The 57,671-nt window shown below is 71.5% G+C and carries 47 protein-coding genes (1 of these 47 running past the window's edge); 17 read left to right on the top strand and 30 right to left on the bottom strand.

Annotated features, from left to right (window positions below; translation table 11 throughout):
• Positions 1-176: 176 nt before the first annotated feature.
• Positions 177-398: a helix-turn-helix domain-containing protein gene (locus QSK18_RS09455; RefSeq protein WP_285617838.1), complete on the top strand. Its 222-nt coding sequence runs from the start codon at positions 177-179 to the stop codon at positions 396-398.
• 21 nt (positions 399-419) lie between these two features.
• Here the strand turns inward: QSK18_RS09455 and QSK18_RS09450 are convergent, their stop codons facing one another.
• Positions 420-971, bottom strand: a complete 552-nt coding sequence (locus QSK18_RS09450) for a hypothetical protein (protein WP_232809153.1) — start codon at positions 969-971, stop codon at positions 420-422.
• 248 nt (positions 972-1,219) lie between these two features.
• On the opposite strand from QSK18_RS09450, the gene QSK18_RS09445 reads away from it, so the two are divergent.
• Positions 1,220-2,272: a LysM peptidoglycan-binding domain-containing protein gene (locus tag QSK18_RS09445; protein WP_232809154.1), complete on the top strand. Its 1,053-nt coding sequence runs from the start codon at positions 1,220-1,222 to the stop codon at positions 2,270-2,272.
• Positions 2,269-3,360 carry an Rv3235 family protein gene (locus QSK18_RS09440; RefSeq protein ID WP_352396479.1) on the top strand — a complete coding sequence of 364 codons (1,092 nt, stop codon included), beginning with the start codon at positions 2,269-2,271 and terminating at the stop codon, positions 3,358-3,360. Before QSK18_RS09445 ends, QSK18_RS09440 begins: the two co-directional genes overlap by 4 nt.
• 677 nt (positions 3,361-4,037) lie before the next feature.
• Here the strand turns inward: QSK18_RS09440 and secA are convergent.
• Positions 4,038-6,770 (bottom strand): preprotein translocase subunit SecA, encoded by a 2,733-nt coding sequence (gene secA, locus QSK18_RS09435; protein ID WP_352396507.1) that lies wholly within the window; start codon positions 6,768-6,770, stop codon positions 4,038-4,040.
• A 230-nt stretch (positions 6,771-7,000) separates the two neighbouring features.
• Between secA and QSK18_RS09430 the strand changes: the two genes are divergently transcribed.
• Both QSK18_RS09430 and QSK18_RS09425 read left to right on the top strand, forming a co-directional pair.
• Positions 7,001-8,104, top strand: coding sequence for a GNAT family N-acetyltransferase (locus QSK18_RS09430; protein WP_232809155.1), 1,104 nt, complete (start codon positions 7,001-7,003; stop codon positions 8,102-8,104).
• Positions 8,097-8,654 (top strand): GNAT family N-acetyltransferase, encoded by a 558-nt coding sequence (locus QSK18_RS09425; RefSeq protein ID WP_285617833.1) that lies wholly within the window; start codon positions 8,097-8,099, stop codon positions 8,652-8,654. The genes QSK18_RS09430 and QSK18_RS09425 overlap by 8 nt, the downstream gene beginning before the upstream one ends.
• 55 nt (positions 8,655-8,709) lie before the next feature.
• On the opposite strand, the gene QSK18_RS09420 is transcribed toward QSK18_RS09425, so the two are convergent.
• From QSK18_RS09420 to mtrA, 6 genes are all read right to left on the bottom strand, one after another.
• Positions 8,710-9,981: a winged helix-turn-helix domain-containing protein gene (locus tag QSK18_RS09420; protein ID WP_285617832.1), complete on the bottom strand. Its 1,272-nt coding sequence runs from the start codon at positions 9,979-9,981 to the stop codon at positions 8,710-8,712.
• 158 nt (positions 9,982-10,139) lie between these two features.
• Complete coding sequence (gene hpf / locus QSK18_RS09415) at positions 10,140-10,901, bottom strand: ribosome hibernation-promoting factor, HPF/YfiA family (RefSeq protein ID WP_232809158.1); 762 nt, start codon at positions 10,899-10,901, stop codon at positions 10,140-10,142.
• Between the two features lie 223 nt (positions 10,902-11,124).
• Positions 11,125-11,907, bottom strand: coding sequence for a ComF family protein (locus QSK18_RS09410; RefSeq protein ID WP_232809159.1), 783 nt, complete (start codon positions 11,905-11,907; stop codon positions 11,125-11,127).
• A 435-nt stretch (positions 11,908-12,342) separates the two neighbouring features.
• Positions 12,343-14,235: an LpqB family beta-propeller domain-containing protein gene (locus tag QSK18_RS09405; protein ID WP_232809160.1), complete on the bottom strand. Its 1,893-nt coding sequence runs from the start codon at positions 14,233-14,235 to the stop codon at positions 12,343-12,345.
• Between the two features lie 68 nt (positions 14,236-14,303).
• On the bottom strand, positions 14,304-16,037 hold the full coding sequence (gene mtrB / locus QSK18_RS09400; protein WP_232809161.1) for an MtrAB system histidine kinase MtrB: 1,734 nt from the start codon (positions 16,035-16,037) through the stop codon (positions 14,304-14,306).
• A gap of 234 nt (positions 16,038-16,271) precedes the next feature.
• Positions 16,272-16,949, bottom strand: a complete 678-nt coding sequence (gene mtrA, locus QSK18_RS09395; RefSeq protein WP_052526680.1) for an MtrAB system response regulator MtrA — start codon at positions 16,947-16,949, stop codon at positions 16,272-16,274.
• Between the two features lie 192 nt (positions 16,950-17,141).
• Here mtrA and QSK18_RS09390 point away from each other — a divergent pair, with 192 nt between their 5' ends.
• From QSK18_RS09390 to QSK18_RS09370, 5 genes are all read left to right on the top strand, one after another.
• The gene (locus QSK18_RS09390; RefSeq protein ID WP_232809162.1) at positions 17,142-19,133 is read left to right on the top strand and encodes a hypothetical protein; all 1,992 of its coding nucleotides are present in this window, start codon (positions 17,142-17,144) and stop codon (positions 19,131-19,133) included.
• The gene (locus tag QSK18_RS09385) at positions 19,130-19,798 is read left to right on the top strand and encodes a DUF4129 domain-containing protein (protein ID WP_285617825.1); all 669 of its coding nucleotides are present in this window, start codon (positions 19,130-19,132) and stop codon (positions 19,796-19,798) included. The genes QSK18_RS09390 and QSK18_RS09385 overlap by 4 nt, the downstream gene beginning before the upstream one ends.
• A gap of 53 nt (positions 19,799-19,851) precedes the next feature.
• Entirely contained in the window at positions 19,852-21,075 is a 1,224-nt protein-coding gene (locus tag QSK18_RS09380; protein WP_232809164.1) for a DUF4350 domain-containing protein, read from the top strand.
• 118 nt (positions 21,076-21,193) lie between these two features.
• Positions 21,194-22,123 (top strand): AAA family ATPase, encoded by a 930-nt coding sequence (locus QSK18_RS09375; RefSeq protein WP_269809665.1) that lies wholly within the window; start codon positions 21,194-21,196, stop codon positions 22,121-22,123.
• Positions 22,124-22,128: 5 nt separating this feature from the next.
• Entirely contained in the window at positions 22,129-23,421 is a 1,293-nt protein-coding gene (locus QSK18_RS09370; protein ID WP_285617823.1) for a DUF58 domain-containing protein, read from the top strand.
• Here QSK18_RS09370 and QSK18_RS09365 read toward each other — a convergent pair.
• From QSK18_RS09365 to QSK18_RS09350, 4 genes are all read right to left on the bottom strand, one after another.
• Complete coding sequence (locus QSK18_RS09365) at positions 23,418-23,990, bottom strand: dienelactone hydrolase family protein (protein ID WP_232809167.1); 573 nt, start codon at positions 23,988-23,990, stop codon at positions 23,418-23,420. The two genes, QSK18_RS09370 and QSK18_RS09365, sit on opposite strands and share 4 nt — an antisense overlap.
• A 75-nt stretch (positions 23,991-24,065) precedes the next feature.
• Entirely contained in the window at positions 24,066-24,707 is a 642-nt protein-coding gene (locus QSK18_RS09360; RefSeq protein ID WP_285617822.1) for a GerMN domain-containing protein, read from the bottom strand.
• On the bottom strand, positions 24,704-26,119 hold the full coding sequence (locus tag QSK18_RS09355) for a HAMP domain-containing sensor histidine kinase (RefSeq protein ID WP_232809169.1): 1,416 nt from the start codon (positions 26,117-26,119) through the stop codon (positions 24,704-24,706). Before QSK18_RS09355 ends, QSK18_RS09360 begins: the two co-directional genes overlap by 4 nt.
• The gene (locus QSK18_RS09350; RefSeq protein WP_232809170.1) at positions 26,116-26,811 is read right to left on the bottom strand and encodes a winged helix-turn-helix domain-containing protein; all 696 of its coding nucleotides are present in this window, start codon (positions 26,809-26,811) and stop codon (positions 26,116-26,118) included. The genes QSK18_RS09355 and QSK18_RS09350 overlap by 4 nt, the downstream gene beginning before the upstream one ends.
• A gap of 120 nt (positions 26,812-26,931) precedes the next feature.
• On the opposite strand from QSK18_RS09350, the gene QSK18_RS09345 reads away from it, so the two are divergent.
• Complete coding sequence (locus QSK18_RS09345; protein WP_232809171.1) at positions 26,932-27,345, top strand: STAS domain-containing protein; 414 nt, start codon at positions 26,932-26,934, stop codon at positions 27,343-27,345.
• Between the two features lie 8 nt (positions 27,346-27,353).
• On the top strand, positions 27,354-27,926 hold the full coding sequence (locus QSK18_RS09340) for a hypothetical protein (protein ID WP_232809172.1): 573 nt from the start codon (positions 27,354-27,356) through the stop codon (positions 27,924-27,926).
• A 15-nt stretch (positions 27,927-27,941) separates the two neighbouring features.
• On the opposite strand, the gene QSK18_RS09335 is transcribed toward QSK18_RS09340, so the two are convergent.
• The gene (locus QSK18_RS09335; protein WP_285617819.1) at positions 27,942-28,937 is read right to left on the bottom strand and encodes a stage II sporulation protein M; all 996 of its coding nucleotides are present in this window, start codon (positions 28,935-28,937) and stop codon (positions 27,942-27,944) included.
• A 53-nt stretch (positions 28,938-28,990) separates the two neighbouring features.
• On the opposite strand from QSK18_RS09335, the gene QSK18_RS09330 reads away from it, so the two are divergent.
• Positions 28,991-29,905 carry an RDD family protein gene (locus tag QSK18_RS09330; RefSeq protein WP_232809174.1) on the top strand — a complete coding sequence of 305 codons (915 nt, stop codon included), beginning with the start codon at positions 28,991-28,993 and terminating at the stop codon, positions 29,903-29,905.
• A 1,653-nt stretch (positions 29,906-31,558) separates the two neighbouring features.
• Here QSK18_RS09330 and ahcY read toward each other — a convergent pair.
• The 9 genes from ahcY to QSK18_RS09285 form a co-directional block, all read right to left on the bottom strand.
• Positions 31,559-32,995, bottom strand: coding sequence for an adenosylhomocysteinase (gene ahcY, locus QSK18_RS09325; protein WP_285617817.1), 1,437 nt, complete (start codon positions 32,993-32,995; stop codon positions 31,559-31,561).
• Between the two features lie 256 nt (positions 32,996-33,251).
• Positions 33,252-33,647, bottom strand: a complete 396-nt coding sequence (locus QSK18_RS09320; protein ID WP_232809177.1) for an ArsR/SmtB family transcription factor — start codon at positions 33,645-33,647, stop codon at positions 33,252-33,254.
• Positions 33,648-33,720: 73 nt separating this feature from the next.
• Positions 33,721-34,098, bottom strand: a complete 378-nt coding sequence (locus tag QSK18_RS09315) for a hypothetical protein (protein ID WP_285617815.1) — start codon at positions 34,096-34,098, stop codon at positions 33,721-33,723.
• Positions 34,099-34,323: 225 nt separating this feature from the next.
• Entirely contained in the window at positions 34,324-35,265 is a 942-nt protein-coding gene (locus QSK18_RS09310; RefSeq protein WP_232809179.1) for a cation diffusion facilitator family transporter, read from the bottom strand.
• Between the two features lie 83 nt (positions 35,266-35,348).
• Positions 35,349-36,521: an SIS domain-containing protein gene (locus QSK18_RS09305; RefSeq protein ID WP_232809180.1), complete on the bottom strand. Its 1,173-nt coding sequence runs from the start codon at positions 36,519-36,521 to the stop codon at positions 35,349-35,351.
• 66 nt (positions 36,522-36,587) lie between these two features.
• Positions 36,588-36,770, bottom strand: a complete 183-nt coding sequence (locus QSK18_RS09300) for a Trm112 family protein (RefSeq protein WP_232809181.1) — start codon at positions 36,768-36,770, stop codon at positions 36,588-36,590.
• A 25-nt stretch (positions 36,771-36,795) separates the two neighbouring features.
• Entirely contained in the window at positions 36,796-38,259 is a 1,464-nt protein-coding gene (locus tag QSK18_RS09295) for a phosphomannomutase/phosphoglucomutase (RefSeq protein ID WP_285617811.1), read from the bottom strand.
• Between the two features lie 114 nt (positions 38,260-38,373).
• Entirely contained in the window at positions 38,374-38,685 is a 312-nt protein-coding gene (locus QSK18_RS09290; protein ID WP_232809183.1) for a hypothetical protein, read from the bottom strand.
• Between the two features lie 175 nt (positions 38,686-38,860).
• The gene (locus QSK18_RS09285) at positions 38,861-39,250 is read right to left on the bottom strand and encodes a DUF3499 domain-containing protein (RefSeq protein WP_232809184.1); all 390 of its coding nucleotides are present in this window, start codon (positions 39,248-39,250) and stop codon (positions 38,861-38,863) included.
• A 224-nt stretch (positions 39,251-39,474) separates the two neighbouring features.
• Here QSK18_RS09285 and QSK18_RS09280 point away from each other — a divergent pair, with 224 nt between their 5' ends.
• Positions 39,475-39,945, top strand: coding sequence for a metallopeptidase family protein (locus tag QSK18_RS09280; protein ID WP_232809185.1), 471 nt, complete (start codon positions 39,475-39,477; stop codon positions 39,943-39,945).
• Here the strand turns inward: QSK18_RS09280 and QSK18_RS09275 are convergent, their stop codons facing one another.
• The 3 genes from QSK18_RS09275 to QSK18_RS09265 are packed head-to-tail and all read right to left on the bottom strand — an operon-like array spanning position 39,946 to position 46,607.
• Positions 39,946-41,529 (bottom strand): DUF5719 family protein, encoded by a 1,584-nt coding sequence (locus tag QSK18_RS09275; protein ID WP_285617807.1) that lies wholly within the window; start codon positions 41,527-41,529, stop codon positions 39,946-39,948. It lies immediately after the preceding gene.
• Positions 41,526-46,280, bottom strand: a complete 4,755-nt coding sequence (locus QSK18_RS09270; protein ID WP_285617805.1) for a glycosyltransferase family 2 protein — start codon at positions 46,278-46,280, stop codon at positions 41,526-41,528. The genes QSK18_RS09275 and QSK18_RS09270 overlap by 4 nt, the downstream gene beginning before the upstream one ends.
• Before the next feature lie 39 nt (positions 46,281-46,319).
• A complete protein-coding gene (locus QSK18_RS09265) occupies positions 46,320-46,607 on the bottom strand; it encodes a WhiB family transcriptional regulator (RefSeq protein ID WP_232809489.1) in 288 nt (95 codons plus the stop codon).
• A gap of 645 nt (positions 46,608-47,252) precedes the next feature.
• Between QSK18_RS09265 and cofD the strand changes: the two genes are divergently transcribed.
• Entirely contained in the window at positions 47,253-48,245 is a 993-nt protein-coding gene (gene cofD, locus QSK18_RS09260; protein WP_232809188.1) for a 2-phospho-L-lactate transferase, read from the top strand.
• A gap of 49 nt (positions 48,246-48,294) precedes the next feature.
• Positions 48,295-49,332 (top strand): coenzyme F420-0:L-glutamate ligase, encoded by a 1,038-nt coding sequence (cofE, locus tag QSK18_RS09255; RefSeq protein ID WP_285617801.1) that lies wholly within the window; start codon positions 48,295-48,297, stop codon positions 49,330-49,332.
• Here cofE and QSK18_RS09250 read toward each other — a convergent pair.
• The 5 genes from QSK18_RS09250 to QSK18_RS09230 all read right to left on the bottom strand — a co-directional run bounded on the left by QSK18_RS09250 (position 49,321) and on the right by QSK18_RS09230 (position 56,658).
• Positions 49,321-50,451 (bottom strand): DNA-3-methyladenine glycosylase family protein, encoded by a 1,131-nt coding sequence (locus QSK18_RS09250; RefSeq protein WP_232809190.1) that lies wholly within the window; start codon positions 50,449-50,451, stop codon positions 49,321-49,323. The two genes, cofE and QSK18_RS09250, sit on opposite strands and share 12 nt — an antisense overlap.
• A gap of 269 nt (positions 50,452-50,720) precedes the next feature.
• The gene (locus tag QSK18_RS09245; RefSeq protein ID WP_285617795.1) at positions 50,721-51,902 is read right to left on the bottom strand and encodes a lysylphosphatidylglycerol synthase transmembrane domain-containing protein; all 1,182 of its coding nucleotides are present in this window, start codon (positions 51,900-51,902) and stop codon (positions 50,721-50,723) included.
• On the bottom strand, positions 51,899-53,122 hold the full coding sequence (locus QSK18_RS09240; protein WP_285617793.1) for a glycosyltransferase family 4 protein: 1,224 nt from the start codon (positions 53,120-53,122) through the stop codon (positions 51,899-51,901). The genes QSK18_RS09245 and QSK18_RS09240 overlap by 4 nt, the downstream gene beginning before the upstream one ends.
• Before the next feature lie 131 nt (positions 53,123-53,253).
• A complete protein-coding gene (locus QSK18_RS09235; protein ID WP_232809193.1) occupies positions 53,254-54,246 on the bottom strand; it encodes a glycosyltransferase family 2 protein in 993 nt (330 codons plus the stop codon).
• A gap of 93 nt (positions 54,247-54,339) precedes the next feature.
• Positions 54,340-56,658, bottom strand: a complete 2,319-nt coding sequence (locus QSK18_RS09230) for a hypothetical protein (RefSeq protein WP_232809194.1) — start codon at positions 56,656-56,658, stop codon at positions 54,340-54,342.
• A 453-nt stretch (positions 56,659-57,111) separates the two neighbouring features.
• On the opposite strand from QSK18_RS09230, the gene QSK18_RS09225 reads away from it, so the two are divergent.
• On the top strand, positions 57,112-57,671 hold the 5' portion of the coding sequence (locus QSK18_RS09225; RefSeq protein ID WP_232809195.1) for a TIGR03089 family protein. Its footprint extends 208 nt past the window's final position; 560 of the gene's 768 nt are visible here — the first part of the coding sequence; it begins with the start codon at positions 57,112-57,114; its stop codon lies beyond the right edge, outside the window.

Here is a 57,671-nt window from a genome sequence, read left to right as displayed (position 1 = left end):
GTGCGCATATCGTGACAGAAAAAGGACCAAACGGAAGCAGGTTTGGGCGCCCTGTGGACAAAGCGCGATTTGCGCCGGGCTGTGGACAACTCGCGAGCGTCGGCCCCCGGCATGACAGACTGGAGCCCAGATCTGGCCGGCCCGGAGGCCGGTCGCCACCGCCACAGGAGGGCTGCGTGTCTCCCCGCTTCCTCGAACTCGCCGACGTCGCGGAGGAGCTCAACATCTCCGTGCGACAGGCCTACACACTGGTGCGCAGCGGTGAACTGCCCGCCATCCAGGTCGGCGGCCGGGGTCAGTGGCGCGTCGAGACGGCCGTTCTGGAGGAGTACATCCAGCGCAAGTACGCCGAGACGCGCGAGATGGTGCGCGGCCGCCCTTCCGGCGAGGCCGACTGAGCCGCTCCCCCACCTACCCGTTCAGCGCACCGCCACCACGGCAACCGCCTCGAACGGAACCGTACGCACCTGCCGCACCTCACGGGCCCGTCGCATCGCATCGGGCGGATGGATCGCCAGATCCAGATGGTCGGCACCGACCCGGTCGATCGTGCCGTCCAGATGGCCGGTGGGCCACAGGTCGACGGCCACACCAGCGCGGTCCCGGACGAGTCCTCGCAGCACCGAGTTGAGACGCAGTCGGCGGCCGATCGACTCCCCCGCGGCCAGCGACAGCTGAGACAGGCCGGCGGCCGAAGTCACCGCGTTCACCGGTACCAGCAGGTCACTTTCGCGCCCGGACGCCCGTAACAGGACCCAGTCCTTGCCGACGTCGAGAAGTGTTCCCCGCCGGCTGCTCCCGTCCCTGAGGTCCAGGGTGACGCAGGCGTTCCGATGCGCCCGCAGCCGATCCACGAAGCCGATCCGATCACGCTCACCCCGGACCAGGTCGACCAGATCGGATTCGGCCTCGGACCGTTCCTGTTCCTCGAACCGGCCCTCGAGGTCGTCGAAGAGTTCCTCCCAGCGCATCTGGCGAAGGTTACCTGCGGTAGTCGACAGGCTACGCAAGAACGGACTTATCCACAGGTTTGCCGAGCGGGTGGACGTTCGCTGCGACCTCCGGCGAGACTAACGGTCATCAAACGACATCAAATGTCGTTCCAGGCATTGATTGGTGTCATGCGTAGACCACGGGGGTCTCAATGTCACAAGCGCATCGGATACACGGGAGCGCATCTCGCTCGAGAGGCGCCGCTCTCCTGCTTGCGGCCTTCACCTTGGTCGCGGGCCTGGCGCTGCAGCTGGGCCGTCTCACTCTCGACACCTGGGCTCAACTGCATGCTGCTGGTCCGGTCCTGCCCGACCAGGCGCTCGGGCTACTGGCAAGCGCAGCGGGCACCGGCGTGTCGCTCTGGCTGCTGACCGCCCTGACCGTCAGCACAGTTGCCGCACTGAGCAGCAGATCCCGCCTGGCTGCGCCGGCCGCGCGACACATCGCTCCTGCGGCCGTACGCAACGCGGTTGCCGCGCTGCTGGGCGTCGTCCTGATCGCGGCTCCCACGGTTGCGCATGCACAAGCCGTTCCTCAGACCGGTGTTTCGTCGACTGCGGCGGCAATGCCTCATGCCTGGGGTCACACGGAAGGCCTTGCGTCACCTTCGCTGTTCAAGGCCGAAAGGGCCGTCTCGGGGCCGGCGGCGGCAACCGCGCGCGCACGACCGTCGATCGCCGAACTGGTCTCGGTCTCTGTCCCGGGCGGCGCCTTCACCCATTCCGACACCCCGACTCCGGGCGGCCGACAGAAGTTGCTGCAGACTCTCTCGCCCGGGTGGACACCTGAACGTCCTCGGCCCACGGCCACTGCTTCGCCCACCGGCCAGAGCGACCTCGGGGTCGTGGCGCCCAGGCCACGCCGTTCGGCGACCTCGGACGGAACCCGGGACTACGTGGTCGTGCTCGTGGGCGACACCCTCTGGTCCATCGCCTCGCGGCATCTGGGCCCGACCGCCGGTGACGCCGAGATCGCCCGTGAGTGGCCGCGCTGGTACCGGGTCAACCGGCATCTGATCGGGGCCGACCCGCACCGCCTCCTACCTGGGGAACGACTCCGTTCCCCGCACGCCGCGGCGCTCCCCCGGCCCGGCGCCTCTCCGTCCGGCACGCCGCAGCCCGGCTCCCACGAGTCCGGCGCCCATGAGAACGGCGCCCGTGAGAACGGCGCCCGTGAGCCCGGCACACACCAGTCCAGCGCACGTGAAAACGGCACATCCGAGAACGGCACACGCGAGTCCGGCACCCTTCGGACCAACTTTGAGGAGACCGGCCGATGACGCCGCCGTCCGCACCTTCCAGCACCAAGTCCCGTCGCCGTCCGAAGGCCAGGGCACCTCAGGCTCCGCTGCCGCCGCTGCGGGCGCTGCCGGTCCCGCGGCATGCGCCGTGCGCTGCGGCACGCATCGATCCACACGACCCGCAGCCGACGGTTCACCCGGATCAGGAAGTGCTGGCCCTGGTGATTCCGGGGATGGATCCGTTCTCGGCTTTCCCCTACGACGTACAGCGCGAGTTCGGGGGTACCCAGACCGAATCAGAGACGAGGCTGCTGGCACCGAACGCAGCGGCCAGTTCCGAGGGCGTCGTCTCAAGGGCCGAGTCGGACCTTCCCGAGGACGAGCGCCAAGCCGCGGGGTTGGGAGACAGCCCGGCCTCGACTGTGCGGGCCGGAGTGACCTGGGGCGTCATCGACGAGCCCGCAGAATCTTCCCAGCGATCCAACGATATCTCTGGTGTGGCAGCCACAGTCACGACTGACATCCCTGGGGCACTTGCCCGTACCGATCCACCGGGTACGGCTCCCGCCACATCAGACAACCGCCTCCGTACCGCTTCCCCCTCCAACCGAGGTGGGTCCGACCTGACGCCCGCGGGCAAGCCCTCACCCTCCAGCCGAGGTGGGTCCGGCCTGGCGCCCGCCCGCAAGTCCTCCTCAGCCAGATCCCGGCGCGCTGCGAACGGTGCAGGCGCTGGTCGGGCACCAAGCGCCCTGGACACCGTGGACAGCAGCGGTCTCCTGCCCGAGCCTCGTCCCTGGGCAGCGGCTTTCATTCAGGCCGCGATGGAGGTGGCTTGTGGGCTGCGTCCGTCCACCCAGCTGGTCCGGTGGACCACGCCGGATGTGCACGGAGCCCTGGTCCGCCGGGGAGCTCTCACTGCGCGGGCCATGCGCAACAGCGCCGGGCTCAGCGTCAAGCCTCGCCTTCGGGCGCTCGTGCTCTGCAGTCCCCGGCCAGGCGTGTGCGAGGTCAGCGCGGTGATTGCCGAACCTCAGCGGGTTCGGGCGGTGGCCTTCCGGATGGAAGGGCTGCACGGTCGCTGGCGGGTCACCGAACTCCAGATGCAGGGAAGGCTGGAGAGCTAGCCAGACCAACAGGTTTCGCGAACGCGGGGTGCCGACTCGGCCCCCGGCCGGGTCGGCTCGGCACCGTCGGATCGCCAGATCTGATGGTCCGGCGGCTGCCGGTCTGGACGCTGACGGTTTCGGGAGCCGTCAGTTTCGGGCAGCAGACCGCGAGCCGGCGCCGGCCGGGTGAGCGGGATCTGGTGCCGGATCCCAGGGTGAGCTCCGGTCAGTCGGCCGTGCAGGTCGGCGACAACCGGACGACCGCCTGGCTCCGGGCACAGGCTCGTGCGGCGAGGAGGCTGTTCGCGAAAGGATGGCCGGCAGAACGGCCGCGGCCCGCCACCGAACTCCGGTGGCGGGCCGCACGCGTTGCCATGGGTCCGCGGTCAGAAGGCCGCACCGCACTGCCCCGGAGGCTCAGGCCCGGCGCCGCGACTCTTATGGAAGCTGAGGCCCGGACCCGTGACTCTGCTGAAGGCTCAGGCCCAGCGCCACGACTCGTCCGAAGGCTCAGGCCCAGCGCCACGGCTCGTCTGAAGGCTCAGCCCCAGCACCGTGACTCTCCTGAGGGCTCAGGCCCGGCGCCGTGACGAGCGAGCACCTTGCCACCCAACAGGAGTTCCGGCGGGATTGCCGAGTGTCCGACAACCCCGCCCGTCCCAGAACGGGTCAGCCCTTCATCTGCCGAGGCAGACTCAGCGGCGCCCCTTCTTCCGCGCGGCCCGACGAGAGGCCCGGTTGACCGGCGTGCCGTCCTCGTCGGCCGGGGTCACCGTGCCGTTGGCGTTCTCCTGGTGCACCTCGACGCCACCACCGACGTCCTCGCTGGGCGCGCTGTACTGCAGCTGCGCCGGGCGCGGCTGCCCGCCGACCAGGCCCTTCGCGACCAGCACCGGCGCGTCCTCGGCCAGGCCCGCCTCTTCTGCGGGCTGCTGGACCTCGACCTCGACGTGGAAGAGGTAGGCGATCGATTCCTCCTTGATGGCCTCGGTCATCGCCTGGAAGAGCGTGTAGCCCTCACGCTGGTACTCGACCAGCGGGTCGCGCTGGGCCATCGCCCGCAGGTGGATGCCCTCCTGCAGGTAGTCCATCTCGTACAGGTGCTCGCGCCACTTGCGGTCCAGCACCGACAGGACCACCCGGCGCTCGAGCTCACGCAGCGTCTTCTCGCCCAGCTCTTCCTCGCGCTTGTCGTACGCCAGCTGCGCGTCGGCGGTGAGCTCCTTGATCAGCATGTCCTGGGTGATCGAGCCGCGGTCGCCGGCCTCCTCGATCACGTCGCCCAGCGTGATCGTGGCCGGGTAGAGCCGGTTCATCTCCACCCAGAGCTGGTCCAGGTCCCAGTCGTCGGCGAAGCCCTCGGCGGTGGCCGCGGTGATGTAGCTCTTCAGCACGTCGTCGACGAAGTGGCGGATCTGCTCCTTCAGGTCGGCGCCCTCCAGCACCCGGCGGCGCTCGGAGTAGATCACCTCACGCTGACGGTTCAGCACGTCGTCGTACTTCAGCACGTTCTTGCGGATCTCGAAGTTGCGCGCCTCGACCTGGCTCTGGGCGCTCTGGATGGCCCGGGTGACCATCCGCGACTCGATCGGGATCTCGTCCGGCACCTTGGCCGCGGTCAGGAACGACTCGACCATCGCCGAGTTGAACATCCGCATCAGGTCGTCCTGCAGCGACAGGTAGAACCGGCTCTCGCCCGGGTCGCCCTGACGGCCGGAACGACCGCGCAGCTGGTTGTCGATCCGCCGCGACTCGTGCCGCTCGGTGCCCAGGACGTAGAGCCCGCCGAGCTCGATGACCTCTTCGTGCTCGTCCTTGACCGACTGCTGGGCCGCCTTCAGGGCCTCCGGCCAGGCCTCCTCGTACGCCTCCGGCGTCTCCACCGGGTCCAGGCCGCGCTGCTTCAGTGTGGCCACCGCGGTGAACTCGGCGTTGCCGCCGAGCATGATGTCGGTGCCTCGGCCGGCCATGTTGGTGGCGACGGTGACCTGGTTCTTGCGCCCGGCCTGGGCGACGATCGCCGCCTCCCGCTCGTGCTGCTTGGCGTTCAGCACCTCGTGCTGGACCTCGGCCTTGCGCAGCAGCTCGGAGAGGTGCTCGCTCTTCTCCACGCTGGTGGTGCCGACCAGCACCGGCTGCCCGGTGGCGTGCTTCTCGGCGATGTCCTCGACCACGGCCTGGAACTTGGCCTCTTCGGTCTTGTAGATCAGGTCGGACTGGTCTTTCCGCTGCATCGGGCGGTTGGTCGGGATGCTGACCACGCCGAGCTTGTAGATCGACATCAGCTCGGCCGCCTCGGTCTGGGCGGTACCGGTCATCCCGGAGAGCTTGTCGTACATCCGGAAGTAGTTCTGCAGGGTGACCGTGGCGAGCGTCTGGTTCTCGCTCTTGATCTCCACGCCCTCCTTGGCCTCGATCGCCTGGTGCAGACCCTCGTTGTAGCGACGGCCGGCCAGGATGCGGCCGGTGTGCTCGTCGACGATCAGCACCTCGCCGTTCGCGACCACGTACTCCTTGTCGCGCTTGAACAGCTCCTTCACCTTGACGGCGTTGTTCAGGAAGCCGATCAGCGGGGTGTTGACGCTCTCGTACAGGTTGTCGATGCCGAGGTGGTCCTCGACCTTCTCGATCCCGCTCTCCAGGACGCCGACGGTGCGCTTCTTCTCGTCGACCTCGTAGTCCTCGTCGCGGCGCAGGATGCGGGCGATCTTGGCGAACTCCTGGTACCACTTCGTCGGCTGGTCCGACGGGCCGGAGATGATCAGCGGCGTCCGGGCCTCGTCGATCAGGATCGAGTCGACCTCGTCGACGATCGCGAAGGCGTGCCCGCGCTGCACCAGGTCGGCACCGTTCCACGCCATGTTGTCGCGCAGGAAGTCGAAGCCGAACTCGTTGTTGGTGCCGTAGGTGATGTCCGCCGCGTAGGACTCGCGGCGCTGCGCCGGGGTCATCTGCGACAGGATGTTGCCCACCGACAGACCCAGGAACCGGTAGACCCGGCCCATCAGGTCGGACTGGTACTCGGCCAGGTAGTCGTTCACCGTGACCACGTGCACACCCTTGCCGGCCAGCGCGTTCAGGTAGGCCGGGGCGGTGGCGACCAGGGTCTTGCCCTCACCGGTCTTCATCTCGGCCACGTTGCCCGAGTGCAGCGCGGCCCCACCCACGAGCTGCACGTCGAAGTGACGCTGGCCCAGGGTACGCTTCGCGGCCTCGCGCACGGTGGCGAAGGCCTCCGGCAGCAGCGCGTCCAGGCTCTCGCCGTCGGCGAAGCGCGCCTTGAACCGCTCGGTCTCCTCACGCAGCTCCGTGTCACTGAGCCTCACGAAGTCGTCCTCGAGCGCATTGACCTGCGCGGCCTGGTTCTGCAGCCGCTTCAAGGTGCGGCCTTCACCGGCTCGCAGCAGCTTCTCGACGATCTTCACCACGGGGCGCTCTCCCAAGTCCTTCAACCGTGCTTGTCCGGCAGCGCAACCAGGAGAAGTCACACTGCCGCTTCTAGGCATGACGAACGGCGGTCCGGCGCCGTGCCCTCCATCGTAGACAGGCTTGGCACCCAAACGTGTTTGCTCCACCCCCCAACATGGGTCAGGCTCGCGTTGTGTCCGGTCTGTCGTCCTCCTCCAGCGGCCTAGTCCCCCAGCTCACCGACGGTTTGGTGACCCTTCGCGAACTGCGTGAGGAGGATGCCGACACGATCGTCGCCTACTGCAACGACCCGGCCATGGAACGCTGGACCACGGTGCCGTGGCCGTATCGGCGCGAACACGCTCTGGAGTACGTGGCAGCTGGGCGCCGTTCCTGGGCCGAGGGGTCACGCTTCGACTTCGGTATCGAGCACGAGGGCGAACTGGTCGGGGCCATCGACCTACGCCGGCCGGTTCTGCCCGCCCTCGCGGAGGTCGGCTTCGCCCTGGCGCCGCAGGCCCGGGGTAAGGGCCTGATGTCGCGCGCACTGCGGCTGGCGCTCCCCTGGGGAGCCCGTCAGGGCATCCAGGTGGTGCAGTGGCGGGCCAACGTCGGCAACTGGGCCAGCCGGCGAGCGGCCTGGTCGGTCGGTTTCACCGTCGACGGGGTGCTGCCCGGTCTGCTGGAACACCGGGGCCGGATCACCGACGGCTGGCTCGCCTCGATGCGCCTGGACGAGAACACGACGCTGGTCCCGGCCCACCCCTGGTTCGAACCGGTCACCATCGACGGACCCAAGGTGAGACTGCGAGCCTCACGCGAGTCCGACGTCCCCCGTTTCGTCGAGGGCCACGCCGACCCGGCGAACAAGCGCTGGATCCCCGGGATCAAGGCCGAGTACACGGCGGCGGACGCGCTGGCGCACCTGAGCCGGGACGCCGAGGGGGCTGCGGCCGGCCGGATCCTGAGCTGGGCGATCGCGGATCCGCAGGAAGACGTGCTGCTCGGCGAGGTCGTCGTGTTCCTGCACAGCCTGCGTGACCGTCAGGGCGAGATCGGCTACTGGATGCACCCCGACGCCCGGGGACGCGGGCTCGCTTCCGAGGCGACTTTCCTGGCGGCGCGGCACGCTCTGCTTCCCGTCGAGGACGGCGGGCTGGGGTGGGCCAACATCGGGCTTCGGGCGAGCGTGGACAACGTTGCTTCGCAGCGGGTGGCTGAGAAGGCGGGTTTCCGGCGCCTGGGGCTGGAGCGAGGGCTGTACCAGCCGCCCGGCGGCGGCCCCCGGGGTGATCTGGCGAAGTACGACATGGTGCCCTCAGACCTGGCCACGCTGGACTACCCCCGTGGCTGACCAACGGCGTCAGCCCAAACTCGACCTCTCCGCGGGGCACCGGTTGCGCCCCTGGAGCACGGCCGACGCCCCCATGATCCCGCTCGCCATGACAGATCCGCTGATCCGGCAGTACGCCTCGCAGCTCCTGGACGACCGCGACGCGGCGCTCGCGGCCATCCACTCCTGGTCCGATGGCTGGGGGCAGGGCAACGGAGCCGCCTGGGCGATCACCGGCCCGGGCGAGCAACTGCTGGGCCAGATCCGGTTCGGCCTGTTCGACGAACACCTGGGCGCTGGTTCGGTGGGCTACTGGCTGCTCCCCGAGGCGCGGGGGCGGGGGTTGGCCGGGCAGGCGCTCACCCGGGCCAGCTCGGTGGTGTTCCGCCGGATGAGCTGGCACCGGATCGAGCTCTGCCACGCGGTGGAGAACCGGCGGTCGTGCAATGTGGCCCGGCGGGCGGGTTACCCGCAGGAGGGCGTGATGCGGGGCGCCATGCTGTATCCGGTGGACGGCCGGCGGTCCGACGAGCACCTGCACGCCCGGCTCGCCTCTGATCCGGAACCGTAGATCAAGAGCCAGAACCAATGGACGTTTGCCAGCACGCGGGTGCGCAGCGCCGGCTTCAGGAGCGGAACAGTTTGGTCAACGCCGGGCCGAGATCGCCCTTCTTCTCGGCCTTGACGCCGTCCAACCCCAGCCACTGCGCCATCAGCCGCAGCTCCTCGGCGAGCTCGCCCACCACGGCCGCGGCGGGCACCCCCAGTTCCGAGTAGGCCGCCTTCACCAGCAACGTGCCACCCCCGCCCGGGGCCCGGTCGGCCTTCAGGTCGACCCGGCCGACCAGCTGGTCGCCCAGGAGGAACGGCAGGACGTAGTAGCCGAACTCGCGTTTCGCCGCCGGGGTGTAGATCTCCAGACGCAGCCGGAAGTCCCACAGCACCTCGGTGCGCGGTCGTTCCCAGACCAGCGAGTCGAACGGGCTGAGCAGGGCCCGGGCGGTGATCCGGCGGGGGATCCGGGCGCCGGGATGCAGGTAGGCGGGCCGACCCCAGCCGTCGACCGCGACCGGCAGCAGTTCGCCGGCCTCGACCAGATCCCGCACCGCGGACTGGGACTCGGCTGGTTTGAGCCGGAAGTAGTCGCGCAGGCATCGCTCGGTGGCCACCCCCGTCGCCCGGGCCGCGATCCGGACCAGCTCGCGCCGGGCCTCTTCCGGATCCGGGTCGGGAGCGGCCGTCACGGCCGGGGGAAGGACCCGGCCGGGAAGCGCGTAGCGACGCTCGAACTGCTGGGTGCGACCGGCCGAGGTGATCCTTCCGGCCCAGAACTGGAACTCGATGGCACGCTTGACGTCGCTCCAGTTCCAGCCCCACTCGCCGGTGCGTTCCCGGGGCATCCCGTCGTCGAGGATCTTCTCGGCGGCCGCTGCGGTCAGCGGGCCGTACCGGTCCACCACCTCCAGCACCTCGTCGAGCAGGTCGGCGCGGTCCCGGGCGATGCGCTGCATCCCGCCCCAGGCCTCGTGCGACGCCCGATCCATCCGCCAGCGCAGCAGCCGGTGGGTCTGCGGGGTGACGAACGAGGCCTCGTGGGCCCAGTACTCGACCATGCGCCGGGGAGCGCTGTTGGCCGCCTTGTCCAGCAGAGGACGGGGGTAGTCGCCGAGGCGGCTGAACACGGGGAGGTAGTGGCTGCGGGACAGGACGTTGACCGAGTCGATCTGCAGCACGCCCACGGTGTCGAGGACCCGTTGCAGGTGCCGGGCGGTGATCGGACCGGTGGGCCGCTCGACCCCGAACCCCTGGGCAGCCAGGGCAATCCGGCGGGCCTGAGCAAGCGAGAGACGCTCGGGCGCACTGGCCCGCGACGGCTTACGCCGACCGACCGGGGACACCGCTGCCGCGCTGCCGGGCACCGCATCGCTGCCCGCCGCCGCGCCGCCCTGCGGCGTAGGCAGTGCGCCGGGGTCGCCCGCCGGGCCTGTTCGAGCCAGGCCCGGCGGGCGTTCCTCCCCAGTGACTACCGGGCTGTTGTCAGGTTCTGCCGCAGGTTTCAGGCCTCCGCGCCGGCCTTGGCCTCCGCGTCGACTGCCAGTCGGATCACGCCGTAGCTCCACCCGCGCCGACGATAGACCACCGAGGGCTTGCCGCACGCGGCGTCGACGAAGAGGTAGAAGTCGTGGCCGACCAGTTCCATCTCGTAGAGCGCCTGGTCGATCGTCATCGGGGCGGCCGGGTGGTCCTTCGTGCGGATCACCACCGGGCTGTCGGCCAGGGCCTCGGCCCCTTCCGGGAGGTTGGCCCAGTCCATCGTGGCGGCGAAGCCGTCTTCTTCCTCGGCCGCGTCGTCGAGCGGGCTGCGGGGCTTGGTGGCCGTGCCGTTCAGCGCGCTCCCGCCGGTCGCGGCGCCCTCGATCGGCCGTTCGGCCAGCGCGATGCCGGCGTGGGCGATCGCCCCGGCCCGGCCGTTGGCCCCGGCCCCGCGCACCGTGGCGGGGGCGTGCCGGCCGTGGTGCACCTTCTTGCGGTCACTCATCCGGCGCAGGCGCTCGAGCAGCTTGCCGAAGGCGATGTCGAGGGCGGACAGCTCGTCCTGACCGCAGGCCTCGGCGCGGATCACCGGGCCTCGGTCGCTCACGGTTATCTCGACCCGCTCGCACTGGCTGGACTGGCGAGGATTGCGCTCGTGGGACAGCTCGACGTCGATGCGGAAGGCCGAGGGGCTGAACTGGGAGACCTTCGCCAGCTTCTCCTCGGCGATCCGCCGGAAGCGGTCCGAAACCTCGACGTGCCGACCTGTGATCACGATGTCCACGAAGAATCCTCCTGTAGCCGTTGCTACGCCTCATGTGCCTCACCGAACGGAGCGCGTTCGCGAATGGTTCCGGTCGGCCGGGAATTGGCACCGTGCGCCTGAGCATCAATGGGGAATCACCGGCAGTGGGCCGGCTACTTCCTGACATCCTCCTTCCTGCAATCCGCGCGGAATTCGGCACGGAGGGCGGAAGTGGTGGCGCTGTGACCACCGTCTGACGAGGTTAGAGCAGGTATTCGGATGTGGATACCCCCTGCCGACGTAATGTCACCGAGAGGCCGCATACCCCGACCACGCGTGCACCCGCAGAGGTGAGCGCACGTGCGGCTTCGGCCACGGTCGCACCTGTCGTGACAACGTCATCGACGATGACGCAATCACGTTGCAGGAGAGCAAAGCGCAGCCCCGGGCGAACGGCAAGTGCACCGGCAAGGTTTTTTCGCCGAGCCCTGGACGACAGCTCTCCCTGATCCCGGACAACCCGCCGATGAGTGAGTATTTCGGCGACGCCGGGCGGCGGCCCGTAGCCACCCGCCAGCCAAGCGGGGCGGGCGCTGCGGACAGCGCGCCGGGCGAGGCCGGCCACCAGATCCCCGCCCCGTCGGCGCCGGGCCCCCGAGGTGGACGGGACGGGCACGAGCTGCCAGGACCCGGCCGAGGCCGAGTCGGCCTCCCGGCACGCGACCAGGGCGGAGGCCAGACCTGCGCCGAACGGTCCGGTCAGGTCGTGCCGACCTCGCTCTTTCCAGGAAAGGACCAGCTTGGCGGCAGTGCCCCCGTAGGCCGTGGCGCCCCAGACGCCCCAGCCCGGCGGCCAGCCGACCATCGGCTGGAAGAAGGCGGGACCGGCCACCACGCGGCGGCACAGGACGCACAGAGGCACGTCGGGAGCGCCGCACCCGGCGCAGACCACCGGCCAGATCAGCCCCAGACCGAGTCGCCGGCAGGCCTGCCGCCAGGCGGCCGGTCCCGACGCGAACGACTCGGCTTCCGCATCGAAAAGCATGCTTGCCACCCTGCCCGTCCACCGGTCGCAGCCGCGCCCGCGACGGCCGATCTGTGGATAACTACCGCTTCGTGCCTACCTGTGGAATGTAGAACGCGGGCCTGCGGCGCACCCGGGCCGAAGGTCCGGAAACATGACCGACATCCGACCCGGTAGCCGATTCCGGTTTCACCCGTACGGCCGAATCATGCGGAGCATCCTCCGAATGGGAACTGATCACCTCCGGGGGAATTGACCGAATAGGCGAAAGTCGATTTCACCGCTCCGACCACGCTTTTTCACAGGCGATCACGGTTGCATCACGAAGCGCATTGGCACTGAGGGCAGTCGCGTGATCACGAGGAGATCACGGCCGGGCCAGGAAACGGCTCCGCAGGATGGCACCGAGGGCAATCCGGAGCGCCCTCCGAAATTAACCTACGCGACCCGGGAGGGCTATCCCGGAAAAGCCGGCCACCGAGCACTGGACAGCTCCGCCCAGGACGCCCCCGAGCGTCCTTGGGTGTCGTTCCCGGTGCCCACCAACAGGCTCGACTGCCCGTCCCCGACAGCGAGCGTCTCGGCCCCGGGCACTGCGGTGATCGGCTGGATCTGACCACCGATCTCGACGATCCAGGGCCGGTCCACGTTGCTCTGCACCTGCTCGTCACCGGCGTTGGCAGCCCCGGCCTGGCGCCGCCCGAGCACCGCGATGTGCTTCTCGTCCACCCAGGCCACGTCGGCCACGGTCACCAGGTCGGGCACCAGACCCTCGGGCTGGGTCAGCCGCGCGGGACGGCCCTTCTCGTCGCGGACGATGCCGGTGAGGAAGACGTGCGGGGTGCCCCCGTCGGTGATCGCCAGCACGGCCCGCGTACCGTCCCGGGAGATCCGCATGGCCTCGACCTCGAAGCCTTCCAGCCAGTCGGCACTCACCTTCACCCGCGCAGCCTTCGAGCGGGCGTCCGAGACGTCCACCGCCTCGACCCCGGCGCCTCCGGCGAACCAGACCCACCCCCGGGGGTCGAACGACGGCGCGGTGAGCCCGGTGCCCCGCAGCTGCGTGGTGCTGTCTGCCCCCGCCTCGGACAGGAACAGGTGCGACGCGTCGCTGGACAAGGCCGCGAACCAGCCCCCGTCGTAGGAGACGGCCGGGGAGGTGAGGCCGTAGAGCGCGTCGTACTGACCGAGCGCCTCCAGCCCCTTCACCACCTCGTTCCCGTCGGCACCGAGACGCACCACGCGTCCCTTGGTGTCGATGGCGACCGCGCTCCCGCCGACCGACGGGTCCACCACCGGCCGGGGGCCGGAGTTCTGCGGGATGTTGAAGCTGACCCGGTCGACGGTGATCCGGACCGAGGAGATCGAGCGCAACTGGCCGAGCGTGGTCTGCAACTGGGCCAGCATGAGCTGCCGCTGCCGGTCGTCGGCGAGCCGGGCCTGAGGCGTCAGATCGACCGTGGCGGTGCTGTTCTCCACCGTCACCGCACTCACCGACAGTTCCGTGCCCGGGGGAACGCTGGAGGCCACGGCATCGGCCAGCCAGTCCGGCGGGCCCTCGAGCAGGGCCCGGACCAGGGCGGTGGGCAGTTCCGGGGAGCCCGGTGCGCTGGGGAACCAGTGCGGGTCCGGGACCAGGTACTCGCCGTGCGACTCGGGGAAGTAGACCGAGTACGGCTTGAAGGTGACCTTGAAGTCGTTACGGGTGATCAGGATCCCGTCGTCCAGGGAATTGATCCGCCAGTGGCCGTCGGACAGCACCAGCCCGAAATAGCGGGGCTCGACCTTCGCCCCGGGCGACACCACGCTGTACCGGCCGGTGCCGTCGACCTGGGCGATGGCCGGGGCCTGCACCGCTACCTGAGCGACCTCGGGCCCACCGTCGGCAGCCCCTGATGCGGCGGGCGACGGATCGGTGGTGGCGGAGACCGCCTCGGCCGTCGCCGACGATCCGGCGGCCGCCCGGGCGCCCTGCGCAGGGGTGTCAGCGGTGGTGGCTTCGGCCTCGCCCTCGGGGATCTCCTCCCCCTCGGACAGCTGCCGGGTGGTCAGGGTGTCGAGCGAGCGGTACACCGTGACCGAGGCGTCGGGACGCCAGGCCAGCCGGCGTTCGGGGCTCAGGAAGCTGCGGGCGACCGCGTGGTCGTCGCTGTAACCGGCGCTGGCGGCCAGGAAGCCGCGCACCACCTCGACCGGGCTCTGGCCGGTCTTGGGCCCCTCCGGGGCCAGTTGGAAGACGCCCTCGAGCGGGTCGTCGTTGACCACGTCGCCGCTGATCACCGGGCCGTGGTCGGGAATCGTGGCACAGGCCGCCAGGCTCAGCACCGAGACCAGCGCCGAGACCAGCAACGCCCGTCCCCGCCACCTGACCGAGGCTGACGAACGTCCTTGATCGGAGACCCCACGACCCGTAAGCGTCACGACTGTCCTGACCCCACTCCGGGTTCCTCCAGCTGCCCCTCGATCTCGGGACCGGCGGTGAGCACCGGCAACGAGCCGGTGTCCTCGCCGAGGTGCGGCACCAGCGGCAGGGGCGAGCCGACCAGCAGCGCGCCCACCTTCTTGGGCAGCGTCAGCCGGAACACCGCCCCCACCCCGGGCTCGCCCCAGACCTGCAGCCAGCCGCCGTGCAGATGCGCGTCCTCCTGGGAGATCGACAGCCCGAGCCCGGTGCCGCCGATGGTTCGCGCCCGCGCCGGGTCGGCCCGCCAGAACCGGTTGAAGACCATGCTCAGCTCCTCGGAACTCAGCCCCACCCCGTGGTCGCGCACCGCGATCGCGACCGCGTCGGGCGACTCGGCCACCTGCACCTCGATCGGCCGGCTCTCACCGTGCTCGATCGCGTTGCCGACCAGATTGCGCACCACCCGCTCGACCCGTCGCGAGTCGATCTGGGCCACGCAGGGCTGCAGGGACAGCTGGAGGACGATCGTGCTGCCCTTACGTTCGGCGAGCGGCACGAGGTTGTCCACCACGCGCTCGACCACCTCCCGCACGTCGACCGAGTCCACGTCGAGCACCGCGGCGCCGGCGTCGAACCGGCTGATCTCCAGCAGGTCGCCCAGGAGCAGCTCGAACCGGTCGACCTGGGCCTGCAGCAGCTCGGCGCTGCGCCGCAGCACCGGGTCGCCGAGCTCGTCGCGGCTCTCGTGGATCACCTCGCTGGCCATCCGGATCGTGGTCAGCGGGGTGCGCAGCTCGTGGGAGACGTCGGAGACGAACCGGCGCTGGACCCGGGACAGCTCCTCCAGCTGGTGGATCTGCCGCTCCAGGCTGGCCGCCATGCCGTTGAAGGCCCGGCCGAGCCGGGCGATGTCGTCCTGCCCGCGCACCTTCATCCGCCGGTCCAGCCGTCCGGACGCCAGCTGCTCGGCGGTCTTGGCCGCCTGCCGGATCGGCGTGACCACCTGCCGGGTGATCACGTAGGCGACGCCTCCGACCAGCAGCACCAGCCCCAGCCCGGAGGGCAGCAGGGTGCGCCGGACCAGGTCGAGGATCTGCGTCTCGCGTTCCAGCGGGAAGACGAAGTAGAGCTCGTAGTCGCCGGACAGCGGCACGTTGATGATCGTGCCCACGGCCAGCGCCGGCTCCCGCTCACCACCGCTCACCGGAACCGTGGTGATCTGCGACTGCTGGCGCCCGCGGGCGTTCACGGCATCGCGCAGCGTCGCCGGGATCACGTCGAGCAGACCGCCCCGGGTGGCCCGGTCCTTCAGCTCGGTGGGCTGGGTGGAGCGCTGGGCGCGACGCAGGACGACCTCGCGGCTGTCCGGGCCGTCGGGGCCCTGGAGCTGGGCCAGGAGGTCGTTGATGTCGCTCTCCTGGCGGGCCGGGTCCTGGTAGTCGTTGACCGCCAGGGACTTGTTGGCCTCCCGGGTGAGCGCCGCCGCCTCGGCCATCGCGGTCTCGGTGCGCGAGTCGATCAGGCCGTCGCGGATGCGCATCAGCAGGAAGTTGCCGACCACCAGGACGACGCCCAGGCCGAGCAGCATGGTGGTGGCGACCACCCGCAGCCGCATCGACCGGCTCCAGCGCCGCCGGATCTTCTTGAGCAGCTTCTTGATGCGGGACAGGACGGCCCGGCGCACCCGCCCGACGAAGCGACGGACAGGCCCGTGGGGCCTGCGGGGTTTGCGCGGCTCGGGTGCCATCCGGGCGATGACGGAACCCCGGACGCCGTTCGGTTTCGCGCCGTTGGGCTTGGCAGCGTTCGGCTTGGCAGCGTTCGGTTTCGCGCCGTTCGCTTTCGTGCCGTTCGGCTTGGCCCCTGATGGCTTCGGGCCCGGCTTGGTCCCGTTCGGCTTCCCGGGACCGGGGGCGTCGGGCCGGGCACCACCCGCACCGGCCCTGCCCGCGGGCTGCGCCGCCTGGCCCTCGGCCACCGCTTAGGCCGGTCCGGCCTTGTATCCCACGCCGCGGACGGTGACGACGATCTCCGGACGCTCGGGGTCCTTCTCGATCTTCGACCGCAGCCGCTGCACGTGGACGTTCACCAGTCGGGTGTCGGCCGCGTGCCGGTACCCCCACACCTGCTCCAGCAGCACCTCGCGGGTGAACACCTGCCAGGGCTTACGGGCGAGCGCGACCAGCAGGTCGAACTCCAGCGGGGTGAGCGAGATGACCTCGCCCGCGCGCCGCACCACGTGGCCGGCCACGTCGATCGACACCTCGCCGATCTCCAGGGCCTCGGGCGCCGGCTCCTCGGTGCGCCGCAGCCGGGCCCGGACCCGGGCGACCAGCTCCTTCGGCTTGAACGGCTTGACCATGTAGTCGTCGGCGCCGGACTCCAGGCCGAGCACCACGTCGACCGTGTCGGTCTTGGCGGTGAGCATGACGATGGGGACGCCCGACTCGGCCCGGATCAGGCGGCAGACCTCGATGCCGTCCTTCCCTGGCAGCATCAGGTCGAGCAGCACCAGGTCGGGCCGGGTGGCCCGGAAGGCCTCCAGCGCACCCGCACCGTCGGCGCAGAAAACCGGCTCGAACCCCTCGCCCCGAAGGACGATCCCGAGCATCTCGGACAGCGCATTGTCGTCATCGACGACGAGAACCCGGCCTCTCATGGGGGACATGGTGTCAAACACCTGGGCCAAAACACGAAGCGGGTTCCTGGCGCAGCGGTCACCGGTGATCGCCGACCGGCCTGGTCTGCCCCGACATGCCAGGATGAACCCCGGCGCCGGGATCTTCGTTGTCCCGGACGACGAGGCCGGATCGGGCCAGGCCGGTGCGCAGCGACTGGGAGGGGTTGTCGGGTGTCCGAGCAACCAGGTGGGTGGACGGTCCCCGGCGGCGAACCGGAGAAAAGGCCGAGCCCGCCGCCGGTCGAGGAGACCTCCCAGAAGCAGGATTCCGCCCAGGGGCAGGAACCCTCCCAATTAACGGACGATGTTCCCGCCTCCCGGCCCGAGGTGGCCTCCCAGCCTGGTCGGCCGGGGTGGGGGCAGGCGCCCAACCCTCATGAGCAGCAGGCGCAGGCGGGCTGGGGAGCGCCACCGCCGGGGTGGGGGCAGGCGCCGGGGGCTGGTGGGCAGTCCGCTCCGGGGCAGCAGGCTCCTGGGCAGAACAGTGCTGGGCAGCAGGCTCCCGGTCAGCAAGCTTCCGGGCAGAACGGCCCCGATCAGAACGGCGTCGGGCAGGCATCCGGGCGGGACGGCGTCGGCCAGGCATCCGGGCAGGACGGCGTCGGCCAGGCTCCCGGGCAGAACAGCACCGGCCAGACTCCCGGGCAGAACAGCACCGGCCAGACTCCCGGGCAGCACGGCTCCGGGGAGCAAGCTTCTGGGCAGAACAGTGCCGGGCAGAACGAGCAACTACAGAACCCTTCCGGGGAGCAGCAGAACGCGGCCCCGCAGCCTTGGGGAGGCACCGCCCCCGGGCAGAGTGCCCCTGGGCAGAACCCGTCGGGGCAACCGGCGGGCGGTCCGCCGCCCGGCTGGGGCGGTCCGCAGGGTCCGCATGGTCAGCAGGGAAACAACTGGAGCGCGCCCCAGCAGCCGGGCGCCTGGAACTCCCCGCCCCCGGGCGGCAACGACTGGAACTCCCCGCCTCCCGGCGGCAACAGCTGGAACGCTCCGCCCCCCGGGGGCAACAGCTGGAATGCTCCGCCGCCGGGTAACGGTGGCTGGAACGTCCCCCCACCGGGCAGCAACAGCTGGAACGCGCCCCCGCCGGGCAGCAACGCGTGGAACGCTCCCCCACCGGGCAACGGCGGGTGGGGGGCTCCGCCGCAGCAGGGCGGCTGGGGCTCGCCGGCGCCGGGGCAGCCCGGCTGGCAGCGCGGCATGGGCCGGGGCGCGGGCATCATCCCGCTGCGTCCGCTGAGCATCGGCGAGATCTACGACGGCTCGATCCGCGCCATCCGCGCCAACCCGCGCACCATGGTCGGCTTCTCCGCCGTGGTCGGCGCCGTGATCGCCCTGCTCGGCACCCTGCCGCAGGCGTTCGCCTTCAACACGATCCTGAACAGCCCGCTGAGCACCGGCACCGCCGACCCCAACGACATCACCACCGGCGACGTGGCCGAACTGATCGGCGCCGGTGGCCTGTCGGTGCTGATCGGGCTGGTCCAGTCGGTGCTGTCCACCACCATCATCACCGGCCTCCTGATCGTCGCGGTCGGTGCGGCGGTCCGGGGTGAGGCCCTGGCGCCCGGGGCGCTCTGGCAGCGCGCCCGCCATCGGCTGTGGGCGGTGCTCGGGCTGGCCCTGCTGCTGCTCGTGCTGGCCCCGCTGATCATCGCGCTGAGCATGGCGCCGGGTGGGCTGCTGCTCTTCCTGCTGCCCGACGACATCTGGATCGGCGCGGTCGTGCTGGTCGTCGGAACCTTGCTCGGGGTGGTCGCCTACGCGGCCTTCTACCTGGGCTTCTGGTCGGTGGCGGCACCCTCGCTGCTGCTCGAGAACCTGGGCGTGGTGGCCGCTCTGCGCCGCTCGTTCCGGCTGGTGCGCGGCACGTTCTGGCGGGTCTTCGGGATCAGCCTGCTCACCGCCGTGATCGCCTACATCGTGCAGCAGATCTTCGCCGTCCCGTTCAGCCTGATCGGCACGATCCTGGCCGAGCTGGCCGACTTCACCGGCATGTCCGGCGCCGTCGTGCAGCTGCTGATCGCCGACATCGGCACGATCCTGGCCGGTGCGGTGGTCTATCCGTTCACCGCCGGGGCCGTCGCCCTGCTCTACCTCGACCTGCGGATGCGGCGGGAGGGCATGGACGTCGAGGTGCTCCGCTCGGAGCAGCTGCGGTGATCTTCTTCCCGGTAGCCCTGCCGGTGGTCCTGCCGGCCGAGGTCCCGGTCGACCCCGACCGGCAGCAGGCCCGGCAGTGGGTGCTCGAGGAGCTCTCGCGCAAGGAGTACCAGGACGCCCGGCCGAGTCTGATCGAGCGGGCCCTGGAGTGGATCCAGGAGCAGTTCGCCAATATCCAGCCCGGTTTCGGCTCCCCGGTCCAGATCACCGTCACGGTGCTGGCGATCCTGGCGGTGACGGCCGCGGCCTTCGCGATCTGGCGCTCCGGCGGGGTGGGCCGGCAGTTCCGGCGCAAGGCCCCGGCGGTGCTGCCCAACTACGTCACCAACGCGGCCGACCACCGCGCCGCGGCCGACAAGCACGCCGCGGCCGGTCAGTGGGGCGATGCCGTGCTGGAACGCTTCCGGGCGATCGCGCGCGAGCTGTCCGAGCGCACGCTGGTACCGGCCACTCCCGGCGCCACGGCGACCGAGGTGGCGCGGGACGGTGGGCGTGCCCTGCCTTCCCTGGCGGCCGATCTGCGCACGGCTGCGCGGCATTTCGACGACGTGTGTTACGGCCATCTGGAGCTGACGGAGTCGGCGGGGACGGAGGCCGACCAGTTCCTGCGGGGGCTGGACGAACGGGTGCGCACAGCCAAGGCCGAAACGGTGGCGCCGGTATGACGCAGCCCGCAACACAGACCCCGCCCCCCGCAGAGCCGGCATCGGAACCATCGGTGCCCACCCCGTCCTTAAAGCAGGATCTTCGTGGGCTGGCCGCCCGCTGGCGTTGGCCACTGACGGTCGCCGCGATCGTCGTGGCCGCCGTCGCCCTGGTCGCGCTGACCGTGCCCACGTCGGAGGACGGCCGTCGGCTGAGCCCGGAGAACCCTGCCCCCGACGGTGCTCGCGGGCTGGCCCAGGTGCTGCAGCGACAGGGCGTCGAGGTGGTCTCGGGCGACCGCTCGGACGAGGTCACCGAAGCCACCACGTCGGGCAGCACCCTGGTGGTCACCGACACCACGTTGCTGGCCCCCGAGCAGCTGAACCGGCTGGCCCAGGACGATGCTTCGCGGCTGATCCTGATCGAGCCGGACGAGATCGCGCTCAGTGTGCTCGCCCCGCAGGTCCGCGCAGCCGGCTACAGCAACCGCACCGACGAACGGGCCCCGGGCTGCTCGGTCTCCGCGGCGGTCACCGCCGGCGCGGTACGTGGGGGCGGGCAGCTGTACGCACGCTCCGGCGGATCCACGGCAGGGGGAGTCACCATTTGCTACCCCCAGTCGGACTCGGACGACACCTCCGACGTGGACAGCACCACAGAGCGAGGCTCGTACGTAGTCACCGCCGCCGGGGGTAAGCAGGTCGTCGTGGTGGGCCAGTCCGACCTGCTTACGAACGAATACCTGGCCGGGCAGGGCAATGCGGCGCTGGCTCTGCACACTTTCGGGGCCCAGCCGGACCTGGTCTGGTACATGCCCGATCCGCTGGAACAGGTGGGCGCCGGCCAACGGCAATCGCTCACCGAACTGCTGCCCGACTGGGTGCTGTGGGTGGGCATCCAGCTGGCGCTGGTGGCGTTGCTGGCCATGGTCTGGCGGGCTCGGCGGTTCGGCCGGCTGGTCGGCGAACCGCTGCCGGTAATCGTCCGGGCGGCCGAGACCCAGGAAGGCCGGGCGCGGCTCTACCGGCAGTTCCACGCCCGCGGGCGGGCCGCCTCCACCCTGCGCACCGCCAGCCTCCGGCGCCTGGCCACCCGGCTCGCGGCCCCCGCCGGGACCACCCCCGAGCAGCTGGTGGTCCTGGTCGCGGCCGCCACCGGCCGCAATCAGTACGAGGTCGGCCAGGTCCTGATCGGCCCCGCCCCGGACTCCGACGGCGCCCTGGTCGAGCTGGCCGACCGGCTGGACGAGATCGAACGGGTCGCCGGCGTCCCGCACGACCCCACCCGTAACCGTTGATCACCTCACGATCTGAGAGGCTCGCCTCGTGACCGACTTCCCGACCACCCACTCGGGGTCCCACCCGCAGGCACACGCCCAGGACCGGCCCGGTGAGGCCGAGGCCGCCCGGGAGGCCCTGAGCCGGGTCCGCCACGAGGTGGCCAAGGCCGTGGTGGGCCAGGACGAGGCGGTGACCGGGCTGGTCATCTCACTGCTGTGCCGCGGCCACGTGCTGCTGGAGGGGGTGCCCGGGGTGGCCAAGACGCTGCTGGTGCGCTCGCTCTCGGCGGCCCTGCAGCTCCAGACCAGCCGGGTGCAGTTCACCCCCGACCTGATGCCCGGTGACGTGACCGGCTCGCTGGTCTACGACAACCGCAGCGGCGAGTTCTCCTTCCGCGACGGCCCGGTGTTCACCAACCTGCTGCTGGCCGACGAGATCAACCGTACGCCGCCGAAGACCCAGGCCGCCCTGCTCGAGGCGATGGAGGAGCGGCAGGTCACCGTCGACGGCCGGCCCCGCCCGCTGCCCGACCCGTTCGTGGTGGCGGCCACCCAGAACCCGGTGGAGTACGAGGGCACCTACCCGCTGCCCGAGGCCCAGCTCGACCGTTTCCTGCTCAAGGTGCACATGCACCTGCCCCCGCGGGACGTCGAGCTCGAGGTGCTGGCCCGGCACGCCGCCGGTTTCGACCCTCGCGACCTGGCCGCCGCCGGTATCCGGGCGGTCGCCGGTCCCGCCGACCTGGCCGCCGCCACCCGGGCGGTCCGCACCGTCGAGATCAGCCGCGAGGTCATGGGTTACATCGTCGACGTGGTGCAGGCCACCCGCTCCTCCCCGTCGCTGGCGCTGGGCGTCTCTCCGCGTGGTGCCACCGGCCTGCTCAACACCTCCCGGGCCTGGGCCTGGCTGCAGGGGCGCACCTACGTCACCCCCGACGACGTGAAGGCGCTGGCCCCGGCCACGCTCCGGCACCGGATGCAGTTGCGCCCCGAGGCCGAACTGGAGGGCGTCACCACCGACGGCGTACTGGACAGCGTGCTCGCCAGCGTCCCCGTCCCCCGCTGACCGGCGTGACCATCAGCGGGCGCGCCGTACTCCTGGCCGCGATCGGTCTGCTCCCGGTCGGGTTCTGGCCGGGCTGGGGATCGCTGCTGGGCTGGGCCGGGCTGTTCGTCGTACTGGTCGCGGCCGATCTCCTGCTGGCGGGCTCTCCCCGGGCTCTACGGGTGCGCCGTGAGCCGGTGGCCACCGTTCGGCTGGGTACCGCCACCACCGCGTCGTTCGTGCTCACCAACGCCGGGCGCCGCAAGGTACGGGGTTCCCTGCGCGACGCCTGGCAGCCCTCGGCCGGAGCTGAGGTCGACCGTCATCCGGTCGATCTTCCGGCCGGGCAGAGCCGCCGTCTGGCCACAACTCTCACCCCCACCCGCCGGGGCGACCGCCGGGCCGGTGAGGTGACCGTGCGCAGTTTCGGCCCCCTCGGCCTGGCCGCGCGTCAGTTCTCCCTTCCTGCCCCCGGAAGCGTGCGTGTGCTGCCGCCTTTCGGTTCGCGTAAACACCTGCCCAGCAAGCTGGCCCGCCTCCGAGAACTCGATGGACGCACGTCGCTACGGGTTCGTGGTCAGGGCACCGAGTTCGACTCGCTGCGCGACTACGTCGGCGGCGACGACGTGCGTTCGATCGATTGGCGGGCCACCGCGCGACGGGGGCAGGTAGTTGTGCGTACCTGGCGCCCGGAGCGCGACCGCCGGGTGCTGCTCGTACTTGACACCTCGCGCACGTCGGCGGCCCGGGTCGGCGACGAACCCCGGCTGGACGCCGCGATGGATGCCGCCCTGCTCCTGGCGGCACTGGCTTCCCGCGCGGGTGACCGGGTGGACCTGCTGGCGATGGACCGCAGGGTGCGGGCCCGGGTGGAGGGCGCCGGTCGCAGCGATCTGCTGCCCCGCCTGGTCACCGCGATGGCCCCGGTGGAGGCCGACCTGGTCGAGGCGGACTGGGCGGCGATCGTCTCCACCGTGCTCTCCCGGATGTCCCAGCGAGCGTTGGTCGTGCTGCTGACACCGCTGGAGGGGGCCGCGATCGAGGAAGGCCTGATGCCGGTGATCGGCCGCCTCTGCTCACGGCACCGGGTGGTGGTGGCGTCGGTCGCCGACCCCCGGATGACCGCGATGGCCGACGGCCGTGGCGATGCGTACGCGGTGTACGGAGCCGCCGCTGCGGGCCGGGCCGAACTCGACCGCACGGCGACCACGGCAGAACTGCGGCGGATGGGTGTGGACGTGGTCGACGCCTCGCCCGAGGAACTGCCGCCGCAGCTGGCCGATCGCTACCTGGCGCTGAAGGCCGCCGGTCTTCTCTAGACCTTGGCCAGGAAGGCCAGCACCCGCTCGGTGAGCAGGCCGGCGGCCGACTCGTCGTACTCCCCCAGGCTGCCGTCGGCGAACAGGTGCGCCGATCCGGGATAGACGAAAACCTCGGCCTGGTAGCCCGTCTGGATCGCGAACTCCCGGGCCGCGGCCAGATCGCCCGAATCGGCGAACTCCGGGTCCGCATCCATGCCGTGCACCTGCGCCGGGATGCCCGGCCAGGTGCCGAACTCGGACGGTGGCACGAAACCGCTCAGGAAGAGCGCCCCTTTCGCCCCGGGACGGCTGGTGGCCAGCTTGGCCACCGGCAGGACCCCCAGCGAGAACCCGGCATACACAAGATCTTCCGGAAGGTCCTGGGCGGCGGCGACTCCGCGCTCGGCGATCACGTCGAAGCCGGTCGAGCGGGCGTGCGCCACCCCCTCGTCCAGCGTGCCGAACGTCTTGCCCTGGTACAGGTCTGGCGTGTGCACCGTGTGCCCGGCCCCGCTCAGCGTGTCGGCGAACTCACGCACCCCGGAGGTCAGCCCCTGGGCGTGGTGGAACAACAGAACTTCGGCCATCACTGGCTCCCCTCGAACGTCTGTACGGTCCGCGCCTCACCCTCCCACAGCCCGTCCGTGCTTTACCACCACGACTCAGCCGGGGTGCCCGCCGACCGTCCGGCGCGCGGCGGACGTCCCCAAGAGGGCCTCGTAGTCGGCGCGGGTGAGCGGCCGGGTGATCAGCGACCCGCCCGGTTCGGGGGCCGGTACCGTCTCCCCGTCCTGGATCAGGCTCACTGCCCGGATACCCGTCACCGAGGTCAGGCTCAGCACCACCTGCCCGACGGCCAGGGGCACCTCCTCGGCCGCCAGCACCTGCACACTGGCCGGCCACTCGACCACGGCCACGTCCTCTTCCCCGTCGAGCGAGGTCAGCCGTAGATCGGTGCCCGCCGGCAGACTGGACCGGAGCCCGCGGTTGCGCTCGGCCGTGCTCGGGCCGACCGCCAGCTCCTGCAGGACTTCGGTGGCAACCGTCTCCGCAGCTCCGCCCGGCACCGTCCGGTCGACCAGAGTCAGCGCGTCGTCCGAGGCCACCCAGGCGATCGGCAGCGACAGCTCACCCTGGACCGGTGACGGTGAAACCGCACTGCTGGTGGTCGGTCCGGGTTCGAGAAGCCCGTACGGCACCCGGTCGGCGTCCAGCACCTGGGCCTGACCGTCCTGCGGCACACCGCACGACGCCAGAGCCAGCACCACGGCCAACCCGGACAGCGTTCTGCACCAAGGCTTCACGGGTGAACCTCCGCCGGTTTCGCCCGACGGGGCAGCACGAGGACGAACCGGGCACCCCCGCCCGGCGCGTCTTCACACCACACCGCCCCCCCGTGCCGTTCTGCGGTCTCGGCCACCAGGCTCAGCCCCAGCCCCGATCCCGTCTTCGTACGTCCAGTGCCGTCGGCCCGGGCGAAGCGCTCGAAAATCCGCTCCCGGTCGGCCTCGGCCACTCCGGGCCCGGCATCGTCCACCACGATCTCCGCCGTCAGGCCGGTGAACCTCAACGTCACCGAGGTACAGCCACCGCCGTGCCGCTCGGCGTTGTCGACCAGGTTCATCAGGGCCCGGCCGATCGAGCGGCGATCGGCGAGCACCTCCAGGTCGTCGGGGGCCCGTTCCGGCCCGTGGTCCAGGTGCAGCAGGCTCTCCGAGCGGCCCGACTCGGCCAGCGCGAACCGGGCCAGCTCGTCCAGCCGGGTCGTGGTCAGGTCGACCGGCGAGGTACCGGCGTCCATCCGGGCCAGTTCGAGCAGGTCCTCCACGGTGTTACGCAGTCGCTGCACCTCGGTGTCGATCACGTCGAGCAGCTGGTGCGAGCGTTCGGGCAGATGCCGGCGCTGGGTGGTCAGCGCGTGCACCGACGTGGTGAGGGCGGTGAGCGGGGTACGCAGTTCGTGGCTCACGTCGGCGGTGAAACGGCTCTCCCGCTCGATCCGGCTGGCCAGTGCGTCGACCATGGCGTTGAACGACCCCACGATGCCGACCAGTTCCGGATCGCTGGTGGGAGGCAGCCGAGTAGCCGTACGGCCACCGGCGATGGCCGTCGCGGTCTCGGCCACCCTGTCGAGCGGCCGCACCACGCGGCCGGCGACCACCCAGCCCAGCATCGCCGCACCCACTGCGCAGACGCTGGCCACCAGCAGCATCACGGTGCGCAGAACGTCGAGGGTGTCGTCCAGTTCGTCGACCGAGGAGACCTCGAACACGGCCGCATCCACCGCGGGCAACGGTGTTCCCACCACGATCGAGCGCTGACCGCCCACGGTGGCCCAGGCGAAACCGGGCTGCCCCTCGACGACCAGAGTGCGCAGTGACAGCGGCAGATCCTGGTTGCCGGGGGCGAGAGCCGAGGAGTACCACTCCAGACCGACCCGCAAAAGGACGTATGTGCCCTCTCGGGGAGCCAGGTCACCGACCGCTTCGGCCGGGGACACGCCCGCTGTGAGAAGGCGCTCCCGCAGGACGGCGGCATCGGCGTAGGCCTGACGGGAGGCTGACTGGCGACGCTGTTCCAGCAGGTACTCCCGAGCGATCAGCAGCGTTGCCCCGGCCAGCACCATGGCCACCGCGACCGCTCCCGCCCCGAACGCCAGAGCGGTCCGCATGCGCAGGCCCGAGCGACGACGGCGGAACCGGAGGCGCCAGTTCATCCCTGGTCCAGGCGGTATCCCAGACCGCGCACGGTGACCACGATGCGAGGTGTGCCGGGATCGGGCTCGACCTTGGCCCGCAGCCGGCGGATGTGGACGTCGACGATCCGCTCGTCACCGAAGTATCCCCTGTCCCAGACCTTCTCGAGCAGCTGCTGACGGCTCAGCACCCGCCCGGAGGCCGCCGCGAGCTCGCAGAGCAGCCGGAACTCGGTGACCGTCAGGTGCACCGGGGCATCGTTGCGGCGCACCTGGCCGGCCTCGGGGTAGAGCACGATCTGGTCGCCGAGCGCGATCTGGGTACCCCCGGGGGCCTGGCGGTCGGGGGTGAGCACCCGACCGCGCCGCCGCAGAGCCCGTAGCCGGGCAGTGACCTCGCGGACCTCGAAGGGCTTGGTGACGTAGTCGTCGGCTCCGGCCTCCAGGGCGGCGACGATGTCGTAGGTGTCGCTGCGTGCACTGATCACCACGATCGGCACGTCCGACTGCTCGCGCACCCGGTGGATGAACGTGGTGCCGTCCATCCCACCGAGCATCAGGTCGACCAGCATCACCGTGAAGTCCTCACCCCGGGCGTGCTGCAGCGCCGTCTCGGCCCGCTCGAACTCCTCGACCTCGTAACCCTCGTCCTCGAGAACCAGGCGCAGCGCGAGCCGGATGCTGTGGTCGTCCTCCAGCAAGAGCAGCCGCATGGACCCATCGTGCCAGCCGGCGCCGGCGCTACCGGCCGACTGTCGGTCACCGGCGGATCGTCACGAAACCGCAAAGAAGCCGTCCACCCGTTCGCAAAACGCCTCGAGCAGGCTCGACGCGTGGTGTTCGAGGCAGGCAGGCGAACTCCCGGCCGCGCGAAGAACGGTCTCCGCGCGGTCCGGGTTCCGACTGCGCCCAGCCCCACGGCCGCCGACGGAGCCGGCCGCGAGCCCGTGTCGGTCCGGCTCGGCGAGCCGATCCGTTCCGCGGACGTCGCCGGGCTGCGGGCCGGGGTGGCGACGGCACTGCGATCCCCGTCGCCGACGGTCGTCGTCGACGTCTCCGACGTACGCCGGCTCTCCTCCACCACGGTGACCGCCCTGCTCTGGGCCCAGCGGCGCTGCCGGGCCCGGGGTGGGGCCGTCCTGCTGCGTGGACTCAGCCGGCAGGGTGAGCGCAGTCTGCGCCGCAGTGGCCTGGACCAGGTGCTGGCCCACGAACCGCAGTCCGAGGAACGGCGGCGAGCCACATGATCGATACCGTGCGCGCATCCCGGCCGTCCTACCCGTGGGCCCGGCCGGCCGGAGAGGGCTGGGAACCACTGATCCTGCAGCGGGACCCGGCCGTCGCGGTAGCTCTGCGCACCACGACCGGGCTGCGCCTGGTGGTGTGCGAGGCCCAGACCGAGGGGGATGCCGACCGGCTCCGGTCGAGGGTGCTGGACCGGGCCATGGCGGTGGCCGGTCTGTCCGAACTGGCCGAGGAGTTGCGGCGCGACCCGGACGAGGCCGCCTCTGGGGTGGCGGTGGCCGACCTGTCCGACGACGGCCTGCTCACCCTGCTCGTGCACGACGCCCCGCCGGCTCTGCTGCTGAGTCCGGGGCGGCCGGCCCGGCTGCTCGGGGACATGGGGGCACGGCGTCAGATCGGGGAGCGGCTGTCCCCGGCCGACCTGCTGATCGTGAACTCGGCCGGAGCGCTCGAGCGGCCCAGCGGTCTGCTCGGGGCGATCAGTACGCGGGTGCCGACCGGCCCGGAGATCGAGCACGTGCTCGACGCACTGGTCGCCCGGCCGGGCGCCGGCGCCACGGTCTGCCTACGCCGGCACGTCTGAGGTCTTCGGCGCCTTTCAGCCTGCGACCGGGCGGACGTCCCCGGCGAGTTCGGACGACAGGTCACCGGTCTCGCCGGCCAGGGCGGCGGGCCGGCCGAAGCGCCAGACATAGCCAATGAACGCCGCCCACACCACGAAGCCGATGGCGATGCGGGCCCAGGTCGGCAGCGGGGACGGGGTCACGAAGGCCTCTACCACGCCGGACACCAGCAGCACCACGACCAGGCCGATCGCGATCGTCACCATGGCGCGGCCCTCCTCGCCGATCGCCCGCGTCCGGCTGCGCGGTCCGGGATCGACCCAGGCCCAGAACACCTTGAGCCCGGCCCCGGCGGCCACGAACACCGCGGTCAGCTCGAGCAGGCCGTGCGGGGTGATCAGGCCGAAGAACAGCCCCAGCCGGTCGTTCGCGGCCATCAGCCCGCCGGTCAGCCCGATGTTGACGGCGTTCTGGCCGAGTACCCAGAGCACGCCCACACCGGTGATGCCGAGCACGAAGCACAGCGCGGCCACCCAGGCGTTGTTGGTCCACACCTGGACGGCGAAGCCCGAGGCCGCGTTCTCGGAGTAGTAGTTCTCGAAGTCGTTCTGGACCAGCTGCTGGATCTGCTGCTCGGTTCCGACGGTGGCCTGCACCTCGGGGTTGGCCGCGACCCAGGCGCCGAACGCCACCGCGACCACGGCCGTGCCCAGCGCCGCGCCGAGCGCCCACCAGCGCGACCGGTACACCGCGGCGGGGAACGAGACCGCTGCCATCCGGGCGAACTCGCGGATCAGCGGCTCGTTGCCCCCGGCCACCGCGGTGCGGGCCCGGGCCACGGTGCCGGAGAGCCGGGCCACCACCCCGGCGTCGGGCGAGAACGAGCGCACGACGGAGAGATGGGTGGCCGCCCGCTGGTACAGGAGCACCATCTCGTCCACCTCGGCCCCGGAGAGCCGGCGCCGTTTCGTCAGCCGGTCCAGGCGGTCCCAGTCGGCCGAGTGCACCGCGACGAAGGCATCCAAGTCCACGGTTGCGAGCCTAACCGGGAAGACTGTCGTAGGCCCCACGTAGTCTGGCTCCTGTGATCACAGACCCGCTCGCCCCGCTGCCGGAAGAGTCCGGTGCCGCCGTCACCGGCCTGACCGGCGTCGACGAGCTGGACTTCTCCGACGAGCTGATCACCGGTGAGGCGGTGGTCCTGGAGCTGCGGCCGGCCTCGTTCATCACCCGGGCCCTGGCCGTCACCGCCGACGTGCTGGTCACGGTCGTCGGCATCCTGCTGCTCTACTGGCTCTTCTACGCCACCACCGGCGAGATCGACCCGGCTGCGGGCAGCGCGCTGGGCCTGGTCGCCACCCTGGCCGTGCTGATCGGCATCCCGATCCTCATCGAGACCCTGACCCGGGGCCGGTCCCTGGGCAAGTGGATGGCCGGTCTGCGGGTGGTCCGCGACGACGGCGGGCCGATCCGGGCCCGGCACGCGCTCATCCGCGGTCTTCTCGCGGTGCTGGAGATCTACTGGTCGCTGGGCGCCGTCGCGCTGGTCGTCTCGCTGCTCAACAAACGCGGCAAACGCCTGGGTGACCTGGTTGCGGGCACCTACGTGATCCGGGAACGGCAGCCCCGCCAGCTGCCCGCCGCCGTCCAGATGCCGCCCCACCTGGCCCCCTGGGTGCGCAACGCCGACCTCGGTCGCCTCCCCGACCCGCTGGCCCGCGCCTGCCGCCAGTTCCTGGCCCGCGCCGACCGCCTCGCCCCCGAGGCCCGCCAGCGCCTGGGCTGGTCCCTGGCCGGTCAGGTGGGCGAGCTGGTCGCGCCCCCACCCCCGCCCGGCACCCACCCCGAAGACTTCCTCGCCGCCGTCCTGGCCGAACGCCGCGAGCGCGACTTCGCCCGTCTCTGGCGCGAGTCCCAGCAGCGCGCCGCCCGCCGGGCCAGCCGCGCCGCGGCCAGCCCCCTGTCGGCCACAGGATTCGGCCTGCCTGACAACGACTGAGCGGGCAACGACTGAACGGACGACGACAGAACCAGCGGAGTCCACCAGGGCCGGCCGAGGACGTCCGGCGACGCCCCGGGGTCTAGTCCGTAGCACTGGTCGCCGGGGCTGCGGTTCGGGTGCCGCGCAGCCAGCGTTCGGCGTTCGGCGTTCGGCGTTCGGCGTTCGGCGTTCGGCGTTCGGCGGCCCAGGGTCTAGCCGTAACGCTCGTCGCCAGGGCTGCGGTTAGGGTGCCGCGCAGCTGGCTTCCGCGTCCGATGCCCCGGGATCTAGCCGTAGCGCTCGTTGCCGGGGCCGTGGTTCCGGGTGCCGCGCAGCCAGGTTCAGCGTTCGGCGGGCCTGGGATCTAGCCCCAGCACCGGTCACCAGAGCCGTGGTTCCGGGAGCCGCACAGCCGGCTTCAGCGTTCGACGACCCGAGATCTAGCCCCAGCACCGGCCACCAGAGCCGTGGATCCGGGAGCCGCACAGCCGGCTTCAGCGTTCGACGACCCGAGATCTAGCCCCAGCACCGGCCACCAGGGCCGCGGTTCCGAGTGCCGCGCAGCCAGGCTCAGCGTTCGACGGGCCGGGATCTAGTCCCAGCGCCGGCGGTCAGGGCCGTGGTTCCGGGAGCCGCACAGCCGGCTTCAGCGTTCGACGACCCGAGATCTAGCCCCAGCACCGGCCACCAGAGCCGTGGATCCGGGAGCCGCACAGCCGGCTTCAGCGCTCGACGACCCGAGATCTAGCCCCAGCACCGGCCACCAGAGCCGTGGATCCGGAAGCCGCACAGCCAGGCTCAGCGCTCGACAGGCCGGGATCTAGCCCCAGCACCGGCCACCAGAGCCATGGACCCGGGAGCCGCACAGCCAGGCTCAGCGCTCGACAGGCCGGGATCTAGCCCCAGCACCGGCCACCAGGGCCATGGACCCGGGAGCCGCACAGCCAGGCTCAGCGCTCGACAGGCCGGGATCTAGCCCCAGCACCGGCCGCCAGGGCCGTGGTTCCGGGAGCCGCACAGCCAGGCTCAGCGCTCGACGACCCGAGATCTAGCCCCAGCACCGGTCACCAGGGCCGCGGATCCGGTTGCTGCGCAGCCGGTTCAGCGTTCGACGGCGAGGAGTGCATCGACCCCGATAGTTGCTGCTTGATCCGGTGCTGCACGCACGGGATGGTTCCCGAAATGCGGTGCTGCACGGACGGGATGGGCCCCAACGTGCTGTCCACGATGCGTGACGCCGGCTGGGCCGCGTCGGGGTCGCCCGCAGCCAGGTCACCGAAGAAATTGGCCTGAGCTCGGGGCGCGCTCATCAGGCCGCCCGCAGCCGCCTGAACTCCCGACCGGTGGTCGATGCGCTTCCCAGCGCGCGTCGTAGAGCGCGGACGGCCACGGCCACGAGTTCGTGGACCGACCAACCCGTCTCATCGCAGGATCCCTCTGGCCACCGCCTGCCTGGGTGTTGAGGCTTGTTCCTGCTGCTGGCTTGCCCGGGCAGGCAGACAATGGGGCAACAAAGTCGGGCTCTAGCAGGCTTTATTGCCCCGTTGTCCTAAGTCCGCCAGATCGAAGAACCCCGAGCGGGGGCCCACCCGACAAAACCGCGCCGGGCGCGCCCCCTCCCCGCGGGGAAGAGACGCGCCCGGCCAAGCCGATCCAGGTGCCGAGGCAGGATCAGTAGCGGTAGTGGTCCGGCTTGTACGGGCCCTCGACGTGCACGCCGATGTACTCGGCCTGCGCCTTGGTGAGCTCGGTGAGCTTCACGCCGAGCGCGTCCAGGTGCAGCCGCGCCACCTTCTCGTCCAGGTGCTTGGGCAGCACGTAGACCTGGGTCTCGTACTCGTCGCGCTTGGTGAACAGCTCGATCTGCGCGATCACCTGGTTGGCGAACGAGTTCGACATCACGAAGCTCGGGTGGCCGGTGGCGTTGCCCAGGTTCAGCAGGCGCCCCTCGGACAGCACGATGATCGAGCGGCCGTCGCTGAACGTCCACTCGTGGACCTGCGGCTTGATCTCGGTCTTGGTGATGCCCGGGATCTTGGCCAGGCCGGCCATGTCGATCTCGTTGTCGAAGTGGCCGATGTTGCCGACCACGGCCTTGTCCTTCATCCCCTGCATGTGCGTGGCGGTGATGACGTCGAAGTTGCCGGTCGTGGTGATGAAGAAGTCACCCTGGGCCAGCACGTCCTCCAGGGTGGTCACCTGGTAGCCGTCCATCGCCGCCTGCAGCGCGCAGATCGGGTCGACCTCGGTGACGATGACGCGGGCGCCCTGGCCGCGCAGCGACTCCGCCGCGCCCTTGCCCACGTCGCCGTAACCGCAGACCACGGCCACCTTGCCACCGATCAGGACGTCGGTGCCGCGGTTGATGCCGTCGACCAGCGAGTGACGGATGCCGTACTTGTTGTCGAACTTCGACTTGGTGACCGAGTCGTTGACGTTGATCGCCGGGAACAGCAGCGTGCCGGCCCGGTACATCTCGTACAGGCGGTGGACGCCCGTCGTCGTCTCCTCGGTGACACCCTTGATCTCGGCCGCGATCTTGGTGAAGCGGTCCGGGGTGGCGGTCAGCGAGCGGCGCAGCACCTCGAGGATGACGCCGTACTCCTCGCTGTCGTCCTCGGTGGTGGCGGGCACGGCGCCGGCCTTCTCGAACTCGACACCCTTGTGCACGAGCAGCGTCACGTCGCCGCCGTCGTCCAGGATCATGTTCGGGCCCTGGCCCTCACCCCAGTTGAGGATCTGCTCGGTGCACCACCAGTACTCCTCCAGGGTCTCGCCCTTCCAGGCGAAGACCGGCACACCCTGCGGGTTCTCGGGGGTGCCGTTGGGGCCCACGACGACCGCCGCGGCGGCGGTGTCCTGGGTGGAGAAGATGTTGCAGGAGGCCCAGCGGACCTCGGCGCCGAGCGCGGTCAGCGTCTCGATCAGCACGGCGGTCTGCACGGTCATGTGCAGGGAGCCGGTGATGCGGGCGCCGGACAGCGGCTTGCTCTCGCCGAACTCGGCGCGCAGGGCCATCAGGCCGGGCATCTCGTGCTCGGCGAGGCGGAGCTCGTGGCGGCCGGTCTCGGCCAGCGAAAGGTCGGCGACCTTGAAGTCGAACGTCATACCTTGTCCTTCGGCATCGTCGGATGCGGCTGGAAGACGGGGATCACCCGGTTGAGATCCAGTCGCAGGTGGGCGGGTCTGAGGCATGGCGGTGCAGGCCCTCGGAAATGCCGGGCAGGGTGAACCCGGTGAGAACGTGCGCCTTGCCAGACCCGGCGCGGCCCCTCTAGGCCGTCGGCATCACCTACGCCGGAACACGGTCCACGATAGCAATCAGGTCACGGTTCGCCGATCCGCCGGTCCGGTTTGGTTGTGCTCACCTGTGCTCACCGGGTCGCCCGAACAGCGGACGCGGGTGGTCACCCGGGCTGTCACCTGCGCCTGCGTCGGTCAGGACGAGGGCGAGGAGGCCGGGAAACCGTTCGTCGAACTCCGCGCGCCGCAGCCGGATGGTGCGCCGGGCGCCCTCGTCGCGCTGCTCGAGGAGTCCGGCCTCGCGCAGCACGGAGAAGTGATGGCTCAGCGTGGCCTTGCCCACGCCGACCTCCAGCGAACCGCACGGCAGTTCCCAGTCACCGGCCCGGGCCACGCAGCGCACGATCGAGAGGCGGACCGGGTCGGCCAGGGCGGTGAGCGCCGTCTCGATGCTCACGTCGTGGGGATGGACGTGCTGCGGTGGGCGCCGGCCGCCCACCCGGGGTGTCGTGGACATCGCCCCTCCCCTGGAACCGTCGCGCTGGAACCGGGGTCAGCCGGTCGGACGGCCAATCCTAGGCAGTGCGCCGTCAGGGAGCCGGGGTGACGCCGGAACGGCCGGCCTTGCTGTAGCCGGAGGCCCCCGGCAGGTGCCCGGGGGCGGGATCGGCCTCCGGCTGCAGCGGTGGCTCGGTGTACTGCCCGTAACGGGAGTGCTCGTTGGTGCCGGCGACCGCCTTGACCGCCTGGGCGGAACTGATCACCAGGGCGCCGACCAGGGCCAGCGAGGCGACGACGACGACCGTGGCGGCCAGCCGGGACCGCCGGGACCAGCGGCCGAACCAGCCGAAGCGCTGCGGCTCGGCGCCGTCGGGGTACTGCGTCCAGCGGTCCGGCCGGCGGCCCGCCAGAGGATGGTCGTGCGGCAGGACAGGTCGGAGCGTGCGGGGTGCGGGATGAGCGCGCACGACGGCCTCCTGACTCGAAGTGACAGATATCTGAACAAGGTGGGGCTGCGGATCGGCTCCGACGCTACCCACAGAACCCGAATCGACGGTCAAATGCCTGCTAGGCCAGCGTTATCGGCGTCCACATCGTTAAAGCACTCCTATGTCAACGGCTACCCAGCCACAAAGACCGACGACGTGCCCCCCTGCACCATCAGGGGGACACGTCGTCGTAGGGCCTTCTCGTCAGTTCGCCGGGACGCCGGCCGGCCCACCGGTGCCGCGAGCGATGTCGGGCTCGAGGAAGATCAGCTTGGCGGTCGGGACGGCGGCCCGGACCCGTGCCTCGGCCTCGTCGATCGCCTCGGCCACCTCCACCGCCGACTCCGTCGGCACCACCGCGATCTTCGCCGCCACCATCAGCTCCTCCGGCCCGACGTACAGCGTGCGGATGTGGATCACCCCGTGCACCCCGGCCCCGACCAGGGCGGTCTTGATCCGGTCCAGGTCCTCGGCCGAGGCCCCCTCGCCGACCAGCAGCGAAGACGTCTCCAGGGCGAGGATCACGGCCACCGCGATCAGCAGCAGACCGATCATCGCGCTGCCCACCGCGTCCCACCGGCCGTCGTGCGTGGCCAGCGTCATCCCCACGCCGAACAGGGCGAACACCAGACCGGTGAGCGCCGCCGTGTCCTCCAGCAGCACCACCGGCAGCTCCGGCGACTTGGTCTCGCGGATGAACCGCCACCAGTTGCGGCCCTCACGGTGCGGGGTGGCCTCGTGCACGGCGGTGCGCAGGCTGAACCCCTCCATCGCGATCGCCGCCACCAGCACGGCCACCGGGACCCACTGCCAGTTCTCGATCGGCTCCGGGTGGTCCCACTTGTGCCAGGCCTCGTAGAGGGCGAAGAGGCCACCCACGCTGAACAGGATCACCGACACCAGGAAGGCGAACAGGTACCGGGAACGGCCGTAGCCGAACGGGTGCTCCTCGTTCGGCTTCTTCTTCGCCCGTCGGCCACCGACCAGCAGCAGCACCTGGTTGCCGGAGTCGGCCACCGAGTGGATGCCCTCGGCCAGCATCGAGCTGGATCCGGTCAGCCCGAAGGCGACGAACTTGGTCGCGGCGATACCCAGATTGGCGGACAGTGCCGCGATGATCGCCTTGGAGCCACCCTCGGTGGACATGGTTCGTCGTTCTCCCGCCTCTACACAGCTGTGAGCGGGAGAAACGTACTACTTGCCCAGGGACACCGAATGTCGAGAGGGGGCTATTGCGTGCGGTCGCGCAGGTCGGCCACGTGTGGCGAGGTGAGCGGGTCGATCCCGCCGGCCAGCGCCATGTAGACCGAGGCGAAGTCGGTGAGCGAGACCAGGTCGGCCAGCCGCTCCAGCGGATGCCCCGGATCGGCCGCCACCTCGGTGACCCGCACCCCGGCGTCCTCGGCGGTGAGCCGGACCGCGTCGGCCGTGCGGGCCGTCTCCAGCCACGAACCGTCGGGCCGGTCGAGCGTGGGAGCCGCGTCGCGCAGCAGCAGCAGGCGCATCTGCGGGCCGGCCGCCGGGATGTCGTCGAACTCCGGGTCGGCGAAGATGTCCGCCTCCGGCCGCCGGGCCAGGGGGCCGTCGAAGGTGGCGACCACGTCACCCGCGTCGTCCGGCAGGGCCCCGCGCATGGCCGGGACGCGGGCCGTGCGGGCCAGCATCGAGACCGCGCGCAGAGCCGCCACCCCGGTCACGTCGCCGTCACCGAGCACCACGGGCATGACCCCGGAGAGCTCGAGGGCCAGCGACTTGGCCGGGTTGACGAAGGCGTCGGACGAGGGCCGGTACTTGTCGGCCTGGGCGTCCAGCCGGTTCGCGACCCGCTCCAGCACCTCGGTCGAGGCGTCGGTCAGGCCCAGCTCGTGGGCCACCGCGACGACCGGCACGGTCAGCGACCACAGCGCCATCCGGGAGGCCCGGGCGGCCGGGGTCTCGTTGCGCGGGACGGCCACGTGCACCCCGCCGGTGCGCTCGGAGACCTCGGCGAGCGGCGAGCGGGGAGCACCGACCGTGAGCAACCGGCAGCCCCGGCGGGCGGCCTCGGCGGCGAGCCCGAGCGGGCCCGGGGCCCGGCCGGACATCGACACCGCCACGACCAGGTCGAGCGGCCCCACCCAGCCCGGCAGCGGCAGACCCCGCCGGACCGAGACCGGCACCGGGGCGCTGCTGCCGGCCATCAGGATCAGGATGTCGCCAACCACGGCCGAGCCGCCCAGGCTGGCCACCACGACCGCGCGCGGGCGGCCGTCGGCCACGATCTTCGCGATCTGGGCCTCGGCGGTGGCGGACAGGGCCATCCGGACCTGCGCCCCGGCCATCGCCAGGGCCCGCAGGCTGCCGGAGGGGTCGGCCGCGGCCAGGCCGTCGGGGTCGTCGAGCAGCTGTTCGTCCAGTGCCATCGCGCAGATTCTCCAGCGAAGCCGTCGGTGCAGTTCAGAAGCGGGCGGGCCGGCCCCTCACCGTGGTCAGGACCGGGTGCGGGCCTCGTCCACGAGCAGCACCGGGATGCCGTCGTCGACACGGTAGGCCAGGGAGCAGCCGGTGCACTGCAGCTCGGGCGAACCTTCGGGGCCGGTCCCCTCGGCCAGGGTGGAACGGCAGCTCGGGCAGCGCAGGATGTCCTGCAGCCAGGATTCGATAGCGGTCACCGGCTCATCCTGGCGCATCCCGTCGTCAGCTGGCGACCTCGGCCGCCCGGACCAGACCGAGCACCTCGTCGCGCAGCGCCGCCATCACCGCCGGGTCGGCGGCCTCGGAGTTCAGGCGCAGCAGCGGCTCGGTGTTGCTCGGGCGCAGGTTGAACCACCACAGACCGGGGTAGCTGCCCTCGCCGGCCGGGGCGTCGGCCTCGTGGCTGATGGTCAGGCCGTCGAGCCGGTCCACCACCACGCCCGGGCGGCTCTCGAAGGCCTTGGCCACCCGGGCGGTGGCCTCGTCCACGTCGGAGACCACCGAGTTGATCTCACCGCTGGGCGTGTACCGCTCGTACTGCGCGACCAGCCCGGACAGCGGGCCGTCCTGCTCGCCCAGGGCGGCCAGCACGTGCAGCGCGGCCAGCATGCCGGTGTCGGCGAACCAGAAGTCGCGGAAGTAGTAGTGGGCCGAGTGCTCGCCACCGAAGACCGCGTCGTGGTTGGCCATCTCGACCTTGATGAACGCGTGACCGACCCGGGTGCGCACCGCCTTCGCGGCGTTCTCGGCGATCACCTCGGGCACGGCGCGGGAGGTGATCAGGTTGTGGATCACCGTGGCCTCGCGGCCGGCGGCGCGCTCCTTGGCGATCTCCCGGGCGGCCACCAGCGCGGTGATCGCGCTCGGGCTGACCGGCTCGCCGCGCTCGTCGATCACGAAGCACCGGTCCGCGTCGCCGTCGAAGGCCAGGCCGAGGTCGGCGCCGTGGGCGGGCACGGCCTTCTGCAGGTCCAGCAGGTTGGCCGGGTCGAGCGGGTTGGCCTCGTGGTTGGGGAAGGTGCCGTCCAGCTCGAAGTACATCGGGACGATCTCGAGCGGCAGTTCGGGCAGGCCGATCGCGGCGCCGAGCACGGCCGGCACGGTCAGGCCGGCCATCCCGTTGCCCGCGTCGACCACGATCTTCAGCTTGCGGCGCGAGCCCAGCGGCACCAGGCCGCGCAGGTGCTCGGCGTAGCCGCGCAGCGTGTCGCGCTCCCCGACGGCCGGGCGGGCCGGCTCGTCGAGCCCCCAGGCCGGGTCGTCGAGCAGCTTCTGGGCCAGGTCGCGGATCTCGGCCAGACCGCTGTCCAGGCCGATCGGGCGGGCCCCGGCCCGGCACATCTTCATCCCGTTGTAGCTGGCCGGGTTGTGGCTGGCGGTGAGCATCACACCCGGCGCGTCGAGGGCGCCGCTGGCGTAGTAGAGGCCGTCGGTGCTGCACAGGCCGATCATCACCACCTCCCCGCCCTCACCGGTGACGCCGGCGGCGAAGGCCTGCGCCAGGGCCTCGCCCGTGTCGCGCATGTCCCGGCCGATCAGGACCCGGCCGGGCCGGCCGTCCGGGGTCGGGGAGAGCACCGCACGGGCGAACGCCGATCCCAGGGCGCGCGCGATCCGCTCGGTCAGCTGAGTGCCGACCAGGCCACGGATGTCGTTGGCTTTGACGATTTCGGTGAGCTGAGCCACCGGGGAAGGCTATCTGAGCCGCCACCGGCCCCGGGCCCGGAACGGACACGACCAGGTCTCGTTGGCGCGGTCCGACCCGTTCGGACGGGCCGGACCGCCACAAACGTCCTTTATCTAGTTCTTTCGGGCCTTGTCGAGCACGGAGGCGACGCTCAGGGCGTCCCCGCCGTGCTCCCAGGTGCGGTGCTCGCAGCGGTGGCAGGAGGTGAACTCCACCGGGGTGCCGTCGGTCAGGTTCATCGAGAGCCGGGTCACCCGGCTGCTGCCGCAGGCCTGGCACTGGATCTCGGACCGGTGCTCGCGCTGGGTCAGCGACCCCAGCGGGATCGACGGGCCCGCCGTACGGCCGCGGCGCCGGCCACGGGTCGGCGTGGTTGCTGCCGACGAGGCCGAGTCCGCTGTGGAGGCCCGGGACTGAGAAGTCATGGAGGGGAGATCCTTGCTTCGGACGACAGGGGAAGTGACCCACGCCGGGTAGTCACCCGAACGCAGGCTGCTGCGATGCTCCCTGTCATTCGGCGAGTCACACCGGCACCTTGAGTCACCGGAGTGTCCTGACATCCCACCCGGACCGGCGCCGAAGCAGCGAAATGCGGACTTCTCAGGTGAGGGGTTCGCCCAGGATCGGATCCTTCAGAACGCGCAGGTGCCCGCGCCGCCCGACCTCGACCGTGGACAGCTCGGCGTCGGCGTCGGGCGGGAGCTCACCGGCCGGCGGGCGGGCGGCCTCACGCACCGCGTCGGCCAGGGCCAGCAGGTCGTCGTGCGAGGGCGGCGGCGGGACGAACTCCCCCGGTGCGAGCCGGACGATCTCCCAGCCGCGAGGGGCGGTCAGCCGCTCGGCGTGCACCGCGCACAGGTCGTAGCAGTGCGGTTCGGCGTACGTGGCCAACGGGCCGAGCACCGCCGTGGAGTCGGAGTAGACATAGGTGAGCGTGGCGACCGCTACCCGCTGGCAAGCGGTCCGGGAACAACGGCGCACTCCACTCACGATTGAGAAGTTACTCCCTCATCAGACGCACCGGCCGCACCGGCGCGCCACCCGATTCGTGTCGTCGCCACCACCGGCTCCTGACCGGTGAGGACGCACTCATCTTGCCCGATCCGTCCCCGGACGTCACGGATGCCGAGCCCACAGATCACCGCGCGCACAAATTCCGGGCGGGTTCCGGGCGGATCAGAGGGCCGACGGACGTCCTCCAGTATCCTCAGCGGGTGGCCCGACCTCGCGTGATCCCGGATCCGGCCTCCCCCGGAGGCTCGTCCGGAGGCCGCCCGAAACGCCGTGACCGGCGTGGGCGCGGCATCCGCGGCCAGCTGCTCCCCCGCTCCGTCCCGGCCTGGAAGAGCCGCGCCGACCGTTTCGACGACCTGGTGCTCGACGCGGTGGACCACCTGTCCGCGCGTTGGGAGAAGGAACTGAGCGACGTCGAGTTCGCGGTGGAGGACGTACCCCCGAGCGACCCGTCGCCCTGGGAGCACGGCGAGATCCCCCTGGGCCGGTTCTTCCCCGCCGACGGCGCCCTGCCTCCCCGCATCGTGGTCTACCGCCGCCCGGTGGAGACCCGGGCCGCCGACGCACAGGACATCGGCGACCTGGCCCAGAGCGTGGTCGTCGAGCAGGTGGCCCACCTGCTCGACCTCACCCCCGAAGAGGTCGACCCGCGCTACAACCGCGACAGCTGATCACCGCAGACCGACCCGGGTGTCGGCGACCGCCGTGGCCGGCACGTCGTCGGCCGAGGCCGGCTGCACCCCGAGCACGGTGATCGAGGTGCCCGACTCGTCCGTCGAGGTCGCCACCAGCGAAGCAGCCACCGGCCCGCCCTCCGGCCGGGACATCCGGAACGCCGCCGTCTTCTCCTCCAGCGGGAACGCCGAGCCCGTGCCCTTCTTCATCTCGACCTTCACCGGCTTCAGCTCGCGCCCCTCGGCATCGATCGGGGTGATCGTCAGGGCACTGTCCGGGCCCGCCGCCACCAGCGAGACCGTCGCCCGACTGCCTGCGGGCAGCACCGAGTAGCCGCCGCGGTCGAGGGCCGGCACCGCCGGGGCCCAGCCGAACTCGGTGGCCTGGCGCCCGGGGCTGCCCAGGCGGCCGATCTGAGCCGCCGCGACCACCGGAACGTCGGCCTCCACCACCGCCGTGTAGGTACCCGACGCGATACCCGAGACCGGTACGTCCGCCACACCGCCGCCCGGAATGTTGAGCACTGCCGGAGTGGGCATCTCGGCCTCACCGGAAGAACTGAGCAGACGCACCCGGACCACGGCCTCCTCGCTGCCCGGCACCGCCACGCGAACCGAGGTGGAGCCGGGGGCCGCCGGATCGTCGGCCGTGCGGGAGTATCCGTTGACCAGCGAGATGCCCGGAATCAGCTGTCGTCGGGCCGGTTCGGCAGAGGGCGAGACCACGTCCACCCCACTGGGCACCAGGCCTCGCAGCCTCGAGTCGTGCATCCGCGCGACCACCTGACCGCTACGGGCCACCACGTGCACTGCCACGCGCTCCTGGTCCGGCGCGAGAGCGTCTACGAACAGCGGGGTCTGGCCGCCTGCGGGTACCACCACACCATCTCCGGAAGGCGCCTCCACCCGACCGTCGGCCCCCAGCACAGTCACGTCCACCACCGCCGCCGAAGCCGTGGGGTTGGACAGCACCAGCCGCAGTCGCTGACCGGTCCGGGTGCCCCCACCGACCAGCCAGGCATCGCCGGAGGTCTGGTCGCAGCGACTCGCGGACAGCCCGCGCAGGTCGCCCTTGGCGGTGAGAGTCGACTGCACAGCGGCCAGTTCGGGCGCGTCGCCGGATCGTCCGGCCTCCGCCGTCATCACGATCGGACCGAGGTTCCAGGTGGAGAGGCCGGCGACCGAGGCCTGCCCCTCCTCGTTCTCCAGTTCGACCCGGGTGCCCGGGTGCACCGAGAACCCGGTCTTGGGAACGCTTTCGCTCAGCTGCCGGATGGCGTCGAAGTTCTTCCCCTCGGCCTGGAGTTCGGCCTCGGCCTCGCCCTCGGAGGCCAGCAGCGCGCTGATCAGCACACCGGCGTCCGGGCTGACTGCCTTCCCACCTTCGGGCACCACCAGCGTCTCGGGCCCCGAACAGGCCAGGGTGGGCACGGCCATCGCAGCCGGCAACCGGTTGGAGACGGTGCTGGAAACCGCACTGACGCCGATCTGCTCGGGCAGCATTGCGGCACCGACCGCGATGCCCCCAGCCACCGTCAGCACTCCTGTCACCGAAAGTGCCCCACGTGCGCGCTGGTTCACGAACTCTCTTCCTCCCCAGAGTCGGCCGGAGCGTCGTGACCCGCTTCCCGGCCGCGCTCGCGGCCCTGCTGACGGACCGGACCATCGGAAGTCTCCCCCTGGTCCGGGCGTGTTGCTGCGTCCCCACTTCGGGGGGCGACCGCCGCGCTATCGGCGGAACCCGCCGGATTCGGCGCGCTTTCGACCAGTGGTGAATCACCCGAATCGGCGGTGATCTCTGCGACCGCAGTCACATCCTCTTCGGCCGGCTCGTTCTCGTGAGAGGTACGAGGACCCGGCGGCAAGAGCGCCGGAGAGGTCGCCTCGGTGCCGGGCCGGGTCTCAAGCGGTTTTTGGACGTCCTCGAGCCCCGACGCTGTCGGCTCACCTTCGACTCCGGTCGGCTCCGGGTCGTTTACGGACGCTTCCGGCGACTCGGCCTCTACATCCTGGGTTTCGTGGTGGGCCGGCTCGGGCGAGGGCTCCACGTCCGGGTCGTCGGGCTGAACTGGCGTGGAGTCGGTTTCGCCGGACTCCAGGACCTCTTCGGCAACCGGCTCCTCGTCCTGAACGACGGTCTCGGGCGCTTCCTCCTGCGCCTGGACTGTCGGACGAGCCTCGGCCGCCAGCCGGGCCTGCACCGCCTGACGGGCCTGCGCGGCCGCTGCTTCCGCCGCCAGCGCCTCGGCCGCTTGGCGGGCCGCCCGCCGACGCCGCCGCGAGGGCCGCTGCGCCATCGGATCGTCACCGTCGGCCGCCTCTACCGCCAGACGGCGGGCCAGATCGGTCATCCGGGCCTGATGCTCGGCATAGGCCTGCGCCGGATCGGTACCACCCGACTGCCCTGACGTACGCGTCTTTTCGCCCCGACGCGGGCGATCGGCGGCGTCTCCCGGCCTCCGGACCCGGCGGCCGGTGCTGACCGGCGGAGCGACCGAGGACTGCTGAGACTGCGGACGCCAGCCCTTCTGCGGAATGAGCAGACGGAGCCGGCGACGCGGCAGAGGAACCGCGATCAGCAGAGCCAGGCCGAGAACGACGAGCCTGGTCAGGTTGTGGGCGCTGCCGGTGGCCGGCTCGTGCTGGACCGCCAGGGTGCCGCCCTCGGCCGGCAGTTCGAACGCCTGGGCCCAGCCCGCGTGAGTGGCGGGTTCGAGGTCGGATCCGCCGAGCGTGGCCTGCCAGCCGGAGTCTTCGCGCTCGCTGAGCACGAGCATCCGGCCGGGTTCACCACTGGGGATCTGCGCCGTGAAGTTGACGCTGGGAGCGGGCACGGTGGTGATGAGCTCACCTTCGGAGGACAGCAGCCGGACCCGCGCCGGGCGGGTCGGGGCAGCCTCGTCGTCTTCCGTTCCCGACTCGACCGCGGCGCCGGGGGCCAGTTCCACCCGCCACAGCACCTTGCCGCCGGAGTTGCTCACCCGGACCAGCCCGGGCGCCACGTCCAAGGCCGCCAGCGCGGCCTCGCTCGCCTCGGGATCAGCGGGGCGGCCGGTGAGCAGCAGCACCGAGCCGACGTCGAGGTCGGCGAAACGCTCGCGCTGGTCCTCGTCCGAGCCGGACAACAGCGCACCGATGGCCTTCAGCACCGGCTCGTCGCCACCGGCCCGCGCCGCCAGCGCCGACGGCGTGAGGGAGGCCGCCGACTCCTGCCCGATCTGCGGACCACCGGTGCGGTAGAGCGTCCACCGCACACTGTTGGCCGCGGGCTGAATGGCCAGCGTGCGAGTGGCCGCCGGACCGTCGGCCTCGGCCGCCGCCACTGCGGGCAGCACCTCTGGATCGGTGCGGTGCACCCAGCGGTTCGGGCTCCCCGTCCAGCCGTCGGCCGCCCAGGAGGTCAGAACCAGCACGGGGGTAAGCACCGCCAGCGCGCCCATGGTGACCGCGCTCCAGTGCCCGAACCCGATGCTCCGCGCCCGCAAGCGGCCCGCCGCACCATCGAGGTTCGACAGCGCCGCAGTCACCAGCGTGAGCAGAAGCAGTGAGACGGCCGGTCCGGACCAGCCGTGAAGGATCCCGTCCGGGCCCGGACGGGTGACCACCACCGGGATCGCCACCGCCGTGACCAGCGCGGCCAGGCCGACCAGCCAGGCCAGCACGGCGATCCGGCGCCGGAGGCGGCCGGTGAGCGCGGTGAGGCCGAGCAGGATCGGCGGCACCACCACGAACACCGCCAGCGCACGCAGCCAGAGGCCGGAACCGCCGATGCCGGTGAGTTCGGCGACGATCCGGGCCAGGTCGTGCACCGGGCCGCGGTTGATGACAGCCGGGTCGGCGGGCCACAGGGCAGCAGCCCAGCCCGGCGAACCGGGCCGGTCCGTGCTGGCTCCCCCGGGCTCGGCCAGGAGCAGACGCGGGTCTCGGGCCACGGCCTGCCACCAGGGGGCGAGCAGGACTGCGGGTACGACCAGCGTCCACAGCAGCAGCCGGCGCCCGGTCCTGGCCACGGCCAGGAGCACCAGGACGGTGAACAGGGCCGGCAGGGTCAGGGCGGGCGCGGCGGCGATCAGGACGGTGAGGCCCAGACCGGCGCCGGAGGCTGCGGCCAAGGAGGCCCGGCGGCGGCGCACCATGCCCGGCATCGAGGGGCCGAGCGGTTCCAGCGGGCGCAGGCCGACCGCCCGGGTCAGGGCGAGCGCGGTGAGCGGCAGCAGCAGGTGCGCCACGATCGCGCCGAGCCGGCCCGCCGTGACCGAGAGGATCAGCGACGGGGCGGCGGCCCAGACCAGCGCGGCCCAGGCCCGCAGAGCGCGCGAGCGGGTGAGCGCCGAGGCCGCCGCCCAGGCCGCCAGGGCGGCCAGCGGCAGGGCGCCGAGCAGCAGGAACTCGGTGCCCGCGCGGGTGGATCCGGCGAACGGCCAGGAGATCAGCGCGAGCACCAGGTCGAACGGGTCGGCGGCGGCCGAGACCCCCAGGCCGGTCGGGCGCCAGCTGGCCAGCCCGGTGGCCCAGAGCCGGCCGGCCTCGGCCGGGGCGGGGATCAGTGCGTCGCCCACCGGCACCCCGGAACCGCGCAGCAGCACCCGCAGGGCCACCAGGCCGGCGGCCCCGGTCAGGAACGCCACCAGCAGGCCGATCCGGAACGAGACCGGCCGGCGCGGCAGTTCGCGCTCGTCGTCGAACCGGATCTCGTCCTCGGAGGGGAAGGCCACCGGCGCGGGAGTGATCGGGGCGTCGTCGCGGTCCGGGTCGTCCAACGGGTGCCGGGCCTCGCCGGGTGAGGTTCCGGCTAGGTCGGTGTGATCGCGAACGTCGATCACCAGGCCCTCGGCCCCGACCGAGGTGGTCGGGGTCTGGGCGAGCTCGTCGACCCGGGGCCTGCGCACCGCCCATCCTCGGCGGGGCGCATCGGGGGCCTTCCGGCCCGGACGCGCTACCTCGCGGCCCTTCTTCCGGACCGCCGGGCGGGCTGAGGGGGGCACCGGAACGCCTGCTCCAGGCGCGGGCTCGGCCCACGCCTCCTCCTGCGCCCGTAGGTACGAGGAGAGCCGGTCTCGCCGCTGGCGCAGCGTCGGCCGGATTCCCGCCAGCAGACGCCGGTATTCGCGGCGTGACATGGTGCGCCCCTTGCGCGCCCGCCAGCGCGCCCTGATCCAGGCCACCGGGTGGCAGAGGGCCAGGAGGTACGCGGCGATCTCGCCCAGCGCACGATCGGGCTGCTTGAGCGCGAGCCGGGCCAGTGCCCGGACCACCGCCGCCGCCCCCAGCCAGACGATCAGCAGGGGCAGCAGGGGCAGGGCGACCGAGGCCAGCCGCAGGTGCACGGCGGCCCGCCGGTCGCGCAGGGCCCCGGCCGCGGCGATGCTCCGGGCCGAGCCGACACTCTTCGAAGTCCCGCGCAGACCGGACGAAGTCGCCTCGGCGTGCGCCATCACCGCCTGGGGCACCACCACCACGCGCTCGCCGGCCAGATGAGCCCGACGGCACAGGTCGAGATCGATGCGGGCGTTGCCCAGGGCCGGGTCGGGACCGCCCAGACGTTCCCAGAGGTCGCGCCGGACAAGCATTCCCGGGGTGGCCACGGCCAGCACGTCGCTGCGGTGGTCCAGCTGCCCCTGGTCGATGTCGTCCAGGTCGACCCCGGTCACCCGGGCCCCGAAGCGCGAGGTGGTGAAGCCGACGTCGAGAAGGCGGCGGCTGTCGGCCCAGCTGACCTGCTTGCAGCCGGCGATCCCGATCGAGGGACCGGCGTCGACGGTCTCGATCAGCTTCTGCAGGGCGTCCGGCGCGGGAGCCCCGTCGTCGTGCAGCAGCCAGAGCCACTCCACCGGCGGCTGGTCACCCTGGGTGGCCAGAGCTCCGGAAATCGCCAGAACAGCCGGGTTTTCCACAGCCGACCCGAGCGATCGGTGGGCCGACCCGGCCGCGGTGCTCACCGGCGTCCTCAATTGGGACCCGACGGAATCGAGAGCCGCGCGCACCGCCGGCCCGAAACCGGTCTGCGGCCCCAGCCGCACCAGGTCGGGCGTGGCGATCGCGAGCATGTCGGCACTGCCGTCGGCCGAGCCCGCGTCGACCGCGATCAGACGGTCGGGACGGCGGGTCTGGGCCTCGAGTGCATCGAGAGTGCGCGGCAGGAAGGCGGCACCGTCGTGGGCGACCAGGACGGCGGTGACCACGACCGAGGGACCCGGCTCCTGCGGGGGCTGCCAGGACGACCAGTCGATCTCCTCGTCCGGCGGCTCCAGCTCCGGGTCGACGAAAAGCAGGTCCGGCCGCCGGTTGTCGGCGCCGGACCCGGCTGGTGCTGCCTGGCCACGAGGACTCACAGCGAGATTCTCATGACAACGGGAACTGTTCGGCCGGGCTCAGACCGCCTGCTTCTTCACGCGGCGGCGCTCACGCTCGGACAGACCGCCCCAGATACCGAACCGCTCGTCCTTGGCCAGCGCGTACTCCAGGCACTCGGCCCGCACCTCGCACGACATGCAGACGCGCTTGGCCTCACGGGTGGAGCCGCCCTTCTCCGGGAAGAACGCCTCCGGGTCGGTCTGCGCGCACAGTGCCCGCTCCTGCCAGGCCAGCTCCGGGGGCAGGCCGTCGGAACTCGTGGCAACCAGGGTGAGGACATCCAGCTCGGCCGAATTCTCCGACATTTCCCCGTCGTTCGTGCTCTCGCTGATGATGATGTCACCTGCCGCCATGAGCTCGTGCACTTGGCGCCTCCCTCGACCCGGGCCCCTTTGACAGGGCGTTCCCCCCACTAAGCGTGATGGCGCGCATACGTTAGGTGATTTCCTGCTCTTGACACCAATGAAATTACACGCGTGTCGTACCCAAGGCGTCAAGCTGGAATCTGCTAGACGGCTCAAATTGACACTTGCACGAGTGCGTGCAAGAAGCGGTTTTTCACCCACCCTGATCGGGAGAAGATAGGACATCTCGCTCCGCGACGCATGGGGCGGTTGTTACCGGTGCGATCATGGTCACCGCTTCCGGGACGCACTCGCCGGAAATGGGCCGAGAAAATGTCATCCGGGCATGCGACGCTCCCCTCCCCCGTTCGTCGGGGCGAAATCCTCCGGTGCAGGTGCCAACTCCCGGTTGTGTCCGTTCGGTTCCCTGTGATGAGTCCCGATGGGTCCCGAATGATGCCCCTCACACCGATCGGATCGACAGTGCACGGCCGTATCCCCGCAATCCCCGACCGACAGGTGCGCCCCTGCACTGATGGCCCCACCCCCGATGCGGTTGGGTGCTCCCGAACCGCGATGCGAAAAGCAGTCTGAAAGGATCAAGCCATGCGCATCACGGCTTTGGCCGGTGGGGTCGGCGGCGCACGATTCCTCCGTGGCCTTCTGCACCATCTCGACTCCCTCCCGACCGGCCCGGACGGCCCGCACGAGGTCACGGTGATCGGCAACACCGCCGACGACGTCACCCTGCACGGCCTGCGGATCTGCCCCGACCTCGACACCGTCATGTACACGCTGGGCGGCGGGATCCACCCGGAACAGGGCTGGGGCCGGGCCGGCGAGACCTTCGGCGTGGCCGCCGAACTGGCCGCCTACGGGGCCGAACCGCAGTGGTTCACGCTCGGCGACCGGGACATCGCCACCCACCTCGTGCGCACCCGCATGCTCGGTCTGGGCTACCCGCTGTCCGCGGTCACCGAGGCGCTGTGCGCCCGCTGGCAGCCGGGGGTCCGGCTGCTGCCGATGAGTGACGACCCGATCGAGACCCACGTGGTGATCGACGATCCGGAGGGCGAGGCGCACGCCGACGGCACGCCCGCGGTGAAGGCGGTGCACTTCCAGGAGTGGTGGGTCCGGCTGCACGCCGCCGCCCCGGCCCGGCAGATCCTCGCGGTCGGCATCGACCAGGCCAAGCCGGCCCCGGGGGTGCTCGAGGCGATCGCCGACGCCGACGTGGTGCTGCTGCCGCCGAGCAATCCGGTGGTCTCGATCGGCACGATCCTGGCGGTGCCCGGTATCCGCGACGCGATCCGCGCGACCAAGGCGCCGGTGGTCGGGGTGTCGCCGATCATCGGGGGCGCTCCGGTGCGCGGGATGGCCGATGCCTGCCTGAGTGCGATCGGGGTGGAGACGTCGGCGGCGGCGGTGGCCGACCTGTACTCCGACTTCCTCGGTGGCTGGCTGGTGGCGCCGGGTGATGCCGGCAGCACGATGCCTGAAGGTGTTGCCCTGCGCGCGGTGCCGTTGCTGATGAGTGATGTGGAGGCGACCGCCGCGATCGCTGCGGCCGCTCTCGACCTGGCCACCCAGCTGGGATGAGCCGTCCGGTCGCCCCTGACCGGCGCGATCCGGACGAGGAGAGGCAACGATGAACGGTGAGCTGAGGGTCGTTCCGCTGCCCGGCATCGGTGAGGTGTCGGCCGGGGACGACGTGGCGGCTCTGATCCTGGCCGCCGCGGGGACGGTGCTGCAGGACGGCGACGTGCTCGTCGTCTCCAGCAAGATCGTCTCCAAGGCCGAGGGGCGCACGGTCGGGGCGCAGGACCGCGACGAGCAGATCACCGCTCAGTCGCGGCGCCTGGTCGCGGCCCGACGTACTCCAGGTGGGCTCGCCCGCATCGTCGAGGCCGCGGCTGGCCCGGTCATGGCGGCGGCGGGGGTAGACAACTCCAACGTCGCGCCGGGCACAGTGCTGCTCCTGCCGGTCGACTCGGATGCCTCCGCCCGCGCTCTGCGTTCAGCCTTGGCCGCCGGCACCGGGCTCCGTCTGGGCGTGATCGTCTCCGACACTGCCGGTCGGGCCTGGCGCGATGGGCAGACCGACTTCGCCTTGGGCTGCGCCGGCCTCTCCCCCACCGAAGATCTGCGGGGTGAGAACGACACGCACGGGCAGCGCATGGAGGTGACGATCCGCGCGGTGGCCGACGAGTTGGCTGGGGCTGCGGATCTGGTGAAGGGCAAGCTCAGTGGCGTCCCCGTGGCTCTGGTGCGGGGGTACGGCGATTTCGTTCTACCAAAGGACGAGGACGGGCCGGGTGCCGCTGCATTGTTGCGTCCCGCTGCATCGGACTGGTTTCGGTACGGCCAGGTCGAGGCTGTGCGCTGGGCACTCGGGGTAGATCCGGAATTGGTCGAGGCGCCTACGGCACCTCCCGGGCCGGTGCTGGACCGACTGCTGCGGGCAGTGGAGGTCGCCCTTGCGGCGCCGTCCCCGTTGCCGGGAGTGGCTGCGCCGGTGTGCGTGGTGAATGTGGAAGAAGCCGGGCTCTTCGTGGTGCCCGAACTCCCGGCCGACCCCGTTGCGCTCGGCGCACTGGCTCAGCGTCTCTCCGCCGCCGCCTGGTCGGAAGACCTGACGGTGACGATCACGTTGGAGCCCCGCGGGCTTCGCCTGCTACCTGGGTAGGTGCGTGGGCAGCGTCATGCGGGGTGCTCGGCGAGGCCGCTGAACGGCGTCCAGTTCCAGCAGCTTCTGCACCCGATAGCGCTGCCCTCGGTAGCACTCGATCACCTCGGCGCAGCCGGCATCGTCCATGACGGTGCCGGTCAGAGCCCAGGAGACGTTGCGGGACACGTGATAGTCGGCCCAGGAGAACGCGTCCGGGTCTCCGTGGGACCGCTGCCGGATCTCAGCCGCCGTCCAGATCCCGATCCCCGGCACGGTCCGCAGCCGTCGGGCGGCCTCGTCGTGCGACAGGCCCACGGTTTCTTCCAGCCGGCCGGCCACCTGTGCAGCGTTGAGCACCGCACGGCGGCGAGCTTCGTCTACCCCGGCCTTCAGCCATACCCACGAAGGGATCTGCCGCCAGGTCGCTGCATCCGGCGGAACGTACATACCTGACGCCTCGGACGTGGGGCCGGGCGCTGGCTCACCGAATTTCAGCACCAGAATGCGCCAGGCCCGACGCGCCTCCAGGCCGGTGACCCGTTGCTCCAGGGCGGCCGGGACCAGTGCCTCGAAGACCGCCCGGCTGCGCGGGACCCGATACCCCGGGCGGGAGCGCCAGGCCTGCACCAGCTTGGTGTGCTCGGGCCGGGGCACGAACCCCGACGGATCGTCCGCTTCCCCCAGCAGTTCCGGCACTCCGTCGAGCACCCAGTCTGCCCCCGGGCCCCAGGCCGTGGCCTCTACCTCGCCCGCGCTCGCCCGGGCGACCAGCCGCAGGAGCGCCGGGCCGTCTGGCGTACGGGTGGCGCGCCAGATCGGCGCGCCGGCCTGGGTACGGAAGCAGGGGTCGGAACCGCCCCGACGCAGGCCTGAGAGCGTCTGGTGGATGGAAATCGGTGTCCCCGGCCGCCAGACCCGGCTCGCCGACTGCACGGAACTGCTCTTGACGCTGTTGGTCTGGCCGCTCTTGGCGCCGTTGACTTTGGGCTCAGCTGTGTAAGCCCCGGCCAGGCCCGACACCTGAGTGGGCAGAACACGGCTCATCGCCCGGCGCCCCCGGCTCGGGCCACCGCCCGGACGACTACGACCGACCGAGCCGGCCGGGGCCTGCCGGGAGAAGTCGCCGCTGGAGTTCACAGGCCCAGCATGCCCTGCCGATCTGCGCCAGCGGAGGCAACCACGCGGATTGGCGGAGCCGACCCCGACATCTATCAGTGACAGATTGGTCGCAATCGGTCAGGTGATGGGACCAATGTGACGCGGGTTACTCGGGGCGACGGGGAGGCGGACTGGGTAGGTCGAGCTGACCGGTCGAGGGCCGGACTGGGTAGGTCGAGCTGCCCGGTCGAGTGCGGGCCGCAGGTAGGTCGAGCTGCCCGGTCGCGGGCGGGCCGCAGGTGGGTCGATCAGGGGTGAGCGGCCGGCTGGTGCCGCCGGGCCGCCAGGATCCCCGCGCCCGCCGCGACCAGGTCGACCAGGGTGAACAGCACCCGCGACACCAGGACCACCACGACCACCTTGCCGTGGCTGTCCAGCACCTGCGCGAGCACCGCCGCCAGCGCCACCTCACGAGCGCCGGCCCCGGCCGGAGCGATGATGATGACGAAGCCGACCGCCCAGGCCAGGGCGTAGCCGCCGATCAGCAGGATCGCGGTGGAGAGCGTGGCGTCGGCGCCCAGCGGCACACTCAGCGCGAACACCTGCAGGCCCGCGCCGATCCAGGAACCGATGGCCCAGAGCGTGGCGGTCAGGGTGCCCCGGCCGGAGGTGCGCTCGGGCAGGCCCTCTTTGCTGACGATGCGCAGGGCCCGGTCGACCAGGCGGCCCATGACGGCGGGGTGCAGCACCACGGCCAGGGGGACGACCAGGAGCACGGCCCAGCCGAAGCCGTCGGGCAGGGCCTCGGGGGCGAACGGCACGGCGATCAGCACCACGAGCAGCGCGCTGAGCACCGACAGGAGCATGCCCACGACGGTGGCGGTGGCGGTGCGGCGGCGGGGCACGTGATGGTCGCGGCCCAGCTCGGTCTGCATGACCACCGGCCACACGCTGCCCGGCAGGTATTTGCCGAGCTGGCCGACGAAGAAGATGCGGGCGGCCACCGGAAGTTTCAGGGGGGAGCCGAGGTCGGCCAGGTTGGTGCGCCAGACCATGCCGGCCAGGGCCACGTTGACCATGGTGGCCAACGCGGCGAGCACCAGCCAGCCCGGGCTGAGCTGGCTGATCGCGTCGGTGACCTGCTCGCGCTGGGAGAGCACGGCCCAGGCGGCCAGGGCCACCAGGAGCAGGCCGAAGGAGATGCGGAACCAGCGCGTGCGGCTGAGCTCACTGGCCTGACCGGCGACGGAGCCGAGCCGGGCGACGAGGGCCTTGCTGCCTGACCCCGAAGACGGGGCCGCCTCGTCAGCCGAGGCCGCGGAAGCCGGTGAACCGCTCGCGGGACCCTGCCCCGTCTGCCCCGTCTGCCCCGGGCCGCCGGCCTCGCCCGGCTGCGAAACCTCACCCGGCTCCGGCGCCCCGGCGCCCACCCGCGGGCCCGACCCGAAATCCTGGTCGGGCTTGCGTGGGTCGCCGGCCACCGGGCTCACCGCCGGGACTCGACGGAAGTCACTCCGGTGAGCGCCTCGACGTAGCGGGCCCAGGGCCCGGCCAGGTCGATGTCGGGCAGGCCGGCCCGCAACTGGTCCAGCTCACCCGGGGCGGCGAGCCGCTTCAGCGCGGCGACCAGGGCGGGCACGTCGCCCGGGGGGACCAGCAGGCCGTCCACCCCGTCCCGCACGTCTTCGCCGAAGGTACCGACGCTGGTGGCCAGCACGGGCAGGCCGTGGGCGTGCCCGAGCAGCACGTTCTGCGAGGCGGTGGCGTGCCGGTAGGGCAGGGCGAGCACATCGTGCGCGGCCAGCAGCGGCGGGACGTCGATGCCGGCCACGTAGCCGGGCTGCAGGTCGACCCGCCCGGCCAGCCCCGGGTCACCGGCCAGCTCGCGCACCCGCTCACCGGCCTGACCCCACTGCTCACCGGCCACCGTGACGGTGACCTCGGGCACGCCCTTGGTCGCCTCGAGCAGCAGGTCGTAGCCCTTGTACTCACGCACCATGCCGAGCGTGAGCACACGCAGCGGATCGCCCTCGGCGCGCGGTTCGCGGGTGGCCGCCAGGTGCCGGCCGGCCGGGTCGGGCAGGCCGCCGGGCAGGTGCGGGGCGAGCGGCACGGTGACCACCGGACGCCGGTCGAGGCCGAGTTCGTGGGCCAGGCGCGCCTGTTCGGCCGAGTGCACGACGATGCCGTCGACCGAGCGCAGCATCTGCCGGATCAGCATCTCGCCGCCCGGGTGCGTCTCGTGCGGCACCACGTTGTGGGCGATGGCCACGATGCGCGGCCGGGGCGAGCCGACCTTGAGCCCCCGCGAGGCCACCCGGATCGAGCGGACCAGGGTGAGCAGCGAGGGCACCTGGATCGGCACCACCACCACGACGATGACCAGGTCGACCTCGCGCAGGGCCTTGCCGGTGCTCCACCAGGTGTTCGGCCGGTCCCACCGCAGCGGGCGGACGGTGTCGGGGTAGGGCGGCAGGTCGGGGCCGCCGTCGGGCACGGCCTGCTCACCCGGGTAGAGCGCGTGCGGGTACAGCCGCGACCACGACACCAGCTGGACGTCGTGCCCGGCGGCCGAGAGGGCGTGCGCGGTCTGCGTGGTGTGCGCCGCCACGCCGCCCTTGAACGGGTGCGAGGGGCCCACGACCGCGATGCGCAGGCCGCCCGGGTTCACCTTCGACGCGCTTCCGTTCGAGACGAGAGAACTGGTCATCAGTAACGCCACCCCCGGCAACCGCGCCGCGCCGACCGGAAGAACAGGTAGCGGCAGGTGCGGGAGTCGCGCGTGGAGCGCGGGCCGACGAGCCGGGGCGCCGTGCAGCGCGCTGAACGGGGCGCCACGCCTCAGCCCTCGTGCACGCCGGGATCGAGCGCGCTGTCGCCCCGCGAGCGGACGATCAGGTCGGCCAGCAGGCCCATGCTGGCGATCAGCAGACCGGCCATGACCAGCAGCATGGTGTTGGCCGGGAAGTAGAACGGGTGCCGGACCATGTCGACGATCCCCTTCACGAACCCGATCGCCAGCAGCCACAGGGCCAGCGGCATGAGCACCTTGAGCGGGTCGAAGTACATGATCATCCGCAGCACCTGGAGGATGTAGCGGTAGGCGTCGCGGACGAAGTGGAACTTCGAGGTGCCGGCCCGCTTCGCGTAGTCGATCTCGACGTAGCGGATGTCGTGCTGGTTCTGCAGGAACGACAGCGTGATCGTGGTGACGCAGGAGAACCCGGGCGGCAGCAGGCGCAGGTAGGGCAGCGAGACCGAGCGCCGGAACGCCCGCAGACCCGAGTTCAGGTCGGGGATCTTCTGGTTGCTCAGCCGCTCGGCGATCTTGCGGATCAGCCACTTCGCCGGCACGCGCAGCCACTTGTGCGTGCCCTCCTCGGTGAGGCGGGCACCGACCACCTGGTCGTAGCTCGGGTCGGTGAGCAGGATCTGGACCAGCTCGGGGATGCGCTCGTTGGGGTACGTCATGTCGGCATCGGTCCACACGACGATGTCGCCGCGGGCCCGCAGGGTGCCGATGCGCCGGGCCGTGCCCGAACCGCCGTTGCGGCGGAACGCCAGCACCTGCACGCTCGGCATCCGGGTGGCGGCCTCACGCAGCACCGCCAGGGTGTTGTCGGTGCTCGCATCGTCGATCGCGAGCACCTCGTAGGGCAGACCGGAAGCGTCCATCGCGGCGGTGATGCGCTCGAGCTCGGCGAGCACGTGGTCCTGCTCGTTGTAGCAGGGCAGCACGATGGTGGCGGTCACCCCACCGGGCTCGGGCGCGACCGGCTGCCCGATCGGCTGGGGAGACGTCGGGGACTCGGGGGCCACGGGCGAAGCACTCATCGGGGGTGAGATTACCGGCTGCCGGAGGACGTTCCGGACGATGCCCGGGTCCCTGTGGATAACGGTTGGGGCAGAATCGCCCGTTGAGCCCTCTCAGGTGACGTTCGAGGCATCGGCCAGCCACACGTCGATATCGAGCCGTTCCTCACCGTCCGGCACCCGGGTGAGATAGCGCTGGTCCTCGTTCGACACCAGGTCCACCACCTGCTCGGAGGTCAGTCCGAGGGCGTCGATCACGGCCTCGCCCTGCTCGGTCGCGGCCAGCAGCACCGGGGTGTTCCCGGCCTCGGCGATCCGCCGCACGATCGGCCGGGCCGAGTCGGCCACGGTCTGCGTGTCCTCGATGTCGACGACCCGCAGCGAGGCCGCCGGCCGGTCGCAGAAACCGCGCACCACCTGCGGCCACTCGTTCGCCGCACGGTTGTCCAGGGCGACCACCACGGCATCGGCGGGCAGTTCGGCACACACCTTCTCGGCCGCCGCGACCTGCCCCTTCTCGGTGCGCTGCCCGGCCACCGGCTGAGTGGCCAGCCAGGGCGGCAGCAGCATGATCACCACGGCCACGGCCACCACCCCGGTGAGGGCGGTCGCCGTCCAGCGGCGCAGGGCCCGGCGGGACAGCCAGGCCATGGCCACGACAGCCGCGATCACCAGCGCCGGGATGACCACCGGGACCATCCGGCGGTCGGCCCACGGGTGGTCGGGGGTGATGCTGGGCCGGTACACCGACAGCACCAGGCTGCCGAACGCGACAACAGCCGGGCCGAGCCAGACCGGAACCCCGGAACGACCGATGGACGATCGGCCCGGCGACTGCGGCACCGGCACCCGGTCGGTGGCGGGCTCACCATCGGCTGTTTCGGTCGCCGTGGCCGACACCGGTTTAGCCGAGCCAGGACCACCCGACCCGACCGCACCCGTCCTCTGGTTCGGCATCGAAGCCAGCCACCAGCGCCCGGTGGCCGCCGCCAGGAAGGTGAACGTCACCCAGGCCGCCACCAGCATCACCGGGCCCAGGTACCAGCTGAGCCAGTTCAGGCTGTGCTCGGCGTACGTGCGGCCGCCGTCGACGGTCAGGCCCTGCACCGCCTGCAACGCCGCGACCACCCGGGAACCGGGGTCGTTCGGGTCCTGCCGGGTGATCATCCACAGCGGGCGGCTGGCCAGCAGCACGCCGAGCAGCGCCACAGCCCCGCCCAACAGCCACGGCCAGCGCTCCGGCCACACTCCGCTGGTCAGCTTCTGCCCCAGCGCCGACGTCTTCCCCTCACGTCGGCGCGCGATCTGCACCGCAGCCAAGCTGCCCAACCCGAGCACCACCCCACCCGCGATCAGTGGGACCAAACTGCCGGCGATCGTCCCTAGGTAAGGACGCGACAGCCAGACCGCCGGAATCACCGCGACGGCCGTGCCTCCGAGCGCCCCGACCACCAGCGGACGGGAGACCGGATGCTTGCGCAGGGCGAGCACCGCGGCTACCGGCAGCAGCATCGAGACCTCGCGCAGGGCGTCTACCCGGAACAGCCCAGCGAGCCCGAAGGTGAGCCCGGCGGCCAGGCCCAGCAGGCGGGCGTGCCGGTCGTCCAGCTGGTTCCCGGCCTTCACGGCATCCACCAGCAGCGCCGCCGCAACGGCGACGAACAGCAGGGCGATCGGTTCGGAGTAGGTAGAGCGGGCGGCGTGCAGCACCGGCTGGGCCAGGGCGAGCGAGGCCGTGGCGAGCACCGCCCAACGGGCCCCCACCAGCCGGGTGACCAGCCCGGCGAACCCCAGCAGGCTTAGCGCGGAGAAGATCGCCGGCATCACCAGCACCCCGCCCCAGCCGTTCACCCACCAGCCCAGCGAGTAGACCGCCGGAGCGCCGAGCAGGAACTGCGGAACGATGTCGACCGTGGTGCCCGCAGCCCCCGCGCTGCCGTGCACCACCTGGTAGTACGCCGGGCTGGAGAGCCGGAAGGCCGGCTCGGTCAGCGCGCCGCTACCCCCGAACGCCTCCAGCCAAGAGGGGATCGGCAGGCCATGCCGCGTGGAGATCCACTGCGTGTAGAGCGCGTACGAGCCGGCATCTCGCCGGAGCACCACGTGCTCGGCATGGGTAAGCGCGGCCCAGACCCCATGGCCGGTGGCAATTGCCAGGACCGCCGGCGCGGCCCAGCGCGGGGCGGTGCTCGCCGGGATCCAGCGCACCAGCCAGACCACTCCGGCGAAACCGGCCAGGGCCAGCGGCACGACGAGCCACGGCCGCCAGCCGCCGAACGGCACCAGCGCGGCCGCCAGCAGACCGACCACCGCCGCGAACCCGGCGGCCAGCGGCCCGGACCGGGCCAGCACCAGGCCGGAGAGCTGCTCACCGCGCAGCCCGGGAAGGGAGTCGGGGGCGGCAGGGGGTTCCGTGCTCGTCCGCTGGCTCACGGCACTCAACTTTCGGTCGTGCGGGCACCGCCGTCGGGGGTGCGGCGGTGTACGGCCAGCGGCTCTACCGGCGTCGGGCGCCAAACCTACGAGACACCTCCCGGTGCGCTCCAATCCCGCCCGTCGAACCCGTGGCGAACTGCCGATGATCAAGCCGCGCGGTGTCCCGTGATCCCCCGGACATGACGGGAGGCGCCGAACGGCACGAGAGCAAGGGTTTCGTATGCGAGGCAACGCGACGATCCATAATCTTTTGTGGCGCTGGCTTTACCGATTGACCGGCAACTCCTCTTGTAACGTCCCCCTCTCCCCGCGAGAGACCTTCTGAGGGCGCCGAGGCAGGCGGTCGGGTCCTGGACATGCAGCCCTCGCTCGGTACCCAACGGCCCCTGGGCTGGGCTGAGCTGAGCCGATCGGGCAGCGACTTCCCCGACATTCCCTAGGCTGACCCCCGTGACTCCCCAAGCCCCGGCGGACATCGCCGCGCTGATGTCGTCCCTGCTCACCGCCGACCCGGCCCGCCCCCGGGTGACCTGGTACGGGCCGAACGCCGAACGGGTCGAGTTCTCTGCCAAGACGCTCGGCAACTGGGTCGCCAAGACGGCGAACCTGCTGGTCAACGAGCTGGACTGCGAACCCGGGTCGACCGTGGCGATCGCCCTGCCGGTGCACTGGCGCAGCGTGTCCTGGCTGCTCGCGGCCTGGGCGGTGGGGGCGCACGTGGTGGTGTTCGACGAGAACCTCGGCCCGGCCCGCACCGATCTGACGTTCGACGTGCTGGTCACCGACCGCCCGACCGCCCCGCCGGAAGGCAGCACCCAGGCCGAACTGGTCGTGGTGGCGCTGCCGTCGCTGGCCACGCGCTGGACCGGCGACGTTCCCCCCGGGGCGATCGACGCGGCGGCCGAGATCAGGCTGCAGGGAGACGTGTTCACTCCCTACGCCACGGCCGGCCCCGAAGCGCCGGCGCTGACCGTGGGGGAACTGACCGTGCGCTACGGGGATCTGCTGGT

It is taken from the genome of Kineosporia sp. NBRC 101677, from assembly GCF_030269265.1.
Lineage (GTDB): Bacteria > Actinomycetota > Actinomycetes > Actinomycetales > Kineosporiaceae > Kineosporia > Kineosporia rhizophila.
Note: the sequence above shows the minus strand (reverse complement) of the source record. Positions and strands in the feature narration are given on the sequence as shown.

Bases quoted from the DNA above. Each gene is read 5' to 3' on its own strand.
- QSK18_RS09450 (WP_232809153.1), bottom strand. From the start codon at position 971: ATGCGCTGGGAGGAACTCTTCGACGACCTCGAGGGCCGGTTCGAGGAA.
- QSK18_RS09440 (WP_352396479.1), top strand. From the start codon at position 2,269: ATGACGCCGCCGTCCGCACCTTCCAGCACCAAGTCCCGTCGCCGTCCG.
- QSK18_RS09410 (WP_232809159.1), bottom strand. From the start codon at position 11,907: ATGCTTTTCGATGCGGAAGCCGAGTCGTTCGCGTCGGGACCGGCCGCC.
- mtrB (WP_232809161.1), bottom strand. From the start codon at position 16,037: ATGGCACCCGAGCCGCGCAAACCCCGCAGGCCCCACGGGCCTGTCCGT.
- mtrA (WP_052526680.1), bottom strand. From the start codon at position 16,949: ATGAGAGGCCGGGTTCTCGTCGTCGATGACGACAATGCGCTGTCCGAG.
- QSK18_RS09365 (WP_232809167.1), bottom strand. From the start codon at position 23,990: ATGGCCGAAGTTCTGTTGTTCCACCACGCCCAGGGGCTGACCTCCGGG.
- QSK18_RS09355 (WP_232809169.1), bottom strand. From the start codon at position 26,119: ATGAACTGGCGCCTCCGGTTCCGCCGTCGTCGCTCGGGCCTGCGCATG.
- QSK18_RS09350 (WP_232809170.1), bottom strand. From the start codon at position 26,811: ATGCGGCTGCTCTTGCTGGAGGACGACCACAGCATCCGGCTCGCGCTG.
- ahcY (WP_285617817.1), bottom strand. From the start codon at position 32,995: ATGACGTTCGACTTCAAGGTCGCCGACCTTTCGCTGGCCGAGACCGGC.
- QSK18_RS09320 (WP_232809177.1), bottom strand. From the start codon at position 33,647: ATGTCCACGACACCCCGGGTGGGCGGCCGGCGCCCACCGCAGCACGTC.
- QSK18_RS09310 (WP_232809179.1), bottom strand. From the start codon at position 35,265: ATGTCCACCGAGGGTGGCTCCAAGGCGATCATCGCGGCACTGTCCGCC.
- QSK18_RS09305 (WP_232809180.1), bottom strand. From the start codon at position 36,521: ATGGCACTGGACGAACAGCTGCTCGACGACCCCGACGGCCTGGCCGCG.
- QSK18_RS09290 (WP_232809183.1), bottom strand. From the start codon at position 38,685: ATGACTTCTCAGTCCCGGGCCTCCACAGCGGACTCGGCCTCGTCGGCA.
- QSK18_RS09265 (WP_232809489.1), bottom strand. From the start codon at position 46,607: ATGTCGGAGAATTCGGCCGAGCTGGATGTCCTCACCCTGGTTGCCACG.
- cofD (WP_232809188.1), top strand. From the start codon at position 47,253: ATGCGCATCACGGCTTTGGCCGGTGGGGTCGGCGGCGCACGATTCCTC.
- cofE (WP_285617801.1), top strand. From the start codon at position 48,295: ATGAACGGTGAGCTGAGGGTCGTTCCGCTGCCCGGCATCGGTGAGGTG.
- QSK18_RS09240 (WP_285617793.1), bottom strand. From the start codon at position 53,122: ATGACCAGTTCTCTCGTCTCGAACGGAAGCGCGTCGAAGGTGAACCCG.
- QSK18_RS09235 (WP_232809193.1), bottom strand. From the start codon at position 54,246: ATGAGTGCTTCGCCCGTGGCCCCCGAGTCCCCGACGTCTCCCCAGCCG.